The 40,973-nt window shown below is 46.3% G+C and carries 29 protein-coding genes and 1 riboswitch; of the genes, 14 read left to right on the top strand and 15 right to left on the bottom strand.

Annotated features, from left to right (window positions below; translation table 11 throughout):
- Positions 1 to 303 precede the first annotated feature (303 nt).
- The 6 genes from thiH to thiC all read right to left on the bottom strand — a co-directional run bounded on the left by thiH (position 304) and on the right by thiC (position 6,722).
- Positions 304 to 1,419, bottom strand: coding sequence for a 2-iminoacetate synthase ThiH (thiH, locus tag ACK8OT_RS18255; protein ID WP_410197939.1), 1,116 nt, complete (start codon positions 1,417 to 1,419; stop codon positions 304 to 306).
- Entirely contained in the window at positions 1,416 to 2,183 is a 768-nt protein-coding gene (locus tag ACK8OT_RS18250) for a thiazole synthase (RefSeq protein WP_410197938.1), read from the bottom strand. Before ACK8OT_RS18250 ends, thiH begins: the two co-directional genes overlap by 4 nt.
- 2 nt (positions 2,184 to 2,185) lie before the next feature.
- Positions 2,186 to 2,395 (bottom strand): sulfur carrier protein ThiS, encoded by a 210-nt coding sequence (thiS, locus tag ACK8OT_RS18245; protein ID WP_410197937.1) that lies wholly within the window; start codon positions 2,393 to 2,395, stop codon positions 2,186 to 2,188.
- A 14-nt stretch (positions 2,396 to 2,409) separates the two neighbouring features.
- Complete coding sequence (locus ACK8OT_RS18240; protein WP_410197936.1) at positions 2,410 to 3,174, bottom strand: HesA/MoeB/ThiF family protein; 765 nt, start codon at positions 3,172 to 3,174, stop codon at positions 2,410 to 2,412.
- A 3-nt stretch (positions 3,175 to 3,177) separates the two neighbouring features.
- Entirely contained in the window at positions 3,178 to 4,695 is a 1,518-nt protein-coding gene (thiE, locus tag ACK8OT_RS18235) for a thiamine phosphate synthase (protein WP_410197935.1), read from the bottom strand.
- 98 nt (positions 4,696 to 4,793) lie between these two features.
- Positions 4,794 to 6,722: a phosphomethylpyrimidine synthase ThiC gene (thiC, locus tag ACK8OT_RS18230; RefSeq protein ID WP_410197934.1), complete on the bottom strand. Its 1,929-nt coding sequence runs from the start codon at positions 6,720 to 6,722 to the stop codon at positions 4,794 to 4,796.
- An 85-nt stretch (positions 6,723 to 6,807) separates the two neighbouring features.
- Positions 6,808 to 6,920: riboswitch (TPP riboswitch) on the bottom strand.
- Between the two features lie 156 nt (positions 6,921 to 7,076).
- Between thiC and ACK8OT_RS18225 the strand changes: the two genes are divergently transcribed.
- Positions 7,077 to 7,289, top strand: coding sequence for a DUF1289 domain-containing protein (locus ACK8OT_RS18225; protein ID WP_410197933.1), 213 nt, complete (start codon positions 7,077 to 7,079; stop codon positions 7,287 to 7,289).
- Here ACK8OT_RS18225 and ACK8OT_RS18220 read toward each other — a convergent pair.
- Both ACK8OT_RS18220 and ACK8OT_RS18215 read right to left on the bottom strand, forming a co-directional pair.
- Positions 7,239 to 8,921: a PAS domain-containing sensor histidine kinase gene (locus ACK8OT_RS18220; protein WP_410197932.1), complete on the bottom strand. Its 1,683-nt coding sequence runs from the start codon at positions 8,919 to 8,921 to the stop codon at positions 7,239 to 7,241. The genes ACK8OT_RS18225 and ACK8OT_RS18220 overlap by 51 nt on opposite strands.
- A gap of 90 nt (positions 8,922 to 9,011) precedes the next feature.
- Positions 9,012 to 9,920 carry a 1,4-dihydroxy-2-naphthoate polyprenyltransferase gene (locus ACK8OT_RS18215; protein WP_410197931.1) on the bottom strand — a complete coding sequence of 303 codons (909 nt, stop codon included), beginning with the start codon at positions 9,918 to 9,920 and terminating at the stop codon, positions 9,012 to 9,014.
- A 179-nt stretch (positions 9,921 to 10,099) separates the two neighbouring features.
- Between ACK8OT_RS18215 and ACK8OT_RS18210 the strand changes: the two genes are divergently transcribed.
- The 9 genes from ACK8OT_RS18210 to ACK8OT_RS18170 all read left to right on the top strand — a co-directional run bounded on the left by ACK8OT_RS18210 (position 10,100) and on the right by ACK8OT_RS18170 (position 21,051).
- Positions 10,100 to 11,398 carry an isochorismate synthase gene (locus ACK8OT_RS18210; protein ID WP_410197930.1) on the top strand — a complete coding sequence of 433 codons (1,299 nt, stop codon included), beginning with the start codon at positions 10,100 to 10,102 and terminating at the stop codon, positions 11,396 to 11,398.
- Positions 11,399 to 11,452: 54 nt separating this feature from the next.
- Positions 11,453 to 13,171: a 2-succinyl-5-enolpyruvyl-6-hydroxy-3-cyclohexene-1-carboxylic-acid synthase gene (gene menD / locus ACK8OT_RS18205; protein WP_410197929.1), complete on the top strand. Its 1,719-nt coding sequence runs from the start codon at positions 11,453 to 11,455 to the stop codon at positions 13,169 to 13,171.
- 9 nt (positions 13,172 to 13,180) lie between these two features.
- Positions 13,181 to 13,993 (top strand): 2-succinyl-6-hydroxy-2,4-cyclohexadiene-1-carboxylate synthase, encoded by an 813-nt coding sequence (menH, locus tag ACK8OT_RS18200; protein WP_410197928.1) that lies wholly within the window; start codon positions 13,181 to 13,183, stop codon positions 13,991 to 13,993.
- A 171-nt stretch (positions 13,994 to 14,164) separates the two neighbouring features.
- On the top strand, positions 14,165 to 15,001 hold the full coding sequence (gene menB / locus ACK8OT_RS18195; protein WP_410197927.1) for a 1,4-dihydroxy-2-naphthoyl-CoA synthase: 837 nt from the start codon (positions 14,165 to 14,167) through the stop codon (positions 14,999 to 15,001).
- Between the two features lie 17 nt (positions 15,002 to 15,018).
- Positions 15,019 to 15,960: an o-succinylbenzoate synthase gene (gene menC / locus ACK8OT_RS18190; RefSeq protein ID WP_410197926.1), complete on the top strand. Its 942-nt coding sequence runs from the start codon at positions 15,019 to 15,021 to the stop codon at positions 15,958 to 15,960.
- Complete coding sequence (locus ACK8OT_RS18185; protein WP_410197925.1) at positions 15,957 to 17,372, top strand: AMP-binding protein; 1,416 nt, start codon at positions 15,957 to 15,959, stop codon at positions 17,370 to 17,372. Before menC ends, ACK8OT_RS18185 begins: the two co-directional genes overlap by 4 nt.
- A gap of 362 nt (positions 17,373 to 17,734) precedes the next feature.
- Positions 17,735 to 18,091 (top strand): hypothetical protein, encoded by a 357-nt coding sequence (locus ACK8OT_RS18180; protein ID WP_410197924.1) that lies wholly within the window; start codon positions 17,735 to 17,737, stop codon positions 18,089 to 18,091.
- Between the two features lie 265 nt (positions 18,092 to 18,356).
- Entirely contained in the window at positions 18,357 to 20,489 is a 2,133-nt protein-coding gene (locus ACK8OT_RS18175) for an LruC domain-containing protein (protein ID WP_410197923.1), read from the top strand.
- 43 nt (positions 20,490 to 20,532) lie between these two features.
- On the top strand, positions 20,533 to 21,051 hold the full coding sequence (locus ACK8OT_RS18170; RefSeq protein ID WP_410197922.1) for a hypothetical protein: 519 nt from the start codon (positions 20,533 to 20,535) through the stop codon (positions 21,049 to 21,051).
- 1,475 nt (positions 21,052 to 22,526) lie between these two features.
- Here ACK8OT_RS18170 and ACK8OT_RS18165 read toward each other — a convergent pair.
- The gene (locus ACK8OT_RS18165) at positions 22,527 to 23,441 is read right to left on the bottom strand and encodes a metallophosphoesterase (RefSeq protein ID WP_410197921.1); all 915 of its coding nucleotides are present in this window, start codon (positions 23,439 to 23,441) and stop codon (positions 22,527 to 22,529) included.
- Between the two features lie 96 nt (positions 23,442 to 23,537).
- Positions 23,538 to 23,846 (bottom strand): hypothetical protein, encoded by a 309-nt coding sequence (locus tag ACK8OT_RS18160; protein ID WP_410197920.1) that lies wholly within the window; start codon positions 23,844 to 23,846, stop codon positions 23,538 to 23,540.
- 319 nt (positions 23,847 to 24,165) lie between these two features.
- On the opposite strand from ACK8OT_RS18160, the gene ACK8OT_RS18155 reads away from it, so the two are divergent.
- The gene (locus tag ACK8OT_RS18155; RefSeq protein WP_410197919.1) at positions 24,166 to 24,993 is read left to right on the top strand and encodes an HDOD domain-containing protein; all 828 of its coding nucleotides are present in this window, start codon (positions 24,166 to 24,168) and stop codon (positions 24,991 to 24,993) included.
- Between the two features lie 389 nt (positions 24,994 to 25,382).
- The gene (locus tag ACK8OT_RS18150; RefSeq protein ID WP_410197918.1) at positions 25,383 to 26,210 is read left to right on the top strand and encodes an HDOD domain-containing protein; all 828 of its coding nucleotides are present in this window, start codon (positions 25,383 to 25,385) and stop codon (positions 26,208 to 26,210) included.
- A 64-nt stretch (positions 26,211 to 26,274) separates the two neighbouring features.
- On the opposite strand, the gene ACK8OT_RS18145 is transcribed toward ACK8OT_RS18150, so the two are convergent.
- Positions 26,275 to 28,656: a sensor domain-containing protein gene (locus tag ACK8OT_RS18145; protein ID WP_410197917.1), complete on the bottom strand. Its 2,382-nt coding sequence runs from the start codon at positions 28,654 to 28,656 to the stop codon at positions 26,275 to 26,277.
- Between the two features lie 333 nt (positions 28,657 to 28,989).
- Between ACK8OT_RS18145 and ACK8OT_RS18140 the strand changes: the two genes are divergently transcribed.
- Together ACK8OT_RS18140 and ACK8OT_RS18135 are read left to right on the top strand one after the other, a co-directional pair.
- Positions 28,990 to 31,206 (top strand): bifunctional diguanylate cyclase/phosphodiesterase, encoded by a 2,217-nt coding sequence (locus ACK8OT_RS18140; protein WP_410197916.1) that lies wholly within the window; start codon positions 28,990 to 28,992, stop codon positions 31,204 to 31,206.
- Positions 31,207 to 31,286: 80 nt separating this feature from the next.
- A complete protein-coding gene (locus tag ACK8OT_RS18135) occupies positions 31,287 to 32,816 on the top strand; it encodes an ATP-binding protein (RefSeq protein ID WP_410197915.1) in 1,530 nt (509 codons plus the stop codon).
- 21 nt (positions 32,817 to 32,837) lie between these two features.
- Here the strand turns inward: ACK8OT_RS18135 and ACK8OT_RS18130 are convergent, their stop codons facing one another.
- From ACK8OT_RS18130 to ACK8OT_RS18115, 4 genes are all read right to left on the bottom strand, one after another.
- The gene (locus tag ACK8OT_RS18130) at positions 32,838 to 35,945 is read right to left on the bottom strand and encodes an efflux RND transporter permease subunit (protein ID WP_410197914.1); all 3,108 of its coding nucleotides are present in this window, start codon (positions 35,943 to 35,945) and stop codon (positions 32,838 to 32,840) included.
- Positions 35,945 to 37,144, bottom strand: coding sequence for an efflux RND transporter periplasmic adaptor subunit (locus tag ACK8OT_RS18125; protein WP_410197913.1), 1,200 nt, complete (start codon positions 37,142 to 37,144; stop codon positions 35,945 to 35,947). Before ACK8OT_RS18125 ends, ACK8OT_RS18130 begins: the two co-directional genes overlap by 1 nt.
- On the bottom strand, positions 37,141 to 38,547 hold the full coding sequence (locus tag ACK8OT_RS18120; protein WP_410197912.1) for an efflux transporter outer membrane subunit: 1,407 nt from the start codon (positions 38,545 to 38,547) through the stop codon (positions 37,141 to 37,143). The genes ACK8OT_RS18125 and ACK8OT_RS18120 overlap by 4 nt, the downstream gene beginning before the upstream one ends.
- Before the next feature lie 137 nt (positions 38,548 to 38,684).
- On the bottom strand, positions 38,685 to 40,880 hold the full coding sequence (locus tag ACK8OT_RS18115) for a putative bifunctional diguanylate cyclase/phosphodiesterase (RefSeq protein ID WP_410197911.1): 2,196 nt from the start codon (positions 40,878 to 40,880) through the stop codon (positions 38,685 to 38,687).
- Positions 40,881 to 40,973: the final 93 nt, after the last annotated feature.

The following is a 40,973-nucleotide window of genomic DNA, read 5'->3' as shown; positions in this document are numbered from 1 at the left end:
AAGTCAATCGTTAATTTCAACAAATTTTCGATTTTCTTTCGAGTGGGAAACCTCAGCTTCCGACTCCTTGATACTGCGTTGCGCTAGGCGCTGCGCCGTGTCAGTGGATGCGCATTATAGGGAGATTCGATTCGGGCGCAAGGCTTTTTTGTAAGAAAAATGCAATTAATTTAATACCACAACTTACTATCAAGTTATCCACAAGATGCTCCCAAGGTTATTGCAATAATGAGCCCCTGCGAGCAATAAAAAAGCCTTATCCAAAATACTTAGATAAGGCTTTAATTACTAAATGAACCCCAATTATTGACTCAAGCTTGGATCCCAATCTTTCCAAACCACTTCATAACCACGGGATTTCACCATCTGAGCCACCACGTTTGGCGCTCTGTCGTCCGATATTTCAAATTGCTCTAATGCTTTTTCTGATGTATCCGCATAGCCACCCGGTTGGGTGCTTGAGCCTGCGCTCATTGTTGTGATCCCCAAGGGGATAACATGATTGCGAAAATGTTCAGATTCACGGGTGGATAAGGACAACTCCACTTCAGGGCTAAATAAACGATAAGCACAGATCAACTGCACTAACTGTTTATCTGTCATGATCGACTTTGGCTGAAAGCCTCCTTCACAAGGGCGAAGGCGTGGAAACGAAATGGTATAACGCGTTTGCCAATACTTCTTTTCAAGATAAGCCAGATGAGAAGCAACAAAGAAACAATCGGTGCGCCATTCTTCCAAGCCAATCAAGCTACCTATCCCTATCTTATGGACACCTGCGCGACCCAACCTATCGGCGGTATCTAATCGATACCAAAAATCCGACTTCTTACCTTTAAGATGGTGCTCTGCATAAGTCACGGTGTTATAGGTTTCTTGATACACCAACACCGCATCTAAACCTAGCTCGATAAGCTCTTCATATTCATCCTGGTCTAGGGGCTGCACCTCGATGGTGATATGAGAAAAGTATTGTCTGATCAGCGGAAAGGCTTGGCGAAAGTATTCCATGCCTACTTTTTTTTCCGACTCGCCCGTGACCAATAGAATATGATCAAAACCCATTTTTTTAATGGCTTTGAGCTCAGCTTCCAACTGTTCCATATCTAATGTGGTACGGCGGATCTTATTACCCATGGAGAAACCACAATAGGTACAGATGTTACTGCACATATTAGATAGGTATAAAGGAATATAAAACTGCACCGTTTTACCAAAGCGCTGTTGAGTTAACGCCATCGACTTTTGCGCCATCTGCTCTAGGTAAGGCTCTGCAGCTGGCGAAATCAAGGCTTTAAAGTCTTCAATGGTTAAACGCGTCTTAGTTAGCGCACGCTCAACATCCTTTGCCGTCTTGCTGTATATAGATAGACGAACATCATCCCAATTAAGGGCTTTTAGCTGCTCGGCGAAGCTCATGCTCCCTCCAAGAAGGCAGTTAAAGGACTTGATGCCACGGCTTGCTGAACTTGCCCAGCGAGGCCTGCTTCATAAGCCATACGACCTGAAGCGACCGCCATGGCAAAAGCACGGCTCATGGCAACCGGATCGCCCGCTACCGCTATCGCCGTGTTCACAAGCACTGCATCCGCACCTAGCTCCATCGCTAGCGCGGCATGACTTGGACTGCCAATCCCAGCATCAACGATGACGGGTACATTGGCTTGCTCGATAATGATTTCCAAAAAGTCTTGCGTGCGAATACCTTTATTTGAGCCAATAGGGGCACCTAAAGGCATCACCGCGGCACAGCCTACTTCTTCCAAACGTTTACAAAGCACCGGATCGGCATGCACATAAGGCAAGACCACAAAGCCATCTCTGGCTAGTTCTTCTGCTGCTTTTAAGGTTTCGATAGGATCGGGTAAGAGGTATTTGGGATCGGGATGAATTTCAAGCTTCACCCAATTGGTTTGCAGCGCTTCTCTGGCTAGCTTAGCTGCAAACACGGCTTCTTTTGCCGTGCGCGCACCTGATGTATTAGGTAGTAAGTTCATGCCATTGGCAATCAGTGGCGCCAAAATATCATCATCACGGTTTTGCATATCAACACGTTTTAGCGCCATGGTGACTAACTGCGAGCCCGATGCCGCCAGCGCATCAACCATGCTTTGCTTGTCTGAAAACTTACCCGTTCCCGTGAATAAACGTGAACTAAAGGTTTTATCCGCTATGGTTAACATGATTAGCCTCCTGCTATGGCTTGAAACAAGGCGATATCATCGCCGTCCTGTAACACATGATCAGGCCATTCACTTCGACTGATAATGTTTTGGTTAATGGCTAACGCCATCCCTTGCTCAGCATGACCTAACGCACTTAACAGATCGATCACCTTAGTTGTTGCGTCAACCTGTTGTGCTTGGCCATTGATAAATATTGTAATTTCTTTCATATCTTTCTTTCTGCTTAAGCAGAGCATTCCCCATGTTGGCTGCATACGGGACAAGCCGGGTCTCGTTTAATCGCAAAGCTTTGCCAATTTAAAGACAGACCATCAAATAATTTAAGTTGATTTTTGATGCCACTGGGTAGCCCCACGATATACTTGATGGCCTCCAACGCTTGCAGTGAGCCAATGGTGCCAACAATCGGCCCAAGCACGCCCGAGTTGCTGCAATTTAGCGCTTGCTCCTCGGTTGATGGAAACAAACAGTGATAACAGGCGCTATCTGGCTGGCTAAAATCAAACATCATTAGCTGGCCTTCAAGGCGGATCCCCGCGCCCACGATCAGCGGTGTTTTCGTTTGGCAACAAACTTGGCTAATCAAATGTCGGCTCGCCAAATTATCGGTGCAATCCAAGACGATATCGGCTAAGCCAACTTCCATTGCCAGTTGGCTTTGTTCCATCTTTTTATTGATCACGCGAATGCGAATTTGATCATTAATTGCCGTTAAGCGCGCTTTGGCGGCATCGACTTTGGCTTGTCCGACTTGCTCTGTGTCATAACAAATTTGCCGTTGCAGGTTTGTCACATCTAGCTGATCAAAATCAGCCAGCACCAGCGAGCCGACACCAGCTGCAGCCAAATACATCGCAGCGGGCGCGCCTAAACCGCCCATGCCCATGATCAAAACCTTGGCTTGCTTGAGCTTTAGCTGCCCTGTTTCACCGACATTTTCTAGCAGCAAATGACGGCTATATCGAAGCGTCTCGGCATCGTTTAGCATGGGCTAAGACTCCATCACCGCATTAAAGGCATCGACCACAGCCTGCGGATCATCGGCTAAGGTAATGGCCGTGACCACCGCAATACTGCCTACACCGGTTTGCCATACTTGCGGCGCTCGCTCTAGGTTAATACCACCTATGGCCACGGTTGGAATGTCGTTCATTAAAGCGGCGTATTTTTCCAAGCGGATCAAACCTTGTGGCCGTGATGGCATATCCTTGGTTTGGGTTGGGAAAATATGACCTAGCGCGATGTAGCTTGGTTTGAGTTTTTTAGCGCGCAGCATTTCATAATAGCCATGCGTACTTAAACCTAGCCTTAAACCCGCGCGGCTAATTTGCGGTAACACGGCATCATTTAGATCTTCTTGGCCAAGATGCACGCCATAAGCCTGATGCTTGATAGCGAGCTGCCAATAATCATTAATAAACATGCGTGCGTTATATTGTTTACCCAAGGCAATGGCGGCAATGACATCAGCCTCTACTTCGGCGTCGGGTTTATCTTTAATTCTTAGCTGAAGGGTTTTCACTCCCATCTCGAGTAAACGTCGACACCAGTCCACCGAATCCACCACGGGATATAACCCTAACTTATCGGTACCACAAGAGGGGAAGCCTTGCCCTTCTGCCAGTTCACCTTGCAGATTCAGCAAGCGCCCTAGCTCAGAGCCCGGTAAAATTACCTCTGGAAAATCCACAGGATCGGTAGGCCAGCCCAAATGAGCCACCGGGCCCGGCCCTTTGCCTTTACTGGAAGCGGCTTTTAACCCTTGATTTAAGTAAGCTTTGGCAACCACCAAGGCATCTTCTATCGGATAATCTAGCGCTAATACGGTAGCAATGGCCGAAGATAAACTGCAGCCAGTGCCATGGCTATGTGGACTATCGATACGAGAAGTGCCCAGTACGATTTCGCGCTCGCCGTCGGTCCAAAAATCCATGCAGACATCGTCCACCAGCTCTAAGTGGCCACCTTTAATCAAGATGCTGCCACAACCTTTATCCAGCAATACTTTAGCGCTGCAACGAATATCATGGCTTGAAGTAATGATAACTTGAGTTAGCACTTCTAACTCATCCGCATTGGGCGTAAGCAAGTCGATATAGGGCAATAAGGTATCAATGACGGCTTGTTGCAACCCCACCTGCGCCATATTGGCACCACTAGAAGCCACCGCAATCGGATCATAAATAACATAAGGCTTATGGGCTAAATTAGCGAAAAACTTAGCCAATAGCTCCACTTGGCTGACCGTGGATAGCAGGCCCACTTTAATTACATCGGCAGGCATATCATCGGCAAGGGAATCCAGCTGGCTGAGAAACATCTCATCCGACACGGCTTCCACCAGCCTAACCGCAACCGAATTTTGTGCCGTGACCGCACTAATTACGCTGCAACCATAACCACCAAGGGCATTGATGGTATGCAGATCCGCTTGGATCCCTGCGCCACCACCTGAGTCACTGCCAGCTATGGTCCAAACAATCGGAGTACTACTTGAGTTATTGCTCATCTCTTACACCTAGGTCCGTTCACACAACACCAAATTATCTAAGTTAGCCTGCCATAATAACGGCAGGCTAACTCAAGGTTTCAACTCAAATCAAAGAATTACACTTGAGGCTGATAAATTTCAGCACCCTTTTCTTTAAACTCTTCTGATTTTTGTTTCATGCCTTCTTCGGGCGTTAAGGTAACCACTTCATCCAACAATTTGATTTGGATGTCACCCGCCTCTAATTTGGCAGCGTAATCACGTACATCTTGAGTGATCTTCATTGAACAGAATTTAGGACCACACATAGAGCAGAAGTGCGCAACTTTACCCGACTCTTGCGGCAAGGTTTCATCATGGAACGCACGCGCCGTGTCGGGATCTAAACCTAAGTTAAATTGATCTTCCCAACGGAATTCAAAACGCGCTTTCGATAACGCATTGTCACGGATTTGTGCACCCGGATGACCTTTAGCCAAGTCGGCAGCGTGAGCAGCTAGCTTGTAAGTCACTAGACCGGTTTTCACATCGTCTTTATTCGGTAAACCTAAGTGCTCTTTTGGTGTTACGTAACACAACATGGCACAACCGTACCAACCGATTTGCGCTGCACCTATGCCTGATGTGATGTGGTCATAACCTGGCGCAATGTCCGTAGTCAATGGACCTAAAGTATAAAACGGCGCTTCATGACACTTCTCAAGCTGCTCTTCCATGTTCTCTTTGATCATCTGCATCGGCACGTGGCCTGGGCCTTCGATCATGACTTGAACATCGTATTCCCAGGCAATCTTAGTCAGTTCACCTAAGGTTTTTAGTTCAGAGAATTGGGCTTCGTCATTAGCATCCGCCACCGAGCCTGGACGTAAACCGTCACCTAGCGATAACGCCACGTCGTATTGGGCACAGATTTCACAAATCTCGCGGAAATGCTCGTAAGCAAAGTTCTCTTTATGGTAAGTCAAACACCACTTCGCCATAATAGAGCCGCCGCGCGATACGATCCCCGTTAGACGATTCGCCGTCATCGGGACATAACGAAGCAATACACCCGCATGGATGGTAAAGTAGTCGACACCTTGTTCGGCTTGCTCAATCAAGGTATCACGGAAAATTTGCCAGTTAAGATCTTCAGCCACACCGTTTACTTTCTCAAGAGCTTGGTAAATCGGCACGGTACCGATAGGCACAGGTGAGTTACGTAAGATCCACTCACGCGTTTCATGAATATAACGACCGGTAGACAAGTCCATTACCGTATCGCCGCCCCAACGGGTAGACCAAACCAGTTTTTCAACTTCTTCTTCAATAGAAGAGGAAACCGAAGAGTTACCGATATTAGAGTTAACCTTAACTAAAAAGTTACGGCCAATGATCATTGGCTCAGTTTCTGGGTGGTTAATGTTACATGGGATAATCGCGCGGCCTTCGGCTACTTCTTTACGTACAAACTCAGGCGTGATGTTGTCAGGCAAGTTAGCACCGAAGTTTTGACCCGGATGTTGGAACTTTAAGCGCTCACTGCGCACACGTTCACGGCCCATGTTTTCGCGAATAGCTATGTATTCCATTTCCGGTGTAATGATGCCTTGGCGCGCATAGTGCATTTGCGTGACATTTTTACCCGGCTTAGCACGACGTGGCTTAGGTAAATGTTCAAAACGAATATGGTCTAAGCCTTCATCCGCCATACGCTGCTGGCTAAATTGTGAGGTTAGGCCTTCTAATTCTTCGGTATCATTACGCTCAAGTATCCATTGCTGACGTAGTTTTGGTAAACCTTTGTGTACATCAATTTCAACATTAGGATCGGTGTAGGGACCTGAAGCATCGTAAACCGGAATGGGTTCATTGGGTTCAAATTGCGGGTTTTCTTCGGTGCCACCAATGAAGGTATCGGCTTGATGAATTTGGCGCATGGCCACTTTAACGCCCGGTAATTTACCTTCAATAAAGATTTTTTCAGAGTTAGGAAATGACTCGTTACCGAGATTTTGAATGTATTCTTGAGCCGCTTTACGCGCTTCTCTTCTGCTAATAGCCATAAGCAATTTTCACCTTGATTCCAGTTAAGTGTGACGAATTGCTTGCCGAGAGGTGGAGGTATAAACCTATATAGATCTGTTTTTAAAAAGGTTTAGCCTTGTTCCCTTCGTAGGTCTTAACCCAATCAGGTTCCACGGATCCTGCAACTGCAGTCTCAGCCTTAGAGAAATATCTCCTTGGCACTCCGACAAGAGCGCTCAGTATAATCAAGGGCGGCAGGAAACAAAAGCAGGAAATGAACAAATAAACATCACGCTTAGAACCAAGCTGTCTAGCTCGAAGCCTCGAAAAAGGTGAGCTTACCGTGCTAATAAGCTAAAATAATTCTCATGACGGCAAATTGGAACCCACTCATGAAACAGCTTGATATCCCCTCACCCTGCGTGCGTAATTGCTGTTTGGATGAACAAGACATTTGCATGGGTTGCCATCGCAGCCTAGATGAAATCATTGCTTGGCACGACTGTTCTCACACGGAAAAACAAGCAATTATAAACAGAGCGCAACAGCGAGCACTAAAGGTTCGGCAAGTAGATGTCAAACTCCAGCCCCCCTTCACCCGGTAAGGACGCGATAATCTGGCCCGACATCTTTTGCGACACTAAGTTATATACTTGATTTAAGCCAAGCCCTGCCCCGTTCTGACGGGCTTTAGTGAAGAAAGGCTCAAAAATATGCTTTAACTCATCACTCGACACGCCTTTGCCTGAATCTTTATAGTTAAGCAAAATACCTTGCTCATGTGCCTGTGCCGAAATCCTTATCTCCATAGTCTGATCATCAATAAAGCCATGCTGCAGTGAGTTAAGCAGTAAATTCACTATCACTTGCACCAGTGCACCAGAAAAGGAGCGAACAGTAAGATCCTGAGCAATATCGTTATATACGGTTAACGGCTTGTTCTTCATTTCATGGTGGTAACTCAGCAAAATATTTTTTACCACCTCATGAGGAAATAACACGGCCAAACTATCTGAGATTTGATCAACGGCCAACGCCTTGAAACTTTTAACTAAGTTGGCGGCTCTCTCTAAATTGCTTTGAATAAGCTCCACGCTTTCTGAGCTGGTATCGGCAACATGCTGCAAGGCTGATTTTTTGATCGCACCAGTGGCTACCATCTCACTGAGCTGCTGACTCATTTCAGCCAGTAACGATGATGCAGTGATAGAAATACCCAAGGGGGTATTAATTTCATGGGCTACACCGGAGACTAACCCACCTAAAGAAGCTATTTTCTCTGCTTCCACCAGTTTTTCTTGGGTATCCACTAGCTGTTTGATTTTTTGCTCTAGCTCCAAGGTGCGTTTTTTCACTATCAATTCAAGCTCTTCATTCATTTTTTTAAGCTTAAATTCGGCGCGTTTTTTAATGATCACATGGCTCAACATAGAGCCTAACAAGCCAAAAATTTCTCGCATGTGAGGCGTGAGAGCACGATGATGCAACAAATTATCGGCAGCAATGAAGCCGATTGGTTTTTCCTTGTCCCACAGCATCACCATGGCCTGCCAGCCTTTACCTACCACCTTGTTATAATGCACCAAATCTTGATCTTGGAACACGGTGACATAATCGCGCCGTGTTATCGCCTCAAGTACAATGGGTGAATGGCTCAAAGGCTTAGTAAAACCTCGTTCATCAACGACATTACCAAATTCATCGGTGCCAAAGGTGCCTACTTGGTTTGAGCCTTGAAGGAGCAATAACCCTAGGCGTTCTATTTCTAATTTTTCCAGCGACAGCTCAACACTTCGACGATACAAGGTATCCATATCGGGGCAATTACTTAGCTCGACTGAAATCTTATGTAGATTTTTTAGTAGCTCCTTGAAGCGAGCACTGGATTGCTCCGAACCAAATACAGATTTAGTCGCAGCAACGGAATGGGATTCATCGCGAATAACGTATAACACGCAGTCAGATTTAGCGTGCACATAGCGCTCTAACACAACTAAAAAGGTGATGTTATCTTTGTTTCTAGCTTGGCGATAAGCGGCGGGCACATCATCTACATCAACATTGATTAGATCTTCAAACGACATCTGAGCAATTCTTTCAGCTGAATAGCCAAACATATTGCACATAGCTTGATTAGCTTTGAGCACCTTGTTGCTACGATCGCAAATAATCATGCCATCGGTCGTCTTAGAGTAATGTTGCTCTAGTAAATCAAATGAAACATTTTCAGTTACCACAAGCGCCCCTGCGTCATCTCCCTAACTAAATGAAGATTAGTCTATTTTTCTAGCGCTTGCAGAAAATGGCGATATTCTAGTAGAGCGACATCATCCTAACACCCACCCCAGAGCAAGTAAGCAACAATAAAGAAAACTAGCCATGGCAGTAATTTTAAGTGCCTGATTTAACAGCTCGCCATCCGTCGCTCGCTGCAATATCAGAGCCGCTTTCACCAACGGGATCAAAGCCAACAAAAAAGCATAATGAAATGGGCTGAAATCTAAGGTCGCTTGATAAGCCAAAGAGGTAAACAGCGCCAACACTAATAAGCCCCATTGATAACGCCGCGCCCCGCGCCGACCTAAACGCAGCGCTAGCGTTCTCTTGCCTGCCTTACGATCTGTATCTATGTCGCGGGTATTGTTGATGTTTAAAACACTGGTGGCTAGCGCCCCACAACTGATAGCAGGTAACAACACAGACCAATTCAAGCTAAGTTGATACAGATAGAAACTGCCCAGCACGCCCAATAAGCCAAAAAACAGAAATACGGATAAATCGCCCAATCCCATATAACCATAAGGGTGTTTGCCCATGGTATAAGTGATCGCGGCGACAATCGACAAAGCCCCTAGACCAACAAACCCCAGTAACTGCCAAATATCGTCAAACACATAATACAACAAGCCTAACCCTGAAATGGTGGCAAGCAAGGTGGTTACGCCGATAGCCACTCGCATTTGCGACTGAGTCACTAGGCCTGCCTGCATCACACGTAACGGACCAATGCGATGCTCATCGTCAGCGCCGGTCAGGGCATCACCATAATCATTAGCTAAGTTGGAAATAATTTGCAGCAAAATAGCGGTTAACAAACAAAGGAATAAAATAACGCCATCAAACACCTGATACTGATAGGCGAGACCAGCCGCCAAGATGATAGAGCCGCATGCCAGAGGTAAAGTGCGAGGCCGTATTGCAGGCAACCAAACCGCGCGCCAAGAATGTTGTTGCATTAAATTACCCTACCCTGCTATTGCGAAGGCTGCATTTTCCCTAAGATTCGGTTAAATTAGCAAGCACTTATACTAAATTCAGCCTCAACACGTGATGACCATTAGATCAGTAATGACCCATTTTCCAATGGGGATATCATAGGTTGAGTGACTTAAAAGACCCTCTTTGTGAAAGATTGATGCTCGCTTTTAACACGCTAAAACACACACTCACCACGTTACGCGCAAATGATGAAGGCTTTATCAGCATTCATCTGCCGCTCTCGCCGATCTCTTTATTGGCATGGTTAAAGGCTCAGCAACAGTTTCCACAAATATATCTCGGCGATAAAAATCACCAAGGCGAAGTTGCTTGTCTTGGCTGCGCTTGGCAAACCGACACCGCACATATTCCAGCAACGTTAAGCAAGGCAAGACTCTATGGCGGTATGGGATTTTCAGCATCAAGCCAATGGCCAGACTTTCCCCATTGCCAATTTATTTTACCGCGTATCGAAATTCGTCGTCAGGGCAAAATTAATAAGTTGATTTGCAACCTCTACTGGGCAGAAACCGACTTTGCGACAGAAATCAATGCAACCCTTGCCCTTTTGGCCAATCTCAGTGAACCAAGCAAACTGGATTTCCAACCCAGTCAGCTAATCAGTCGCCAAGATTTACCCAATCAAAACGACTGGAGCAAATTAGTACGGCACGTCACCAAAGCCAGCTTTCAGCAGCATACGGCCAAGGTCGTGTTATCACGCCAAACCAAACTCACGTTAGCGAATGCGGTCGACCACCATAGCTTATTGCACCAATGGCAAGCGCTAAATCCTAACTGTTTTAGCTTCCTCATTTCTTGGTCAGCTCAGGCGCACTTTTTAGGCTGCACTCCCGAGCGTTTATATCTGCGCAGCGGCGCTCGTTTAACCACAGAGTCGCTGGCCGGCACCATGCCACGAGGCTCCAACCAAGACGATGACCAAGAATATTGTGAGGCGTTACTTCACCAGCGCAAGTTTAAACGTGAGAATCAGTTAGTGTTAGAGGACATCTTGGCGCACCTTAAACAGGTCAGTTACGATATCGGCTTAGATACCATAGGCGTCCTCAAACTCAATCATATTCAGCACTTAAAGCAACGTATTCACGCTTACTTAAAGCCAGAGGCTAATGATTATGAGCTGCTGTCGACACTTCATCCCACTCCTGCCGTTGGCGGAACCCCGCGGGAGAACGCGCTGCAATTTATCAATCAGCACGAGCCTTATCAACGCGGCTGGTATGCAGGTGCAATAGGGGTATTAAACCAGCAACAAAGCCAATTTGCCGTGGCAATTCGCAGCGCCTTGGTGCGCAGCAATGAAGTGTGTTTGTTTGCTGGAGCAGGGATAGTGAAAGGCTCTTTGCCCGAGCATGAATGGCTAGAATTAGAGCATAAAATCGCCACCCCACTGCAACTGTTAACAGTGAGTGTTAATGGTAAGGCGCCATAACGGACTATCACAGACTAAACTCATCGTGCCAAAGCTAACCACGGATAATGACCTATGAAATTAACACCAGCCAGTAACATTAGTCTTTTATGGGGCCAACTGATCATTGAAAGCTTAGTGCGAAATGGTGTGGAGCACGTTTTCATCGCCCCAGGCTCTCGCTCGACACCACTCACCTTGGCCGCTCATGCGCATCCCAATGTGGTTTTGCACACCCACTTTGATGAGCGTGGCCTTGGTTTTTTTGCGCTCGGTGCGGCAAAAGCGTTAGCGGCTCCCGTTGCCGTCATTACCACTTCGGGCACCGCGGTAGCGAACCTTTATCCGGCGGTGATTGAAGCCAAATTAACCCAAGTCCCGCTGATTATCTTGTCCGCAGATCGCCCCGAAGAATTACAGCAATGCGGTGCCAATCAAGCCATAGATCAAGTAGGGATCTTCGCCAGCCACACGGTATGGGACATAAACTTAGCCACCGCCAGCACACAAATCCCAGCAAACTACTTACTCACGCAGGTGGAACAAGGCTTATTTATCCAGCAGCAACAAGCTGGGCCGATCCACATTAATTGTAAGTTTCGTGAGCCTTTTTACGCCAAACAGCAAAGCCAAGATTTAAGCCATTACCTTGCTTCTATCAATCCTTGGTTAATCAGCGGCGCGCCTTATTTGCAAAAAACCACAGGCTCTTCCAGCATCCCCCCATTGAGTGACTGGGCTGAATTACAGCAACAACGTGGCATTATAGTTGTAGGGCGACTAACACAAATAGAGCAGGCGCAAGACCTTGCCGCCTTTGCTCAATCCCTTGGCTGGCCATTGTTAATGGACATTCAATCCAGCGGTAAAGGTCACCCTTGGGCACTCAATTATTACGATCAATTACTGCATCACCCTGAATTTGTTGAGCAATTAAATCAAGCTGAACTCGTACTCCAGTTTGGCGATCGCTTGGTGTCTAAACGCTTATTACACTTTTTAAGCCAAACCCGTGCGCGTTTAATTCAGGTTCAGCCTCACCTAGATGCAACCAGCCCAAACCACATCATGGGACAATATTGCTGTGCTGAGATTGAGCCTTGGCTACTCGCTCATCCAGTGAATCAACATCAGCCTTGGGGCGCTGCACTTTATCAAGCCGATCAAGCCATGGCCCAACTAATTGGGCAGCAAGGTTATGAACTGACAGAATTTTCCGTCGCTCATAGCTTAACCCGCCTAGCCCCTGATAACAGCGCCCTGTTTATTGGTAACAGTTTACCCGTGCGTTTGATGGATATGTTTGCCGAGCCTAATTCAAAGCAGCAGCGCATTTTTACCAATCGCGGAGCCAGCGGCATCGACGGTCTATTAGCGAGTGCTGTCGGGGTGGCGACCATCCTCGACCATCGCCCGACCACCTTGTTAATTGGCGACACATCCTTGCTTCATGATCTCAATTCACTCGCCTTGTCGTCACAACTGCAATCGGCCTTGGTCGTCATCGCATTAAACAACGATGGCGGCAGTATTTTTAACTTACTCCCGTTACCTGACGATGAAGCCGTAGCGGAGCAATGTTATCAATTGCCTCACGGCCTCGATTTCGCTAACGCGGCCAAGATGTTTGGTTTGCAATACGTGAAGCCCTGCAGCCAGCAAGAATTTGAGTTAGATTATGCCGCAGCATTAATTGAGCCGGGCATCACCCTGATTGAAATCTGCGTGCCCGCCAAACAAAGCAGTGAGATGATCCAGCATTTGGCAACGCAAGTACCACAACTTGAACTGTAACAGCGCCATATGTCATCAAGCCAATTAAATGCCCAGCCTTTACATTGCCGTTATCACTTATCGGGCAAAGGCATACCTTGGGTGTTTATTCATGGCTTGTTGGGTAGTGGCGATGATTGGCAGCATGTCATCGCACATTTGCCAGCCGGGCACAACTGGTTATGTTTGGACTTACCTGGCCATGGCGGCAGTCGCGACGTTAAAGTAAGTCAGCAGGCAGGTTTTGCCGAAACGGCAGCCTTGATTGCAGCTTGTTTAAACCAGCTAAACATTCACTTATGCCACCTTGTCGGTTATTCGCTGGGGGGGCGGATCGCGATGTATTTTGCCAGCCAATACCCGCAATATATAAACACCTTAGTGCTCGAATCAGCTCATCCTGGTTTAACCCATAGTGCAGAGCAAACCGCCCGTCTGTCCCATGATCAAGCGTGGGCAACCCGTTTTGCCCAGCAACCCATTGACCACGTTTTAACAGCTTGGTATCAGCAAGGCGTGTTTGATGACCTAACGCCAAAGCAAAAAAGCGCGCTATGCCAGATCAGAGCACACAACCATGGCCCTGCGATTGCTCACATGCTCATGGCAACTTCTTTAGGTCGACAAGCTAATTTGACCCCCAACCTGCAAAACGCCAAATACCCAATCCGTTATTTCGTTGCCGAAAATGATGCCAAGTTCAGTGCCATCGCAAAGCTGTTAACACAGCAAGTCCCCCAATTAGATTTACAGCCATTTCCTGAGGCGGGTCATAATATTCATTGGGCCAAGCCGCTAGAATACGCCCAAATATTAGAGCAACGGGTAGGCTTACAACGCTAGCGAAGTGCGTTAGTTCGATCAAAGCAAGGCAAAAGCCCTAGCCAAACAGACGATTTACAATAAAATATCAATAAAACATGCTAGTTGAATCATCCAGTCAATCTCATGATAGGCGTTCACAGCATTGATATTCAGCAAACTAATTCTTTGTATTCAAGGTTCAAAATGACAATGTCAAAAATTCAAACAGCCCTCGACTGGCAAACTTGTGATAATGGTTATCAAGATATTCTTTATCATAAAGCCGAGGGGATCGCCAAAATCACCATCAATCGCCCTCAGGTGCGTAATGCCTTTCGCCCATTAACCGTAAAAGAAATGATCCACGCGTTGGCGGATGCGCGCTATGACGATCAAGTCGGTGTCATCATTTTAACCGGACAAGGCGATCTGGCATTTTGCTCTGGCGGCGATCAAAAAGTGCGCGGGGACTCGGGTTATCAAGATGACTCCGGCGTACATCATTTAAATGTGCTGGATTTCCAACGCCAAATCCGCACCTGCCCGAAACCCGTTGTGGCCATGGTGGCAGGGTATGCAGTTGGCGGCGGTCACGTCTTGCATATGATGGCAGACCTGACTATCGCAGCCGAAAATGCCCAATTTGGCCAGACCGGTCCCAAAGTAGGCTCGTTCGATGGCGGCTGGGGTGCAAGCTATATGGCTCGTATTGTCGGCCAGAAAAAAGCCCGCGAAATTTGGTTCTTATGCCGCATGTATGATGCCCAAGAAGCCTTAGACATGGGCCTAGTAAACACAGTAGTGCCGCTTGAAAAGCTAGAACTTGAAACCGTCCAATGGTGTAAAGAAATGCTACAAAACAGCCCAATGGCACTACGCTGTCTAAAAGCCGCACTGAATGCCGATTGTGATGGCCAAGCTGGGCTACAAGAATTAGCAGGCAATGCCACCATGCTGTTTTATATGACCGAAGAAGGTCAAGAAGGCCGCAATGCCTTTAATGAAAAGCGACCACCTGACTTTGCCAAGTTTGGCCGCAATCCCTAGTGAGTCGGACTCGTTAAATGGCGTTACGTCATGTTGAAGTCTATCGAGGTTCATTGGCGCTAAAGCAGCCAATGAACTTTGCTGGCGTGCAGCTCAAACATCGCGATATCGCTTATGTGTGCGCTTTTAATACCAAACTGAAACAACCAGTACGCGCTGAGCTGGCTCCCTTACCCGGTTTTAGCCGCGAGACCTTAGATCAAGCCATCAATGAGATCTTAGACGCAGCCCAAGGTAATCAGCGCGCGCTTACTTGCCCTAGTGCCGCGTTTGCTTGGGACTGTTTAGTGTATGGAATTACCCCTAAGCACGTGCCGACAGACATTCCCTTGTTACAGGGGCAAGCGCCACAGCTGATTGAAGATTATCGTGAGTTAAACTGCCCCGAGCGAATTAAGCTCAAGGTAGCTAGATTGGATACGGCGACAGAGTTGGCCAATATCGCCAGTCTCGTGGCATTAAACCCGAACTTACGATTGCGCCTTGACGCCAACCAAGGTTGGAGCTTGAGCCAAGCGCTGCAATTCTGCCAACAGCTTTCTCCAGTCAATATCGAATATATCGAGGAGCCCTGTAAAAGCATTACCGATACCTTAGATGCACTGCAGCCATCAGGCATCGCAATCGCGTTAGATGAGCAATTACAACAACCTCAATGGCCGATGCAGCATATGCATGAGCCCGCCATCAAGGCATTGATCATCAAGCCCAGCTTGATCGGTAGCTTTAGCCGCATCCAATCTTTACTTTGTCTAGCCAAACAGCATCAGCAACGAGTGATTTTGAGCAGCGCATTTGAAAGCCCTTATGGTTTAGGGCTCTTGGCCAACTTAGCCAAAATTTGGACACCGAACGAAGTACCAGGCTTAGATACCAGTAAATATTTTGCCGACCCAAAACCGGGCGAGCATTGGCAAACATGGCCTAAACGTAGCGCTAGCGTGAGTGGAAATATATGAGACAAATCGCGCCAGAGCAAATTCCGTGCCCCATTAAGGCTCAGCTTGCTTTACGGCCTGAGGCTATCGCCATTTACCGCCATGCACCAGACGCCTCATTAAGCTACGGCGAGCTTGACCAAGCTATTTCCGGATTAGATCTAGCACAAATGCCAGCAGGTGAAGCTATGGCGGTGATCCTTGAACAACCACTCGATTTGATCGTTTGGTTATTGGCCTGCTTGCGCCATCGCGTCATCTTTTGCCCTATCAATCCGCTTTTTTCTGATCAGGAAATCCAGCAACGATGCCACAACGCAGGCATTAAGTATTACATTAGCGATAATGGGCGTCATATTGCAGGGCTCACTAAGTTCGTTGCAGCTCATCGCCACTCTCACGCAAGTGCACACCCAAACGCTCACCAAAGCGCACACACCAGCGCACATTTGGCTCTTTCCCAACCTGCAACATTGGTTTTCACTTCGGGCAGTAGCGGTCAGCCTAAAGCGGCTCAACACAGCTTAAGCAATCACTATTACAGTGCCCTAGGCTCTCAACAACTGATCCCTTTTAAGCAAGCAGACTGCTGGTTGTTAAGTCTACCGCTATACCATATTGGCGGTATCGCCTTAGTTTTTAGGGCATTGTTCGCGGGTGGCAGTATCGCCTTGGGCAGTAAAAACCTGTGCCAAGATTTGGCTCAATTTCCGGTTTCCCATGCGTCGCTGGTTCCCACCCAAGTTTATCGCTTACTGCAACAGGAGTGCGGAGCCAGCACACTGCAATTGCGTTATCTTCTGGTAGGAGGAGCGGCGTTAAGTGACTCGCTAATCAAGCTGCTGGCAACACAACCTTTTGCCAGTTTTGCCAGCTATGGCTTAACCGAAATGAGCTCGCAAGTTGCCACAGTGAAACTTGGCCCTGACACGTTACAGCCGCTGCAATATGAAATCTTGCCCTATCGCCAAGTGAGTATCAGGGATAAAGCTATCATGCTCAGCGGTCCTTGTCTGTTTATGGGGTATCGCGAGCAAGGGCAGCTCAGGCCATCGCCTGCGCCATTAAACAGCAAAGATAGCGGTAGCCTACAAGCACAAACGCTGCAAGTAACGGGTCGATTAGATAATATGTTTATTGCGGGCGGAGAAAATGTACAACCAGAGCAAGTAGAGCAAACCCTAGCTAATTTTGACATGGTTAAACAGGCCATCGTCGTCCCCATCGCCGATCCAGAGTTCGGCCAAATTGCAGTGGCCTATATTGATTGGCAAACGCAAGCCAATCCACAGGGTCTAAGCCAAATGTGTCGTCAGCACCTCGCGCCATGGCAAAGGCCAAAACATATTCTACCTTGGCCCAAGTGGCAGGGGTTAAAACCTAACCGCAAGGCGCTGCAACAGCAAGCAGAACAAATTTTAACCAAATCATAAAAGCCGAAAAAATCTTTGCGTTCTGTCACGTTTTAACCGCCGCTTATCTCACGAATACACCAATTATCACTCGCTATTTGCGCTTTAATTTATCTGCGCTATAACTATAGCCGTCTCTGACAGCATCACTTGGCTAGCCAAACAAAAATCTAGCTAATGGGGGTTTGCAGAGTTGAATGACACGCCACAAATGAGCTTGCATCAAAAAACAAAAAATAAGCTTGGTGTCGTCATTCTGAAATAAATCTTCTATAGCCTATTTGCTATTAGATGGGTCGAATCTTAAAAACTACTTTACGCTTGGTTGCCCAACTGCAGCCGGGCATAAGCTTTAATAAAATTCGATATTTTTTGGAGATACAATGAACGACATTCATAAGTTAGAGATCTTACCAGGTAGCCAAGCATTAGCCTCTGTTGCTGCTTTTCAAAACCTAAGCTCTGATTTAAACGATTACCGTATGCAGCTAGTTGATTTACATCAGACAATGATTAAATCTGGCTTCACCATCTCCGTCGACGCTGCGGAGTGGGTACGAGAAAGAGGACGTGATTACCTACACAACCCTAAGTTATTCGAAAATGCACCTCTTACATACGTATGTACTTTGTTGTGCGAATTATTCAAATCGAGAAGCATCGACGACATCAGTAAAACCATCTCGCCAGCAACCCTAAATACCATGCTAGCGCGTTTAAACAGTTTCAAACTACACTAAAAAATACTTGTCTACACCCATTCTTGGCCGATGTTTATCGGCCTTTTTTTTACCCTTAATTTCGCTTACCGAACAATAAATGAACCCCTTCTCTCCTCCAGCATGCTCCGTGTTACATCCACTCAATCGAGTCCCAGTTTGCATTTTAAAATGCAAAACATGTTGCTAACGCCAACCTAACAAAAAAAATAAACATAACAAAACAACAACTTAAATCTTGGAATAAAACTTGAAGACACACCTTCAACTATTTAGGAGGTGATATATGAAAACCCACACTAAGCTACTGTCACTGGCGTGCTTGATTGGCTCAGGAGCCCTTTTTGCAAGCCCAACCATCGCATCTGAACCTTTTGCTACCTGTCCTAGCAAAGCGTATCTATTCCAAGGCAATCCAGTCACCGTTTACGGCGTTAACTTGGTATCTGGCTCAAATAACATTTTGCAAGATGACACAGGTATAGAAGGTAATATCAACGGACTGGGATTTAATGATCAAGACAGATATATCTATGGCTTCAATACCACCCTGTTTCAGGTGGTCAGGTTAGACAGCGCTTTTCAAGCCATTTCCTTGAATGTATCGGGGTTACCACAAAACAAAACTTTTTTTGTCGGCGATGTTTTTAATAACGTTTATTACCTTTATCGCAAGGGCACAGGGTTTTATCGAATTGACTTATCTCCCCTAGCGCAAGATCCATCAGCGCCATTAACAGCTGTACTCATTAATGGAAGTGCGAACCTTAACTTAACCGACTTTGCTTTTAATCCACAAACCAATCAGTTATATGGGGTTGATAACCAAACAGGATTGCTTTACCAACTTGATCCAAACAATGGCAACACGCTTCTCATTGGCGACACCCAAGAGCTAGGTACCTTTGGTGCCATGTATTTTGACGTAAATGGTTTTTTGTATTTATCGCGAAATCAAGACGGCCAAATTTACCGAGTTGATCTCTCTAACCAAGAAAAAATCGCCTCTGGGCAAGTTAAGGCAATCAAGTTTGCCGATGGCCCTAGCTCGAACCAAAATGACGGCGCGCGGTGCGCCAACGCCCCAATTATCGACGAAGACACCCCAGCCAATATCGACTTTGGTGATGCACCAGCCAGCTATGGTACTAACCTAGCGGATAATGGCGCACGCCATGAGCTTGACCAACTCACTTGGCTGGGATTTAGCCGTCCTGATGGGGAATATGACGGGCCAACGGGGGCTCTTTCTGATGATGAAACCAACCTCGCCGACGAAGATGGTGTCGGTTTTGTCACCGCCCTTGAGCCGGGACTCCACAGCGTCATCAAGGTACAAGCTTCAACTTCAGCTTACCTATCCGCTTGGTTTGATTGGAACCAAGACGGTGATTTTGCCGATGAAGGAGAGCAGAGCTTACAAGACTACCCCGTGATAGCGGGAAGCAATGAAATCGTGCTATCAATTCCGCTCGATGCAGTCTCAGGCAATACATGGAGTCGTTTTCGCGTCAGCCAACAAAGCGGACTCAATTTTGATGGTGGGGCAAAATCAGGCGAGGTAGAAGATCACGCCATCACTATTGCTCCCAGCAATGCTTACCTACGTCATTTTCCCAGTGAGAATGGTTGGGTCACACTGGCATTTGAAGACAATTGGCCGCAAATCGCCGACTACGATATGAATGATGTAGTCATGCGTTATCGGATCACCGAAATCATCACAGATAACGCCGTGGCCAAAATCATCATTGCGGGTCAACTACAAGCGCTTGGAGCCAGCTATCCCAGTGGATTTGCTGTGCGTTTACCTAAGGTGTTAGCAACGAACATTGCCACCAGCAAGTTACGTCTACAGCATCGTGATCGCGTGGTGCAACAAAGCCCACTCGAAACAGACATGAGCGAGGCGAGTTTTATCATCACCGAGAACCTCAACGACGAAGTGCCCACTGGCTGCGATTATTATCGCTCTCTAGTAGATTGTCGTCAGGAATTGAGTTTCGATTTTAGTCTTAATATTAGTTTTAATCAGGCCGTTGCATTAACCGACATGCCGGCTGCGCCTTACGATCCATTTATCTTTGCTACACCGGGTCGCTATCATGGCGACGGCTTTGCTCAGCACCCCGGCAGAGGCCTAGAAATACATTTACCCGATCAAGCCCCTACAGAAAAATTTAATACCGATTTTTTCAATCTGTTTGACGACACCAGCGACCCACAAATCGGCCGATATTTTAAAACCACCAATAACCTACCTTGGGCATTAATGATCTTTGATAAGTGGCAATGGCCGAAAGAGCGAGCCGACCTATTACAAGCCTATCCGCAGTTTAGAGCCTTTACCGAATCAAGCGGACAGCAAAGCTTAGACTGGTTTAGCCCAAGCAACGCGATCCAAGAACACTTGTACTGAAAATGACTACAGCAACTCAACATCTATCGATGAGGATAAAACAATGAATATGATCCAATTACCCCATTTTCAATTAAGTATGCTGTTAATGTTTGCCCTTACCGCTTGCGGTGGCGGAGGCGGGGGTGGCGCAAGTGATAGCGCTGAAGCGCAAGTTAGCCTAACTCCTTCACCAACGGTTGAGGTAACTCCGGCTCCCAGCCCCGAGCCAACAATGTCACCACAGCCGGATGAGCAAACAACAAAAAACTTAGTTGCGCCGGCTGATTTCGACTTTGCCCCCGATAACAAGGTGACACTGCAAGTGGAGCTCCATGAACTACTGGATCAGCGAGCTTACTTCTCTCTTTATCAAAGTTACCATCAACATCAAGATGGGAGCCTTACCCCGTTTTATGCTAGCCGAATTGTTGCTACAGGCTTAATTCAAGGCAAACTCAACACCAGCCTATCACTGGCCAAAGCACAAACTCAGTACCTAGCCGAAATATGGTTTTACGATGGACGCAGGCCCCTGCAGCAAATCCTCTATGTAGAACAAAACCAACTTATTTGGCAATAACTTCTAAATGATGAAGCAATCACTCGCTGTTAAAACTGACAGGGGTGGTTGCCTTAACCCCATAAAGTCACCATTTCGTCCAGAACCATCATATAAATGTCATGATAAACGGTAAAAATACGCAACCAGTTGGAAAAATAGACCGATAAACTGTAGCTTTCGAATTGTAAGCAAATTAGCTTGTGAGACATTCGCCATACATAGTGTAAGAATTAAACCTAATTTGGCTAAGAAAACCCTGTTTTATCAGATCACAAAAAAGCCACGGAATAGAATTTACCCTTTTTAATACATAAGGTTAAATAAGCCTTTAATATTCTACATAGAGGATTTCCCCTACTTTTTCTGTTTTATGCTATTCCGCTATAGCTAAAAACCCTTATATTTAACCCCGCAAGGAAGCAAAGAGACACGAACAGGATGTTTGGTCTCAATGTCAGATAGGATGTCTGGCAATCAGGATGATAAATGGAACGCTGCAGGAAGCAGTAAGGGACACCTCCAGGACGGAGATAGAAAACAAATCAGGATGGTTTGTTAGGCTAGGATGGCCAAATAAGGGACAACTCACAGGATGTGAGAAACGGATAAAGCCTAGGGATTAGGTATAAAAGTCAGGGAGCGCAGGGAGCACCATACATCAAGGAATTCGATGTTTTGACTACAAGGGGCGATATCTTCGGATATCGCCCCGTTTTTTTGCCTCCATTCAACCTTATTCAGCAAAACAGCTTTTACAGCCTCAACGGTCACCGTGTTATTCCCAGCGTCTTTCAAGTTAGTCGTCACCAATGACATGTCACCTGCTCTAAACTCACTCTTGTCATTTTTATGTCATGATGAAACAGCAAAATAACGGCATGAACTAACATTATTTGCGACAAGTGGAAAATAACACGACTGGCAAGTTATCCGCTTGTGAGACATTAGCCATTGCATGCGTGAGCATTTGGCATTTTATCTATCAGAATAACTTGTAACTTACTGCTAAAAATCCGCCGTATAAAAACACCTATTCTTTTTATTTCAATAACTTAATAAAGAATAGATTATTTCTGTACAGGTTTTCCCCTATTTTTTATTTTTTCTCAAGCACCTCACCGGCCAAAAACAGGTATATTTAGTCCCGCAAGGAAGCAAAGAGACACGAACAGGATGTTTGGTCTCAATGTCAGATAGGATATCTGGCAATCAGGATGATAAATGGAACACTGCAGGAAGCAGTAAGGGACACCTCCAGGACGGAGACAGAAAACAAATCAGGATGGTTTGTTAGGCTAGGATGGCCAAATAAGGGACAACTCACAGGATGTGAGAAACGGATAAAGCCTAGGGATTAGGTATAAAAGTCAGGGAGCGCAGGGAGCACCATACATCAAGGAATTCGATGTTTTGACTACAAGGGGCGATATCTTCGGATATCGCCCCGTTTTTTTGCCTAAAAATCAGCCTTCCCACTCATCTTCAGACACTCACTAACCCACCTGCACAAAATGCGCATTATTGGGCGTAGCCTCTAACGACCATCGATAAGCAGTCAGTTTATTATCGCCACTGTAATCGGTACATATAACCTTATCGGACTGAGCATGAGGCTGGCCTCTGAGCCAATAATGACCATTAAACACTAACCCTTCTCGACCAAAGCCACGTAACGGCTCTCGTATTGGCAGGGTGGGAATATATTGCTCTTGGCCATATGGCACCAATGCCAACTCGCGATAATCTTGCGGCTCAGGCAACCACCATTTAGCCCGAATATCATTGCGTTGATGGCCATGCTTATCATTGAAAAAATAGCCTGTAGGCAAGGTAACTTCAGGGCCTTTTAGTAATTTTTCTATCGCTTCGTATTGCCAACTGCCGCGTTGGCAGGCCTCTATCCAAAGACTATCAGGCAAACTGTTATCAGGGTTAAGCATAGGTCGTAATTGACCTATCAAGGGCTCTGACCAAGCCGCGTGAATAAAGCCTGCACCATTAAGCTCTAGAAATAATGGCAAGCTTTTAAACCAGTTAATCGCAGCTTGATACGCGTTAGGTTGGGAGGCAAACTCCGCCAAAAAGGCCTTATGCTGGACCCGATTTTTATTGCTATGTGGACGTAAAAAACGACTACTGTCATTGGGGTCTGGGGTTGCAAAAGCCACTGCATTAAATTCGTGATTGCCAAGCACCACTTGAGCTGAGCCCGCCGCTACCATTTTTTGTATTAGGTGCAATGTCTCGCGCTGCTGCGGGCCGTAATCTATGATATCGCCAATGAAAATTGCTTGGCGTTCGGGATGCACAAACACACCGGACTGGCGAGAATAGCCAAGCTGTTCAAGTAATTTGACTAACAAGTCAGCTCGACCATGAACATCGCCAATGACATCATATCCTTGCAATTATTGACTCCCAATTCCCGTTAGGTGATTTGCTATAGCAAGCTGTTACGATTTGTTCCCAGCTAAGGGTATTCACACATGTCTGAAAACGTCCCATTATTGATCATTTTTACTCACAGGGGCGACCTGAGCACTCATCAATTTACGCTCCAACCAAGTTAACCAGCCTGATGACACCGGGCGAGTCACTTTAACTAACTGCTCTAGTTCATGATTTTGTTGGCGCACACGTTGTAGCTCTTGTTGTAAAACTAAATTATGTTGCACCAAATGATAGAGAGAATGTGGTTTATGCGCGAATAAATGCTGAATTAACTGCGCGGTTTCAAGATCGATATTGACCTCGTGATCATGGCGAACCCTATCAGCAAGGGCGATGATTGCGCTTGCTTGTTCAACGGGCATAAATGTCACCTAAAAAAGCCAAATAAATGGAATCAAGAACGCGCTGAAGAGTGTTAAAAATAGATAAGTTCATGGCTACTCCTACAAGTGACGGCAACCATGCCAATGGGGACTCCTGTCAACAAACAAAACAACCGCTACAACAAAGCATAACTAATATAGCTTAATTTAAGAAAACCGATTATTTAGATCGTTTTTTGTTGATGTGTGCACATTATGCTGAATTAGTGAAACAGATCAAGCTACCAGTCATAGTCTATGGCAATCTCATACTGCTATCATTTAGGTATACTTTCGATCCACAGCAGGAATCCACACAATGCAATTAGATGAAGTTTTCTCCAAACTAAAACAACTCCCAGTCGTTCCCGCTTTATTAGCCGAGCTGATGGAGAGCTTTGGAGATGACAACGCGCGCATTGATGTGCTGGCAAAAAAGATCGCAATGGATCAATCGCTGAGTGCTAAGGTTATCAAAATGGCCAACTCGGCAGCTTATCGCCGCGGTAAAGAAGTTACCTCGATTGAACAAGCCGTCATCCGCCTTGGCTTTAATACCATGCGCAGTATCGTCATTGCATCAGGTATCAGTAGCGCATTTCCAGCCACCCCCGGTTTTGATAAAAACAAATTTTGGGCCGATACCTTCCGCGTTGCCACCATAGCGAAAGCGCTCGCTAAGCACACCAAGGTTGAGCCAGAAACAGCTTTCACTTGCGCCATGATGCATAATATCGGTGAGATTTTATTACAATCTAGCCTACCAGAAGAGATGGCATTGGTTGCCATGTCGATAGAAAACGGCGCGAGCCGCATTGAAGCTGAGCGCGAAGTGTTGGGCTTTGATTATAGTCAGGTTGGAGTGGAGCTCGCAAAACGCTGGAACTTCTCGACCACCTTCATTAATGCCATCGAGCATCAGTTAGATCCTCTTTCTTTCGAGAATGTCTCATCTGAAGCTATCTTGATCCGCCTCGCCGTATTCATTAACTTTGCATGGAATGCGGGCGTACCGGCACAAGCTATTGTCGGTCGTTTCCCTAAAGCCTTAGCCGATTACTTGGATATCAACCCTGAGTCATTAGCGGGCCAACTCGATGACTTACAACATCAAGGCAACGAGCTTGCCATGTCATTGGGGCATTAAAACTAGCCATAGTGGCGTTAGCACTAACACTAGCGCCATTTTTTTCATGTCGAAAAGGTCGCTTTTGAGCGATATTAAGTGACTGTAATGAGAAGGGGTTCCTTCTTCACTAGCCTAGGGTACCCCCAATGACATGATTACCTCCGCCTATATGCCCATTAGCCAAACCGAGCTCAGTCAGTTAGTTAAATACGGTAAACAAAAACAAACGTCTTATTTGGTGATCAAGCCGCAGCAGTAAAAAGCGCGCTATCGTGAGCTAGGTGTGATTTTGCTCGCAAAAGCTAGCTGTTAAGGGGAAAAAAGGGAGATTGCCTCTACCAAAACCCGCAATTTGACTAACAATTAATACGTTGTCATCTACTCCGTTTTATCTATCAGAGGCTTACATGGAAATACAAACACTTTTTAGCCAATTAGATAAGTTACCGACCATACCAAAAGTCGTTCAAGAGCTTATTCAAACCTTTAATAACGACGATGCAGACATCGTTGGCGTTGCCCAAAAAATCGCTTTAGACCCCGTTATCAGTGCCAAAGTGCTACGTTTAGTTAACTCGGCGCACTTCAGCCGAGGTAAAGAAGTCACCAGCATTGAAGATGCGGTGATCCGATTAGGATTTAATACGGTGCGCACCTTAGTCATGGCCTCGGGCATTTCATCGTCATTCAAACATTTTGATAGCTTTGACCAAAATGCGTTTTGGGGTGACACCTTCCGTGTTGCCAGCATTGCCAAGTCCCTTGCGAAGCAGACCAGCCACCCAGCCGATACCGCTTTTACCTGCGCCATGTTACATAACCTCGGTGAGTTGATAATTTTAATTGCCGACACACCAGAAAACGAGGCGGCCATTACAGCGAAAGTTGACCAAGGCCTAACACGGGAAGAAGCCGAGCAAGATGTACTTGGTTTTAACTATGCCAAAGTGGGAGCAGAGCTCGCCAAACGCTGGAAGTTTTCCGATCATTTCGTCCACGCTATTGAAGATCAGTTATCGCCACTGGAAGCCGAAACATTTAACTTTGAGGCGGGTTTTATCTGCATGGCCAGTTTCTTTAACCATGCTTGGCAACAGGAATGGAGCGAAGAAGAGATCGTTGAACATTACAACAAGGCGCTCGCTATTCGCCTTGAATTAACCCTAAGTGATATTCTCAATGCCAAAGAAGCCATTCTAGCCGAGAGTAAAGCGCTGATTGAGTTGCTTGATTAACAACAAATCGATTTGGGATGACGTGAGGGCATAATCGCCCTCTTTTTTATGGTCTCAAATAAGATTACTTCGCTTGAAAGCCCTGCAGCCATCGTTCAAAACCTTCTCCGGTTTCGGGCGCACTCACAAAGTAACCTTGCATCCAGTCACAACCTAATTGTTGCAATAAATCATAATGAGGCTGAGTTTCCACGCCCTCGGCAACTATGGTTAAGCCTAGCTTATTCGCCAATTGAATACTGCTTTCGGCGAGCAGTAAATCCACTTCTGAGGATTCAATGTCCTTAATAAACACACGCTCAAGTTTAATGATATTGAGTGGGAATTTTTTCAGGTAATGCAGCGAAGCATAACCTCGGCCGTAATCATCTAACGCCAATAACAAACCTTGCTGCTGCAAACGGGTAAATTGGGCGATAATTTCGTTACTGCTTTCAATAATGAACTTCTCTGTCACTTCCAGGATCAATTGCTCAGGACGAATCGAATACTGCTCCATTAAACCTTGTAAAAAGTGGAAAAAGCCCAGATCTTTTAACTGCAAATGCGCTATGTTTAGCGCTAAGCGACCAACATCAAGTCCCTGTTGCTGCCATTGATGGTATTGCTTTATTGCCTCTTGGCACATCCATTCATTAAGCGGATGCAACATGTCAGCGTCTTCGACTTGCTCAAGAAAATCAATTGCTCCCAGCAACCCTCGCTGCGGGTGTCGCCAGCGAATCAAGGCCTCGGTAGCGATTAACTGCTGCGACGACATGGCCAAAATAGGCTGATACGCTAACTCGAATTCCTGTTGCTTTAAACCACGGCGCAATTCATTCTCGAAATTCAGTTTTAACTGAGCATGCGACTCGAGTTCGGCGCTGTAGCGTAAAAAACGTGTGTGTTGCTGAGACTTGGCTTGAGTCATCGCCATATGCGCTTTATCGACTAAATCCGTTGCTGTTAGCGCATCGGTATAAGCTTGAGCAATACCAATATGGCAGCTTAAAAATAGATTTTTATTATCCACAACAAAGACTTGGGAAATTCTATCTAGCAACTGCAAACAAATATTGGTTTGCTGGCTAATGCTCTCGGGAGCATTCAACATAATCGCAAATTCGGCACCGCCAAATCGCGCGCAAACGTCGTTAGGTTGCACACTCGCCAGTAATCGCAAGGCAATATCTCTGAGTAGCTGATCGCCCACCGAATGACCATAACGATCGTTGGTAGCTTTAAAGCTATCAAATTCAATGAATAGCAAGACACAAGCTTGCTGCTCCGACATGGCTTTTTCAAGATGTAATTCAAATCGTTGACGGTTGGCTATGCCAGTTAAAGAGTCAAAGTTCGCTTGACGCCAAATCCGCTCTTCACTACGTTTTTTATGAGTTAAGTCGGAGAACAAGGACACATATTTTGTCACCCTATCACGTTCACCATCACGCACCGCAGCGATAGAAAGCCAGCCCGGAAAATCACTGCCATCTTTACGCTGTCCCCATATTTCACCACGCCATACACCATCACGGTTAAGCTCCCGCCACATTTTGCGCAATAACACGGGGTCATTTTTGGGCGAATTAAGCAATAATCCAGTGCGCCCCACCACTTCGTTTTTGTGATAACCTGTGATCTGACAAAAAGCTTGGTTTACCGAAACAATACGTTGCTTATCATCTTCTATCAAAATCGCTTCGGCGGCATTATCAAACACCTTACTGGCCAATGCCCGCGCTTGCTCGGCCAACACGCGCTCGGTAATGTCTCGGGCGTCAAGCACGACGCCACTGATTTCACCTTGTTGCTGAGTAAACGGGGTGTAAGTAATTTCTAGGCAGCGTCGCCCCTTGATATTAGAAACCCAAAATTGATGAGTACAGATCGAGCCTTTCAGGCTTAGCTGTAAACGAGGCAAGATATGATCTTGAAAAACTTGCTCATCAAACACTTGCGCTATCGGCATTTGCGACACAAATTCACCGATATTAAAAAAGCGCGAAAAACTTGGGTTGATTAACTCCATCTCTAGCCGCTGATTGACATAAGCAACTAAATCAGACGACGAGGCGACGATACGTTTATAAATGGTCAACTGTGCTAGCTCATCGCTCAATTTAGTTGAGCAAACCCCCTCAATCAGAATACTGTGCTCAGACTCAAGGAAGCGGCATTGGCAATGAATTAGCTTAGCCCCAGTAAGGCAGGCAATATCATAACGGGTGTCAAGCACCGCCTTAGAGCGCACTTGGTTCCAAAAGCTGACCCAAGCAATACTGGATGCCAAAGCAGGAATCACTTGTTCAATGTTGGCAACCCCGCCCAACTCCCGCTCTGCGGTTTGGTTTTGATAGACAATGTTGCCCTTTTGATCGAGCAATAACACCAAGCTTTGCGCATATTGGTGCTGCAATGGAGCGATCAGATCAAGAGGAAGGGGCGTTGAAACATCAGTCATGGGGTCGCATCCTAGCAACAAGCGAATAACAAAGGCTACACTCTACCAAAAAGTCAAAAAAATACCTTCATACATATGATAAACACCCAGAGAGATCACAAAACAACCACGCTATTTTATTTCTCTATTCCCTTACTGAAAGCGAATTAAAGCAACACGACAAAAAAATGAACAAAACAGCAATTTAATAATAAAAATTGGATCCCTATTTTTCTAGCTAGGCCACATAACCCTATGCTTTTGCTTTACCTCATACGCAACTTAATGATAACAAGTAACACGGTATTTCAACGTCTATCCTATACTTAGCTGTATAAATTTTAAGGATACCCAATGACACATACGCGATTTGATGCGCGCAAATTTCTATTTGGTCACCCGCCTTATATTTTTGCTTTAATCAGTGTGATTGTTTGCGCTTTATTGAGCTTTTTCACCATAGATGCCCTGCATCATGCTTGGAAAAATGAGCAAACCTCAACCCTAGAGCTAATCGCTGAGCAGCAAGCCGAATTATTATCCCAATCTATCAATCAAGGCCTAAGCACAGCAATATTGCTGGGTAAACACGTTGAATACAGCCAAGGAAAATTAACGAATTTTGAACAACATGCCCGCTACTTACAGCAGCAATCATCCGCCATCACGAGTTTACAGCTAGCACCTAATGGCATCATAAGTCATGTTTACCCACGCGCAGGCAATGAGGCCGTCCTTGGCCACAACATATTGCAAGATGACCAACGAAAACAAGAAGCGCAACAAGCCATCCTGCAACAGCAACTCACCCTAGCTGGACCATTTGAGTTAATTCAAGGAGGCCAAGGCATTATTGGTCGCTACCCGGTTTTCATTGAACAAGAAGGTGAGGCGATCTTTTGGGGCTTTTCCTCCGTTGTGCTAGCGATTAATCGACTACTTGATAGTAAAAACCTAACCAGCTTAGACAATCACCATATTCAGTTTCAACTGCACACCTATCGCTTAGTTGGCGAAGCGCAGCAGCAAATTTTAGGGGCAGCACAACTCGATGGAGATATCAGCGCTAGCTCAGGCTTGAGCATCAATAACAACAATTGGCAATTAACCCTGTCTCAAACCTTACCTGAGCAACAGGGCTTATTAATCAAAATGGGATTAATCGCCTTGATACTCAGTGGGGTTTTTACCAGTTTTATTTACAAAATAGCCAATGCCCCTTATCGCATGGCCGATGACCTAGCGAACCAAACTGAGCAGTTATCACGCCTCGCCTATTATGACAATTTAACCGGCTTAAAAAACCGCTCCTTATTGCAGCTTGAGCTGGATAAAGCCTTGACCAATTTGCATGCTCATAACCAACACAATCAAGATCATCAAATTGCGGCTTTGGTCTATCTTGGCGTCGACGATTTTAAACGTCTCAATGATGCGTTTGGCAACAAAGTGGGGGATGAGTTATTGCTCGAAACCACCTTGCGGCTAAGACAAGTCTGTCATGATGACCATATAATCACCCGCGCTGGCGGCGATGAATTTGCGATCATTTTGCCACCTCAGTCGAGTATCAAAGCCATTGAACAATGGCTACAACAGCTTTTGCAAACCTTAGGCCAGCCCATGGCCATCGACCATCATCAATTACAATTTAGTATTTCGGCGGGGGTCGCACTACTGCCACAAGATGGCGATTGCGCCGAAGTCTTGTTGCAACACGCCAACCTTGCTATGACCCAAGCAAAACAAAAGGGCAAACGCCGCTTTATGTTTTACAACACCAGCATGGAAGCCTTGGTGAAGTCCAATATCTCGGTCGAGCTAGAATTAAATCAAGCCCTGCAACGTGATGAATTAGTGTTATTTTATCAGCCTATTGTCGAGCTAAGTAGCGGCGATCCTGTTGGCTTTGAAGCCTTGATCCGCTGGCAACATCCCGACAAAGGCCTGATCTTTCCCGATGCGTTTATCCCTGTTGCAGAGCAAAGCCATTTGATTACCGAAATTGGCTATTGGGTATTAGAAGCAGCCTGTAAAGCGCTGCCTAAGTTTCCACCTCATGTGTATATTTCAATTAACGTTTCGGCGCGCCAATTCATGGATCCGCAGCTGTCTATGCGGATGAAACAAATCATCCATCAATATCACACCAACCCGAACCGAATCACCTTAGAGATCACCGAAACCCTTTTGATTGAAAACATCGAACAAGTGGTTAGCTCACTAAAATCATTGCGCGACTTTGGCCTTGGCATTTCGGTCGATGACTTTGGCACGGGTCATTCTTCTTTAAGCAAGTTAAAAGTCATGCCCATCAATACCCTCAAAGTCGATCGCGCCTTTATTATGGACTTACCCGATAACAAAGAAGACAAAGAGCTCACCGAAGCGATTTTACTAATGGCACAAAAGCTATCCTTGAAGGTGGTCGCAGAAGGGGTTGAAACCGTCCAACAGCAAGCTTTTTTATTGGAGCACAAATGCAACTTTGGCCAAGGCTACTACTTCAGTAAACCGGTACCATTACAGCAAGCATTAACCTATATCGAGCAACATTTGATAAAAAAATAATTTAGATTCCATGGCAATACATCACCAAGGACAAGCTTATCACCTAAACTAAAAGCATTAAGGATATTATAAGGTGCGCAATGGCTCGCTTAATCACTTACTCCGATGATGCCTCCAATGAGCTACTAGACAACACTGAACAGTCTAAGGATTTCTATCACCAGCTATTCTTACTTCATGAAATATCTATCTCCTTATCTCAGGCAGCAACCTTAGATGATCTCTACCGCCTGGCGGTGACAGCCTGTATTCAACAGCTAAACATAGATCGCATGGGAATCTTAATGATAGATCGAGAACGTGACTGGATGTATGGCACCTGGGGTACGGACGATCTGGGCAATATTCGCAGTGAGGCCGATTACGCGTCACCTATGCTAGAAGACGTTAAAGTCGTCATTAGAGAGATGTCAACACGCGGCAAGGTCTGCGTTTGGCATGATCAAGCACTTTATGAGTTTACCGAAAACCCAGGCGAAGTCGTCGCGGTAGGCAAAGGCTGGAACGCCGCCATTGCCATTTGGGACAAGGACGAAGTCATAGGTTGGATAGCCTGTGATAACCTGTTAAACCACGCCCCCTTTCAAACTTACCAAAGCCATATTTTACGTTTATTTGGCTCATTATTGGGCGAGTTTATCAAGCTCAAACAAACCGAAGAGTCGCTCTATTTACTCAATGAGGAGCTAGAGCAGCGCATTAATGAACGCACCAAAGAGCTTACCCAAGCACAACTAGCCCTAGAGCAAGCCAATGCAGATTTAGAGCGCCAAGTTGAGCAACGAACGGCATCGCTAAACGAAAAAACCCTGCGTTTAGAAGCCACCTTAACCGATCTGACCAATACCCAAAAGGAGCTGATGGAAGCCGAAAAGCACAAAGCCCTAAACCATCTGGTTATCGGCATGGCACACGAGCTTAATACGCCGCTTGGGATCATCAAAACCGCCGCCAGTTTACAACCTGAACTGCTGCAGGCCCTAGCTGATGATCTCGCCCAAGGTAAAATATCCAAAACGCGGTTAACCGATCTAATCAACACGGGGCTAGAAGGCTACGACATCATCAACACTAATATTACTAAAATGGCCGAGCTGGTAACTCAATTTAAACGCCTGTCGGTGGTGAGCACTAACACAGGGACAATAGAGCGGCTGCAACTCAATGTATGGCTGAAACAAGCAGCCAAGTTAGCCATCTCCCATTACCGCAAACCACAACACTTTAATCTGCAGGTTCAAGTCACGCCGGAGCAGGCAGCCATCAATACCGACGCTTGGATGCTGGCACAAGTCATTGAAGATCTTATTCTAAATTCACTAGAGCACGGCCTGCGCCAAGATCCTAACGACAAAATTTCCCTGTATTGCACCCTGATAAATAACCAAATCGAAATTCGCATCGAAGACAATGGCCGAGGCATTCCTGAAGAGTTAGTGCCGAATATTTATGATCCCTTCTTTACCAGCGCCCGCGGTGAAGGGCGTAAAGGATTAGGCCTAAATTTAGTTTACAACTTAGTGACCCAAGGCTTAAAAGGGGAAATAAGCCAATATCGCCCAGCCACGGGGGGATGTGGTTTCCGCTTGCTTATCCCCAATCTCGGCTAATACCTCACAAACCCGATTTGTTCACCGAATGGTTCGCAGCATTTTTTTCAAGTCTGCGAGCAGTAGATAATTCACCGGAACCAACAATAGTGTAATCATGGTGGCAAAAATGATACCAAAGCCCAGCGACACCGCCATTGGGATCAAAAACTGCGCTTGCGTGGATTGGTCAAAAATCAGCGGCATTAATCCTGCAAAGGTGGTAATTGAGGTTAAAATCACCGCCCTAAATCGAGCGACCCCAGCCCTGCGCACCGCGGTTTGCAGCGCTATCCCTTTGGCCCGCTGACGATTAATGTAATCCACCAGCACCAAAGAGTCGTTCACCACCACTCCAGTTAACGCCAGCATTCCCATCATCGACATGATGGTCAAAGGCATCGCCATCAGCCAATGACCAATAATGGCACCGATAGCGCCAAAGGGGATCACCGACATCACCACAAAGGGCTGACTGTAAGATTTAAACGGGATAGCCAATAAAGCATAGATAGCAAACATCACAAACACTAGCCCAAAGGCAAGGCTAGTAAAGGACTCACTTTGCTCTTTGGCCTCCCCTTCCAGGCTGTAACTTAAGCCCGTATGCTGCTCAGCTAACTCGGCCAAATACAAGGATAAATCACGCTTAATCGCTTCAATATCAGCGGTTTCTTTGTTCACATCCGCCATAATATTAATGACACGCTGGCGATCCTTGCGGGTGATCGTGGCCGGACTTTGCAGGGTCGTTACCGTGGCCACTTCATTAAACGGCACGGCGATGCCAGATTGCGTTCGAATCAACATATTTTGTAAGTGATACAAGGATTGACGTTCGGCTTGGGGGTAACGCACAAATACCTTAACGTCATCACGGCCACGCTGGATCCGCTGCACCTGATCGCCGTAAAAGCCTTGTCTTACCTGTTTAGCTAAATCATTGAGCGTTAAACCAAGCGCTTGCGCTTCGGGTTTGATATTTAGCTGTAACTCGGTCTTGCCTTTGGCCAAACTGTCTTCAATATCAAATACCCCAGGATACAAAGCCAGCTTTTGTTTAAGTTGGGCACTTGCAGCATTTAACGTCGCATAATCCCGTGCACTCAACTGCACATCCAGCGGTGAGCCGCCGCGGCCAATTTCAGCGCGAAACGAAACGCTTTCAGCCCCTGCAATCGGGCCGATTAAAGCCCGCCACTCTTTAACCAACTGATTGGTTGATACATCTACCGTGCGCGTTTCAGGTGGCTCAAGTTCAAACATAACCCGCCCTTTCGCCGCATCACCACTGCCATCGCCTCCGGTCGAGCCCGTGGTCGCAAACACATCTAAAATAACGCTTTGTCCGGTTGCAGGATCGCGATATTTGTCCTGCAGCTGCGTCACGGCATCGAGCATTTTTTCAACATAATAATCTGTCGTCGCAAAGGCAGTACCTGCGGGCATCACAAGCGTCGCGCGAGCCGTTTCCGAAGGCACCCGAGGGAAAAAGACAAACCGAGTCCAGCCGCTGGCCACCATGGTAAAGATCACGATAGCCACTGCCAGCGCCGAAGCAAAAGCCAGATAGCGCCGCCTTAGCACAGCGGCGAGTAACGGGCGATAAAAGCGTAATATAAAGCGCTCAAAACCGTCGGCAAAACGGCTTTGCCACTGACTAAAACGGCTTGGCTTAGTCGAGTGCAAGCGAATATGCTTTAAGTGAGCCGGTAAAATAAGCTTTGATTCCACTAATGAAAACAGCAACACCGGGATCACCACCATGGGGATTTGAGCAAAAATCTGTCCCCGTGCCCCTTCAATCAAGGCCAAGGGCGCAAATGCCGCTATGGTGGTCAAAATACCAAAGGTCACCGGTACCGACACCTCTTGAGTACCGACAATCGCCGCTTGCAGTGGGCTGGCTCCGCGCTGCTGATGAGCGTAAACATTTTCCCCGGTCACGATGGCGTCATCGACCAAGATCCCTAGCACCATGATAAAGGCAAACAGTGAAATAACGTTTAACGTGATCCCCAATAAAGGCATCACCAACAGCCCGCCCATAAAGCTAACAGGGATCCCCATGGTGACCCAAAACGCGATAGAGGGGCGCAAAAATAAAGCCAGTAAGATAATCACTAAGATACAGCCTTGCACCGCACTGTCGGTTAAGGTTTTCAACCGCGCCTTGACCACCTTAGAGCCATCGCGCCAATAATCAATGCTGACGCCGACCGGTAGGGTCGGCCTCACTTGCTCGATGTAAGCTTTGACCTTATCGGCCACCTCAATCGCACTTTGCTGCCCCACCCGATAAACTTCAATGATCACGGCGGGCTGACCATTAAATCGAGCTTGGATCGGCGTTTCATCAAAACCGTCACGGATAGTGGCGATATCCGATAACAATAACCGGCTGCCATCGGCTGCAGTGCGCACCACGATATTGCCAAAGTCGCGCCCTTGATAAGCTTGGCCTTTACTGCGCAGCAGGATCTCACCGCCCATGGTTTTAATGCTACCACCGGATAGATCCAGCGATCCTTGTTGCACCGCACTACTGACTTCGGCCATGGTCAGGTTGTACTCACGCAAGGTTTGCTCAGACACTTCAATGGAAATCTCATAGGGTCGCACCGACTCTAAACTGACATGAGAAATGCCTTCTAGCCCCTGAATATCATCGCGTACTCGCTCACCCAATAGCTTTAACTCGCGCTCACTGAGCTCACCCGACACGGTGACACTGATTACTTCGCGCTGATGAATGGTTTGGCTGATCACAGGGCGCTCAGCACTAGTGGGTAAGGTATTTAACGCATCAATGCGATTTTTTATCTCATCCTTAACGCGATAGGTGTCATAACCTGAGGCAATTTCCACCGATACCCTAGCTGCGCCTTCGGCTGAACTCGACGTGATTTCTTTAATCCCTTCAATGTCTAAAATGGCTTCTTCGATGGGAATGGCCAAGCTTTCTTCGGCTTCTGCTGGGGTCGCCCCCGGCAAGGCAACGTTCACGCTGACCAAGTCCAACTCAAACGACGGAAACACCTCTAAGGGAATGCGTTGAGTAAGTGCTTGCAAACCTAATAAGATGATCAACACCATCATCAAGTTGGCAGCAACATGGTTGTGGGTAAACCAGCGGATCAAACCATGCATTAGTTTTGCTCCTGCGCTGCGTTAGCAAGCTTAGCGCGGGTACCAGACACGATATTCCCCAAAGGCGTCGTCACCAGTTTCTCACCCGCGCTGAGGCCACCATCGACGATAAAGGCGTCATTACTGCCCCACACCACGTCCACGGTTTTACGCACCAGCACACCCGCTTCAAACACGATCACTTGATTGCCCTGATAGACGGCATCGCGTGGCACAACCAGTACATCGGTTAATACTTGTCCGGCAATCTTGGCATCAACAAATTGACCAATCTTTAACGGCGGTTTGTCTTGGTTTTGCTGACCATAAGGATCGTCAATGCGCGCGATGGCGTAAAGTTGGCGGCTATTACTATCAAGCGCCCCTTCGGTACGCTCTATCTCACCCTGCCAGCTAAATGTTTGCCGGCCTAGTTGAGCGCTAATGGTCACAGCTGGACGATTAGGCAAGGTGGTTTGTTGGCGATATCGCTCAGGTAAATCAATCAGGGCCTGCTGCTGCTGATTGAGCGGCAAGCGCACTTCCACATAATCCACCGCATATATATTGGCTAAATTGGCTCCGGCCCCAACGAACTGCCCAAGATCCACCTGTTTAGTTAATAATCGTCCCGCATAAGGAGCCCGAATTTGGGTGCGCTCTAGATCCAGCTTAGCCTGCTCTAGTTTTGCCCGCGCCGAGGTCACATTGGCTTGCGCCGCGGCTAACTGCGGTTTTCGCAGCACTAATTCGGTGGCTTTACCTTTACCCAGACGCAGCCAATCTCGCTTCGCCTGTTCAACTCTGGCCTGCTCTTCAACTAAGGCTAACTGAGCCTGCGTTAATGCCGCCTGCGCAATTTGTTTCGCCGCCACATAATCTCGGTTATCAATTTCAACTAACACTTCACCTTGCTCAAAAAAGCCGCCCACCACAAAGTTAGGACTCACCTTGGTTATCGACCCTGAAATTTGGCTCACTAAGGCACCTTGGCTACGCGGTTGAATAGTGCCAAAGCTTTGAATTGAAACTGGGTATTGCTGCAAGGTTAAGTCCATTACCGCTACGCTGACCACGGGCGCCTTAGCCGCGGGGCGGGTCAATGCTTGCGGTCGATTAACCGCTAAATACCAAGCAATCGCCCCTGCGACCACGAGCACCAGCACAGGTAAAATAAAACGGATCACTTTGGCCCATAAAGGTCGTTCGGCTGCGGTCACTGTGTTACCTCTTGATCTGTGAATTCGGTGACGGGAAGCGTGTTCGGATCGCCCCCCAAAGCGAGCAATAAATCAATGCGATTTTGCAGTCGCTGATTACGGATACTAATTTGGTTGGTTTGGCTATCAAAAGAGCGGCGCTGCGCTTCCAGTACGGTCACGTATTCAACCAAGCCACTTTGGTATTGCTCAAAGGCAAGCTCTTCAGCCAGCAATGAGTTTGCTGCGGCAATCGAGACCTTATCAAGCTGTTCAACTAATGCCGACTCTTTCGAGAGCGCCGATTCCACCTCGGTAAACGCGTTCAGTATCACTTGCTGAAGGTTAGCCGCTTGCGCTAAGGCTTGGGCTTGTTGTTGCTGTAATCTGGCTTCAAGCAAGCCGGCGTTAAATAATGGGCTGGTTAAGTTAGCAAACACATTCCACACTAGGCTGTCGGCTTTAAGTAAATCAGATAACTCAGCTGAGCTAGTACCAACTCCAGAGGTTAATCTTAGGCTAGGAAACTTTTCTTTATATGCTACCGAGATCCGCGCATTGGCCGCACTTAAAGCGTCCTGCGCGGCTTGAATATCGGGTCGGCGCTGTAATACCTGAGATGGGATGCCGGCTGGGATCATATCTAAATTCAGACTCAATTCACCTTGGCCACGCAATGCCCCACTGGGATATTGGCCTAGGCTGATTTGCAAAGCGCGGCTGGCCTGAAGGATTTCATCTTGCTTAGCGGCTTCTGCACTTTGTGCGCCCGCAACATCGGCACGCGCTAAAAATACATCGAGCGCTTTACTGATCCCCGCTTGATAGCTTTCCTCAATAATGATGAGATTGTTTTGTAAGTTAAGGCGGCGTTGATGGATCAGCTCAAATTGGCGCTGCGCAGCAATTAAGTTAAACCATTGCTTAGCGATTTGCGCCGTCAAAGATAATTGTTGTTGTCGCAACAAGTTAAGTTGCTGACTCGCATCTAACAAGGCTGCCCGACTGCTATCATCTAACTTACCCCAGATATCAAGCTCCCAATTTAAATCGATACCTAGCTGAAGGTTATCAGCAATGGTTAAGCCATTATCTTGCCTGCGACCGGATAGATAAGCATTAAGCTGTGGCCAAGCTTGGGCTTGTTGTTGCTTTAATACGGCTAAACTTGCGTCAAGGCGAGCCTGACTCTCTAACAACTGCGGATTCGATTTTAAGCCTTGTTGCACTAAATTAAGCAGCTCAGGAAAGGCCGCCAATTGCGGCATAAAATCCGCCCCCTGCACCATTGAATTCACTTCGACATCGCTTGCCTGCCAAGTGGCGGCCACTTCAGTATCAATAGGTAGCTGCTGCACAGGCGTTAAACTACAGCCAATTAAGACAATAGGGGCTAATAACAAGCTAAGTGGGGATCTGATCAACGTCATCCTGACTAAATTTAATCTAAGCAATAGTTTAATAATACTGACTATAGCTTGAATTAGTTTACTGATTTACACATCTTTACCCGATTTTTATGTCCGCATCAGTAAAATAATCGACATGACAGCTCAACTCGCTAAGTTTGCGCATTTAAGTAATCGAGCGCTTGCTGCAGCGGAATGGGTTTACTGAAATAGTAACCTTGGCCAAACTCGCACTGTTGAGCCGCTAAAAAGTCACGCTGTTGCAGTGTTTCTATCCCCTCTGCAACCACTTTTAAATCCAGCTTTTGAGCAATTTGCAGTATGGCTTCGGTGAGTTGACGATCTTCGTGGTTAGCTGGGAGATCCATGATAAATGAGCGGTCTATCTTTAATGTATCAACGGGCATTATTTTAAGTTTGTTCAAAGAAGAATGGCCTGTACCAAAGTCATCCACTGAAATTGGGGTACCAAAAGCTCTTAGCTCATGTAATGAAGCTATCACTTGATCTAAATTTTCAATTAATAAGGTTTCGGTTATCTCTAATGTTAAGCGTCTAGGATCTATCTGATAACGCTCAACAATGGCTTTGATTTTATCGACTAAATTAACATCAACAAATTGGAGAGCAGATAAATTAATGGAGAGATACAAGGGTTCGGGTAACTGGCTCAAGGTTTGACAGGCCGATTCAATAACCCAATAGCCGACATCAACAATAAGCTTACTCTGCTCTGCAACAGGTATAAAAGCATCAGGAAAAATCAGCCCTTTACTTGGGTGCTGCCAGCGGATCAAGGCTTCAAAACCAACCGCTCTGTCCTTGGCTAAATCCACGATTGGCTGATAGAAAAGCACCAATTCATTATTGCGAATGGCACTTGTGAGTTCCATCTCAATGGTCAAGATAGATTTTGCTTGTTCTTCCATATCACTTTGAAAGAAAGCAAAGCGATTCTTCCCGAGCCGTTTTGCTTGCGCCATTGCCAAGTTAGCGCGTTGTAACAATTGATTTTCGTTTTCACCATCTTGCGGAATCAACGCAACCCCTGCGGAGGTACTAAATTGTATTTCTTGTTTATTAACCGTCATCGAATGATTCAATGATTTGAGAATATGCTGCAACTGCTTATCAATAAATGCTTGGCTATATTGATGAAGTAAAACAATCACAAACTCATCGCCACCCACACGCCCTAATTTGTTTTGTTTTGAGCAAACTTGTTGTAATAGTTCGGCAGTTTGAACCAGCACTTGATCGCCAACACTGTTACCAAAAGCATCGTTGATACGCCTAAAATCATCTATACCTATATAGATAATCGCCGCTAACGTCGATTGGCTTCGGGTTTGAGCTAACACCTTGCGTAATTCCACTTTTAGCGCTTCACGGTTCATCAACCCCGTAAGGCGATCTATATTCGCTTTATTGGATAGCTTCGCGGTGTATCGCTCTATCTGCTGAGCCACTTTGTAAGGAGAGGAGATTAACTTGTAAACGAGCCCTGCCGACAACCCACTAATTAATAACGCAATCACCCATTGAATAATTAACAACATACTTTGGTTGGGTAAATCTTGGTAAAACTCTAAGCGCCAAGGCCGATCAACGAGTAATATTTCGACCTCAGTATGGATATCACCGACAAAATTTTCATCGCCGAAAACAAACTGTTGGGAAGGAGGCAGATCAATGCCAGTGGTCACTCGATAAGTGATGTGATGAAAGTTTAACTGCTCCAGATATTGATCATTGATTAGATTTCGGATCGATATCAACACCGAAACAAATCCCCAAAATGATGAACGACCATTTTGCTCAACATAAATAGGCTGGCGAGCAACAATACCATAACCACCTTGCACTAATTCTACGGGGCCAGCTAAGGTCAACTGCCCAGTATTAATCGCCCTTGATACGGATTTTTCAACATCATCATTTTCTAGCAGGTTTAGGCCAATAGCACGCCGGTTGCGATCTGTATCTGGGTAAACTTGCTCAATAATGCCATTAGGCGCAAATTGGATGCTTTCAATGGTATTAACGCGATCAAAAAAACGTTTGGCATTAGCTGTTGTAATATTGTCCAGCCCGTCTGGCGACTCTTCCAAATACTTACCAAGAAGAAATGCCACGCTAAGACTATGATTAAGGTCACTCTCAAGTCTATCGGCTTGCTGCAACGCGATAAAATCTAAGGTAATTTGCTGATCTTTTTCCCAATGCTTAAATAGCAAATCGATCAGTAGGGAGAAAACCAATATGAGGACAACAAAACACGACAAACTCAAAATCTGGGGCAGATAAGAGGTATACCAACTATGTATTACCTCATACTTTTTCAACATCAAATCGTATCCCCTTGGGTAGCAGGCAGCCCAATCGCAGTGAAGGTTTTAGCCACTCGTACTAGTACACATGAATGCTAAGCAGAGATAAAA

Origin of the sequence: Motilimonas thetidivivens, assembly GCF_046452435.1 — a bacterium.
Classification (GTDB): domain Bacteria; phylum Pseudomonadota; class Gammaproteobacteria; order Enterobacterales; family CBDFNC01; genus Motilimonas.
Note: the sequence above shows the minus strand (reverse complement) of the source record. Positions and strands in the feature narration are given on the sequence as shown.

Bases quoted from the DNA above. Each gene is read 5' to 3' on its own strand.
- menH (WP_410197928.1), top strand. From the start codon at position 13,181: ATGTCATCAAGCCAATTAAATGCCCAGCCTTTACATTGCCGTTATCAC.
- ACK8OT_RS18215 (WP_410197931.1), bottom strand. From the start codon at position 9,920: ATGCAACAACATTCTTGGCGCGCGGTTTGGTTGCCTGCAATACGGCCT.
- ACK8OT_RS18170 (WP_410197922.1), top strand. From the start codon at position 20,533: ATGAATATGATCCAATTACCCCATTTTCAATTAAGTATGCTGTTAATG.
- menC (WP_410197926.1), top strand. From the start codon at position 15,019: ATGGCGTTACGTCATGTTGAAGTCTATCGAGGTTCATTGGCGCTAAAG.
- ACK8OT_RS18160 (WP_410197920.1), bottom strand. From the start codon at position 23,846: ATGCCCGTTGAACAAGCAAGCGCAATCATCGCCCTTGCTGATAGGGTT.
- ACK8OT_RS18240 (WP_410197936.1), bottom strand. From the start codon at position 3,174: ATGCTAAACGATGCCGAGACGCTTCGATATAGCCGTCATTTGCTGCTA.
- ACK8OT_RS18155 (WP_410197919.1), top strand. From the start codon at position 24,166: ATGCAATTAGATGAAGTTTTCTCCAAACTAAAACAACTCCCAGTCGTT.
- thiC (WP_410197934.1), bottom strand. From the start codon at position 6,722: ATGGCTATTAGCAGAAGAGAAGCGCGTAAAGCGGCTCAAGAATACATT.
- ACK8OT_RS18135 (WP_410197915.1), top strand. From the start codon at position 31,287: ATGGCTCGCTTAATCACTTACTCCGATGATGCCTCCAATGAGCTACTA.
- thiE (WP_410197935.1), bottom strand. From the start codon at position 4,695: ATGAGCAATAACTCAAGTAGTACTCCGATTGTTTGGACCATAGCTGGC.
- menB (WP_410197927.1), top strand. From the start codon at position 14,165: ATGTCAAAAATTCAAACAGCCCTCGACTGGCAAACTTGTGATAATGGT.
- ACK8OT_RS18185 (WP_410197925.1), top strand. From the start codon at position 15,957: ATGAGACAAATCGCGCCAGAGCAAATTCCGTGCCCCATTAAGGCTCAG.
- ACK8OT_RS18225 (WP_410197933.1), top strand. From the start codon at position 7,077: ATGAAACAGCTTGATATCCCCTCACCCTGCGTGCGTAATTGCTGTTTG.
- ACK8OT_RS18115 (WP_410197911.1), bottom strand. From the start codon at position 40,880: ATGTTGAAAAAGTATGAGGTAATACATAGTTGGTATACCTCTTATCTG.
- ACK8OT_RS18180 (WP_410197924.1), top strand. From the start codon at position 17,735: ATGAACGACATTCATAAGTTAGAGATCTTACCAGGTAGCCAAGCATTA.
- ACK8OT_RS18130 (WP_410197914.1), bottom strand. From the start codon at position 35,945: ATGCATGGTTTGATCCGCTGGTTTACCCACAACCATGTTGCTGCCAAC.
- menD (WP_410197929.1), top strand. From the start codon at position 11,453: ATGAAATTAACACCAGCCAGTAACATTAGTCTTTTATGGGGCCAACTG.
- ACK8OT_RS18210 (WP_410197930.1), top strand. From the start codon at position 10,100: ATGCTCGCTTTTAACACGCTAAAACACACACTCACCACGTTACGCGCA.
- ACK8OT_RS18150 (WP_410197918.1), top strand. From the start codon at position 25,383: ATGGAAATACAAACACTTTTTAGCCAATTAGATAAGTTACCGACCATA.
- ACK8OT_RS18250 (WP_410197938.1), bottom strand. From the start codon at position 2,183: ATGTTAACCATAGCGGATAAAACCTTTAGTTCACGTTTATTCACGGGA.
- ACK8OT_RS18145 (WP_410197917.1), bottom strand. From the start codon at position 28,656: ATGACTGATGTTTCAACGCCCCTTCCTCTTGATCTGATCGCTCCATTG.
- ACK8OT_RS18140 (WP_410197916.1), top strand. From the start codon at position 28,990: ATGACACATACGCGATTTGATGCGCGCAAATTTCTATTTGGTCACCCG.
- thiS (WP_410197937.1), bottom strand. From the start codon at position 2,395: ATGAAAGAAATTACAATATTTATCAATGGCCAAGCACAACAGGTTGAC.
- thiH (WP_410197939.1), bottom strand. From the start codon at position 1,419: ATGAGCTTCGCCGAGCAGCTAAAAGCCCTTAATTGGGATGATGTTCGT.
- ACK8OT_RS18175 (WP_410197923.1), top strand. From the start codon at position 18,357: ATGAAAACCCACACTAAGCTACTGTCACTGGCGTGCTTGATTGGCTCA.